The following is a 57671-nucleotide window of genomic DNA, read 5'->3' on the forward strand; positions in this document are numbered from 1 at the left end:
CGCTGGCAAGCCAGCTCCTACAGTGGGTTTGGGTGTATTCGGAAGTGATGGGTTGACTGTCAGGCCGCCTTCGCGAGCAAGCCCGCTCCCACAGTTGATCGGCGAGGGTCGCGGGAGATGGGTTGGCTGTCAGTCCGTCATCGCTGGCAAGCCAGCTCCTACAGTGGGTTTGGGTGTATTCGGAAGTGATGGGTTGGCTGTCAGGCCGCCTTCGCGAGCAAGCCCGCTCCCACAGTAGATCGGGTAGGGGCGCGGGAGATGGGTTGGCTGTCAGGCCGTCATCGCTGGCAAGCCAGCTTCTACAGTGGATTTGGGTGTATTCGGAAGTGATGGGTTGACTGTCAGGACGCCTTCGCGAGCAGGCTCGCTCCCACAGTTGTTCGGGTAGGGCCGGGAGAGATTGGTTGGCTGTGATGATGCCTTCGCCGTTTCAAGCCTGGCTCCGCATGGTGGGCAAGTTGTAAGGGGGGCGTCAGGTGCCGCTAACGACGAAACGGCACCTGAAGCATCAACAGCTATAGCCACGCGATTACGACGCAATCAATTGCCGCAACACGTAATGCAAGATCCCCCCCGACTTGAAGTATTCCACCTCATTCAGCGTATCAATCCGACACAGCACTTCGATTTTTTCCTGGCTGCCGTTTTCGCGGGTGATGACCAGGGTCAGGTTCATGCGCGGGGTCAGTTCGACGCCGGTCAGGCCGAGGATGTCCAGGGTTTCGCGGCCGGTGAGGTTGAGGCTCTTGCGGTTCTGGTCGAGCTTGAACTGCAGCGGCAGCACGCCCATGCCCACCAGGTTGGAGCGGTGGATGCGTTCGAAACTTTCGGCGATGACGGCCTTGATGCCCAGCAGGTTGGTGCCCTTGGCTGCCCAGTCGCGGCTGGAGCCGGTGCCGTATTCCTGGCCGGCGATCACCACCAGCGGGGTGCCGGTGGCTTGGTAGCGCATGGCGGCGTCGTAGATCGGCAGTTTTTCGCCGGTGGGGATGTAGTAGGTGTTGCCGCCTTCTTCGCCGTGGAGCATTTCGTTGCGGATGCGGATGTTGGCGAAGGTGCCGCGCATCATCACCTGGTGGTTGCCGCGGCGTGAACCGTAGGAGTTGAAGTCGCGCGGTTCCACGCCTTTTTCGCGCAAGTAGTGGCCTGCCGGGCTGTCGGCCTTGATGTTGCCGGCGGGGGAGATGTGGTCGGTGGTCACCGAGTCGCCGAGCAGGGCGAGGATGCGGGCGCCGCTGATGTCCTTGACCACCGGTGGCGGGCCGCCGATGTCGTCGAAGAAGGGCGGGTGCTGGATGTAGGTCGAGTCGTCCTGCCAAACGTAGGTGGCCGCTTGCGGTACCTCGATGGCTTGCCATTGCTCGTCGCCGGCGAACACTTCGGCGTATTCCTTGTGGAACATGGCGGTGTTGACCCGTTCGACCGCTTCCGCAATTTCCTGGCTGCTGGGCCAGATGTCGCGCAGGTACACCGGGTTGCCGTTCTGGTCTTCGCCCAGGGGCTCTCGGCTGAGGTCGATGCGCACGGTGCCGGCCAGGGCGTAGGCGACCACCAGCGGCGGCGAGGCCAGCCAGTTGGTTTTCACCAGCGGATGGACCCGGCCCTCGAAGTTGCGGTTGCCCGACAGCACCGAGGCCACGGTCAGGTCGGCCTTCTGGATGGCTTGTTCGATGGGCTCCGCCAGCGGCCCGGAGTTGCCGATGCAGGTGGTGCAGCCGTAGCCGACCAGGGCAAAGCCCAGGGTGTCGAGGTACTGCGTCAAGCCGGCGGCCTTGTAATAATCGGTGACCACTTTCGAGCCCGGGGCCAGGGAGCTTTTTACCCAGGGTTTGCGGCGCAGGCCTTTTTCCACGGCTTTTTTCGCCACCAGCCCGGCAGCCATCATCACGCTCGGGTTGGAGGTGTTGGTGCAGGAGGTGATAGCGGCGATCACCACCGCACCGTTTTTCAGGCGTAGGGTCTGGCCTTCGTACTCGTAGTCCACTTCACCGGCCATGTCCGCGTTGCCCACGGCCACGCCGCCACCGCCTTCGCTTTCCAGGCGGCCTTCTTCCTTGCTGGTGGGTTTGAGATGCAGGCCGACGAAGTCGCTGAAGGCTTGCGCGACGTTCGGCAGCGACACTCGGTCTTGCGGGCGCTTGGGGCCCGCCAGGCTGGCTTCGACGCTGGTCATGTCCAGGGCCAGGCTGTCGGTGAATTGCGGTTCCTGGCCTGGCAGGCGCCACAGGCCCTGGGCCTTGCAGTAGGCCTCGACCAGTTTCACGGTGGCGTCGGGGCGGCCAGACAGGCGCAGGTAGTTGAGGGTGACGTCGTCCACCGGGAAGAAGCCGCAGGTGGCGCCATACTCCGGCGCCATGTTGGCGATGGTCGCGCGGTCTGCCAGCGGCAGGTCAGCCAGGCCGTCGCCGTAGAACTCGACGAATTTGCCGACCACGCCTTTCTTGCGCAGCATCTGGGTGACGGTCAGCACCAGGTCGGTGGCGGTGATGCCTTCCTTGAGTTTGCCGGTGAGCTTGAAGCCGATCACTTCCGGAATCAGCATCGACACCGGTTGGCCGAGCATCGCCGCTTCGGCTTCGATGCCGCCGACGCCCCAGCCGAGTACGCCGAGGCCGTTGATCATGGTGGTGTGGGAGTCGGTGCCGACCAGGGTGTCGGGGAAGGCGTAGGTGCGGCCGTCTTCGTCCTTGGTCCAGACGGTGCGGCCCAGGTATTCGAGGTTGACCTGGTGGCAGATGCCGGTGCCCGGCGGCACCACGCTGAAGTTGTCGAAGGCGCTCTGGCCCCAGCGCAGGAAGGCATAACGCTCGCCGTTGCGCTGCATTTCGATGTCGACGTTCTGTTCGAAGGCGCTGCTGGTGGCGAACTTGTCGACCATCACCGAGTGGTCGATCACCAGGTCTACCGGCGACAGTGGGTTGATGCGCTGAGGGTCGCCGCCGGCCTTGGCCATCGCCGCGCGCATGGCGGCCAGGTCGACCACGGCGGGCACGCCGGTGAAGTCTTGCATCAGCACCCGGGCCGGGCGGTACTGGATTTCGCGGTCGGAGCGGCGCTCCTTGAGCCAGGCGGCGATGGCCTTGAGGTCGGCACCGGTGACGGTCTTGGCGTCTTCCCAGCGCAGCAGGTTTTCCAGCAGCACTTTGAGCGACATGGGCAGCGTGTCCAGGTCGCCGAGGCTTCGGGCGGCCTCCGGCAGGCTGTAATAGTGATAGAGCTTGTCGTCGACTTGCAGGGTTTTGAGGGTGTTCAGGCTATCGAGGGACGGCATTGCGATCACTCCTTTGAGTCCGCACGGCGGCGGACTGAGGGGACGGGCAGAGCATTAAACCTAGCCCTGTTTTACGTAGCTGGCTAATAACTGGACTCTATGGGCAAGTCCGAGGTTCCGAAGTCAGCTATCATGCGCCGGTTTTCGTGACAGACATTGCGTTAGCGCAAGTCTGGGCATCGCGCAGGGGTTGAATGTCTCGCCCTCTGCCCAGGAGTAAGAATGAACACCCTTTTCATGCATTGCCGGCCGGGCTTCGAAGGTGAAGTCTGTTCCGAGATTTCCGACCTCGCCGCACAACTGAACGTGGCCGGTTATGCCAAGGCCAAGGCCGCCAGCGCCTGCGCCGAGTTTGTCTGCACCGAAGAAGACGGCGCCGAGCGCCTGATGCGCGGGCAGCGTTTTGCCAACCTGATTTTCCCGCGCCAGTGGGCCCGGGGGATTTTCATCGACCTGCCGGAGAGTGATCGCATCAGTGTGATTCTCGCGCACCTGGCGGATTTTCCGACCTGCGGCAGCCTGTGGCTGGAAGTGGTCGATACCAATGATGGCAAGGAGCTGTCGAACTTCTGCAAGAAATTCGAAGGCCCGTTGCGCAAGTCGCTGATTGGCGCCGGCAAGCTGGTGGACGATGCGAGCAAGCCGCGCTTGTTGCTGACGTTCAAGAGCGGCCGTGAAGTGTTCGTCGGCCTGGCGGAGTCGAACAACTCGGCGATGTGGCCGATGGGCATTCCGCGTTTGAAATTCCCGCGCGAGGCGCCGAGCCGTTCGACCTTGAAGCTCGAAGAGGCCTGGCATCACTTCATTCCGCGCGACCAGTGGGACGAGCGTCTGCACAGCGACATGACCGGGGTCGACCTGGGTGCTGCGCCTGGTGGCTGGACCTGGCAGTTGGTCAACCGTGGCATGCTGGTGACCGCCATCGACAATGGCCCGATGGCTGAAAGCTTGATGGACACCGGCCTGGTGCAGCATTTGATGGCCGACGGTTTCACCTTCAAGCCCAAGCAGCCGGTGGACTGGATGGTTTGCGACATCGTCGAGAAGCCGGCGCGTAATGCGGCGATGCTCGAGGAGTGGATCGGCGAGGGGCATTGCCGCGAGGCGGTGGTCAACCTCAAGCTGCCGATGAAGCAGCGTTACGCCGAGGTGAAGCGCTTGCTCGAGCGTATTGCCGAGGGTTTCAAGGCCCGCGGGATTCGCGTGGAGATCGGCTGCAAGCAGCTGTACCACGACCGTGAGGAAGTGACCTGCCATTTGCGCCGGCTGGATGTAAAGAAACCGAAATCCCGCTAGCAACCCGGCTCCCTGTACCGATAGTTCCCACGCTCCGCGTGGGAATGCCGCCAGGGACGCTCCGCGTTCCGCCTTTGGATGTGACGCAGAGCGTGGGAACGATCAGTCAGCGGTGTACAATGCCGGCAAGTTTCAGGAGTTAATCATGAGTGAAATGCTTGATAAGCCGGTAGACGGCACCCTCGACGCCACCGGCCTCAACTGCCCGGAGCCGGTGATGATGCTGCACCAGCACATCCGTGACCTGGTGCCTGGCGGCCTGCTCAAGGTGATCGCCACCGATCCGTCGACCCGCCGCGATATCCCAAAGTTCTGCGTGTTCCTCGACCATGAACTGGTAGGGCAGCATGAAGACGCGGGCACCTACCTCTACTGGATCCGCAAAAAATCCAGCTGACCACAAAACCCTTGTAGGAGCGAGCATGCTCGCGAAAAACCTGAGCGCGCTGTGGGGTGTCAGGCTTCCCGCGTAATCGTTCACGACCATCGTCGGAACGCCGCCCGGAGCATGCTCGCTCCTACAAAGTACAGGGTCAATTCAGGCTGATGCGAATCCGCTTGCGTGCACTGCGCGTCAGGCGGATCGACAGCATCAGCGCCGCGCAGCTCAGGCCGACAATCAGGCCCTGCCACAGGCCGCTAGGGCCGCTTGGCGTGCCCAGCCAGTCGGTCAGGCCGAGGGCATAACCCACCGGCAGGCCGATGCCCCAGTAGGCGAACAGGGTCAGGATCATCGTCACCCGGGTGTCCTGATAGCCGCGCAACGCGCCAGCCGCCGTGACCTGGATCGCATCGGAAAATTGGAACAGCGCCGAATACACGATCAACATCGCCGCCACCTTGATCACCGTCGGGTCGGCTGTGTAGATGGTTGCGATGTGCTCACGCAGCAATAGCATCATGCTCGCCGACAGGCAGGCATACGCCAACGCCGTGCCCATGCCGACGCCTGCGGCGAAACGCGCTTCGCGGGGTTGCTCGCGCCCCAGGGCCTGGCCGACCCGCACGGTCACGGCCATGCCCAGGGAGTAGGGGATCATGAACACCAGCGAGCTGAAGTTGAGGGCGATCTGGTGCCCGGCGACCACGGTGGCGCCGAGGCTGCCGATCAACAGGGCGATGACGGCGAAGATGCTCGACTCGGCGAACACGGCAATGCCGATGGGTAGGCCGATGCCCAGCAGTCGCTTGATCACCGACCATTGTGGCCAATCGAAACGGCTGAACAGCTGGCTCGATTGATAGGCCGGCGCCCAGCGCTCCCACCCGGCCATGCCCAGGGCCATCACCCACATCACGATCGCCGTGGCCCAGCCGCAGCCGACGCCGCCCATGGCCGGCACGCCGAAGTGGCCATAGATGAACACGTAGTTCAGCGGAATGTTCAGTGCCAGGCCGCACAGGCCCAGGACCATCGCCGGGCGGGTGCGGCCCAGGCCATCACTGAAGCAACGCAGTACATGGTAGATCGCGACCGCAGGCAGGCCGCTGGCGATGCCGTGCAGGTATTGCATGCAGGGGCCGATCAGTTCGGGATCGACCTTCATCACGCGCAGGACCGGCTCGGCGCCCAGCAGCAGGCCGGTCGCGATCAGGCCCACCACCAACGCCAGCCACAGCGCCTGACGCACGATCGGGCCGATCTCGCTGTGGGTCCCGGCACCAAAGCGCTGGGCGACTTTCGGTGTGGTGGCCAGCAACGTGCCAGTCATCAACAGGAACACCGGCACCCAGATCGAGTTGCCCAGCGCCACTGCCGCCAGGTCGCGCGGCCCGACCCGGCCAGCCATCACCGCGTCGACAAAACCCATCGCCGTGGTTGCCAGTTGCGCGATCATGATCGGCAAGGCCAGGCCGAGCAGGTTTTTCAGCTCCAGGCGGACCCGGGCGGGGCGGGAGAGGGAAGGGCTGGCGGTGTGGGAAGTCACGGAATTCAAGGGCAAAGCGTCCAAAGATTGTTCATGCGCGGGTGCGCATTCTACGCGTTGACGCAACGGTCAGGAAAAGACTGTGTTGGGGATTTGTAATCCCAACCCCCCGCGATCCCCTGTAGGAGCGAGCATGCTCCGGGCGGCGTTCCGACGATGGACGTCAACGATGACGTGGGAAAGCTGACACCCCGCGGCGCTCTCGGGTTCATCGCGAGCATGCTCGCTCCTACAAGGGATCGGTGATCAGTGATCGGGGATCGGTGAGCGGTGATCGCGGCAGGCATCGGCGCTAGGCGCAAGAGGTGAACTACGCCTACACTGCCGGTCCGCCAAAGGAGCCTGACATGCTGATCGTTGCCGACGAAAATATCCCCCTGCTCGACGCCTTCTTCCAGACATTCGGTGAAATCCGCCGGGTGCCGGGGCGTTCCATCGACCGCGCCACCGTCGAACAGGCCGATGTACTGCTGGTGCGTTCGGTCACCCGCGTCGACCGTGCGTTGCTCGAAGGCAGCAAGGTGCGTTTTGTCGGCACCTGCACCATCGGCACCGATCACCTGGACCTGGAATACTTTCTACAGGCCGGCATCACCTGGTCCAGCGCGCCGGGCTGCAACGCCCGGGGCGTGGTCGACTACGTGCTCGGCAGCCTGCTGACCCTGGCTGAAATCGAAGGCGCCGACCTGACCCAGCGCACCTACGGCGTGGTGGGTGCTGGTGAGGTCGGTGGGCGACTGGTCAAGGTCCTGCAGGGGCTGGGCTGGAAGGTGCTGGTTTGCGATCCGCCACGCCAGGCCGCCGAGGGTGGCGACTACGCCAGCCTTGAACAGATCATCGAGCAGTGCGATGTCATCAGCCTGCACACCCCGCTGACCCGCAAGGGCGCCCAGCCCACCTGGCACCTGTTCGATCAACGCCGCCTGAACCAGCTCCAGCCCGGCACCTGGCTGATCAACGCCAGCCGTGGCCCGGTAGTGGACAACAACGCCTTGCGAGAGGTGCTGCTGCAGCGCGAAGACCTGCAGGCGGTGCTCGATGTCTGGGAGGGCGAGCCCGAAGTCGATGTGGCCCTGGCCGAACTCTGCGTGCTGGCCACGCCGCACATTGCCGGGTACAGCCTCGATGGCAAGCAGCGCGGCACGGCGCAGATCTATCAGGCGTACTGCGAATTCCTCGGGCAGGCGCCCCAGGTCAGCCTCAGCGACTTGCTGCCAGCCCCGTGGCTGTCGCAGGTGACCTTGAGCGGGGATACCGACCCGGCGTGGGCCCTGGCAATGTTGTGCCGTGGCGTGTACGACCCGCGCCGTGACGATGCGGATTTTCGCCGCAGCCTGGTCGGTAGCGTGAGCGAACAGCGTGCGGCGTTCGATGTGTTGCGCAAGAACTACCCGTCACGACGGGAGATCGACGGGTTGCAGGTGCGCATCGACGGGGATGCGCCAGCGTTGCAGCAGATCGTGGCGGCGCTGGGCGCGACGGCTGTCTAAAGACCGAGTTGGCCCCTTCGCGAGCAAGCCCGCTCCCACATTAAACCGCGCCTGCCTGAACAAGTCGGTCAATGTGGGAGCGGGCTTGCTCGCAAAGGGCCACACCGCAAATCTTGCAGAAAAACCCATAAAAAACCCGGCCCTCAAAGGGCCGGGTCAATGAAGACGGTGGCTACATCACTTCTCTTCGGCAGGCTTGACCAATCGCTTCTCCAGTTCTTTGCACGCTTTCTGGATCATCTTTTCAGTGATCGGTACTTCGCGGCCCTGTTCATCGATTATCGAGCACCCCAGAGACTGGTCTGGCTGCGTGCGGATCACTTGAATCTTGTCATCGCTGCGTTGTTGCAAGGACATGGCCTGTCTCCTCATCAGGTTGTGTGCCTAGATTAAAACCGTCAGGTGACCAGGCTGTGACAACTCCCTGCGATCGCTCCTGAACGGCATCGCCAGTCGACCAGAAATAACCCGACATGGCTACCCGAACTTTAGACCAATACTGTCTAGGCACTAGACTGCATGGTCATAATTAACCTGACTCATTCTGATTCAGCCATTGCACCTTGTTGGTCGGTGTACGCTGGTCCTGTTTATGGCTCCTTTCTGGATGATGCCAATGCTCACTGTTCGTCACCGTCGTGCGCTCCGCCTGGCCGGTCGTTTCATCGCACCTTACCGCTGGCAGGCACTGGGTGCCCTGTTCGCGCTGGTCGTCACCGCGGGCATAACCTTGTCCATGGGGCAGGGCATTCGCTTGCTGGTGGACCAGGGGTTCATGACCCAGTCGCCGCATTTGCTCAACCAGTCCATCGCGTTGTTCATGTTGCTGGTGATCGGCCTGGCGGTCGGCACCTTTGCCAGGTTTTACCTGGTGTCGTGGATCGGCGAGCGTTGCGTCGCCGACATCCGTCGCCGGGTGTTCAACCATCTGGTATACCTGCACCCGGGGTTCTACGAGGACAACCGCAGTTCCGAGATCCAGTCGCGCCTGACCGCCGATACCACGCTGCTGCAATCGGTGATCGGCTCCTCGCTGTCATTGTTCCTGCGCAACTTGCTGATGGTGATCGGCGGGATTGTCCTGCTGTTTGTCACCAATCCAAAACTCACCAGCATCGTGGTGGTCGCCTTGCCATTGGTGATCGCGCCGATCCTGATTTTTGGCCGGCGGGTGCGCAGCCTGTCGCGCCTGAGCCAGGACCGGATTGCCGACATCGGCAGTTACGTGTCCGAGACCCTGGGCCAGATCAAGACCGTGCAGGCCTACAACCACCAGGCCCAGGACGAACAGCGGTTCGCCGTCACTGTGGAAGAGGCGTTCGATACGGCGCGCAAGCGCATTTTCCAACGCGCCTGGCTGATTACCCTGGTGATCGTGCTGGTGTTGGGCGCCGTCGGGGTGATGCTCTGGGTTGGCGGCATGGACGTGATTGCCGGGCGGATTTCCGCGGGTGAGCTGGCGGCGTTTGTCTTCTACAGCCTGATCGTCGGCAGTGCGTTCGGCACCTTGAGTGAGGTAATCGGCGAGTTGCAGCGCGCAGCGGGCGCGGCAGAACGGATCGCCGAATTGCTGCGGGCGCAGAACATCATCCAGCCGCCGTCCACTGGCCTGGTGACCTTGCCCGAGCGGGTGAAGGGTGACCTGGTGTTACAGGATGTGCGCTTTAGCTATCCATCGCGCCCTGAAAGCTACGCCGTCGACGGCCTGAGCCTGACCATCCAGGCCGGGGAGACCCTGGCGTTGGTCGGGCCCTCCGGGGCCGGCAAATCGACGGTGTATGACCTGCTGCTGCGCTTTTACGACCCCGCCGAAGGGCGCATCCTGCTCGATGGCGTGCCCCTGACCCAACTCGATCCGCTGGACCTGCGGCGCTGCTTTGCACTGGTGTCGCAAACCCCGGCGCTGTTTTTCGGCAGCATCGAAGATAACCTGCGCTACGGCAACCCGACGGCGACCTCGGAGGAGGTCCGAGAGGCGGCAAAAATCGCCTACGCCCACGACTTCATCGAAGCCATGCCCAACGGTTACCAGACGCACCTGGGCGACGGTGGCCTCGGCTTGTCCGGCGGCCAGCGCCAGCGCCTCGCCATCGCCCGCGCGTTGCTGGTGGATGCGCCCATCCTGCTGCTGGACGAAGCCACTAGCGCCCTCGACGCGCAAAGCGAGTACTTGATCCAACAGGCATTGCCGAGCCTGATGAAAAACCGCACCACCCTGGTCATCGCCCACCGCCTGGCCACGGTCAAAAACGCCGATCGCATTGCGGTGATGGATCAGGGCAAGCTGGTGGCCGTGGGCACGCACCAGTCGCTGATCGCGAACAACGCACTGTATGCGCGGTTGGCGGCTTTGCAGTTCAGTGATGAGCGCGAGGTTTCGTGAGATGGATTCGTTGAGCGATCCAGTAACCGACCCGGTAACGGCGCTCTGAAATATGCAGAAATTGCGCATATCAGCGGTCTCATCTCAGTGGGCTAATCTTGTGCAATCCGCATATTCAGGGAGGGCAACGGAATGCCCATCGCCGCAAATAGGTGTCGCCTGCGCAAGTCCAGATTTGCTGAACAGGGTCGCCTCTATCTGCTGACAGCAGTCACTCATCAGCGCCAGCCGGTATTTGCTGATTGGCGTTTGGGTCGTCTTTTGGTGGATCAACTGCGCTGCGCTGATGAAAGCGCGTCGGTCACTTCCATGGCCTGGGTCGTAATGCCGGATCACCTGCATTGGCTGATTGAATTGAAACATGGGACCCTGGCGGAGTTGATGTGCCGCATCAAATCCAGAAGCAGCCGTTCGATCAATCTGGTGCGCGGTGAGCAGGGGCGATTGTGGCAGCGGGGGTATTACGATCGCGCGTTACGGCGTAATGAGGATATCAAGGGAGCTGCGCGGTATATCGTCATGAATCCGTTGCGGGCCGGGTTGGTTTCCAAGGTTGGCGAATATCCCTTGTGGGATGCCATTTGGATTTGAGAATCAGAATCAAAAGATCGCAGCCTGCGGCAGCTCCTACAGTGGGACGGTGTACACCCCGTAGGAGCTGCCGCAGGCTGCGATCTTTTGATCTTGCTTCAATCAAACTCACTGATCGTCGAAGTACCGCTCATGCCAATCCACCAGCGGTTGCGGCGAGTTGAGTTTCTGGCCGTAGATCACTGAATAGGAGAGTACGTTCTGCACGTACTGGCGGGTTTCGTCGAACGGGATGCTTTCCACCCAGACGTCGAAGCTCAGGTGATCGGCGCCACGCAGCCATTGGCGCACGCGGCCGGGGCCGGCGTTGTAGGCGGCGGAGGCGAGGACGCGGTTGCCGTTGAACTGGCTGTGAACCTGGCTCAGGTAAGCCGCGCCCAGCTGGATGTTCTTGTCCGGGTTGAACACTTGCTGCGGCGAGGCCAGCGGAATGCTGAACTTGCGTGCGGTTTCCTTGGCGGTGCCAGGCATCAATTGCATCAGGCCGCTGGCACCGACGCTGGAGCGGGCATCGTCCATGAAGGCGCTTTCCTGGCGGGTGATGGCAAATACCCAGCTGGAGTGCAGGCCACGGACCTTGGCTTCACGGACCAGGGTTTCGCGGTGGGCCATCGGGAAGCGAATGTCCAGGTCGTCCCAGTACTGGGCCTGGCTGATGGTGCGAATCGCCGGGAAATACCATTTCAGGTCATAGGCCAGTTTCGCCTGGGCAACCATTTCATCGCGACTGAAGTGGCGGCTGACGTGATACCACTCGCGGCGACCGTCGACGATCTGCCCGCGGGCGTGAAACTCCAGGGCGCGGCGTATGCCAGGGGTATTGCGCACTTTGTTGATCAGCGCCTGGCTGAGCACCAGCGGCTTATTGTTCAAAGAATACGGCGACTGCGAACGGTCGGCGGCGAGGAAACCATAGAAATCGCGCTCGCGGGCCAGGCTCTTATAGAGGTTCAGTGCCTCCGGGTTCTGCGGCTGCGCCAGTTCCAGGCTACGGGCTTGCCAATAGCGCCAGCGGTTGGTGGTGGCCAGGTCCTGGGGCAGGCGGCGAGTCAACTGGTAGGCATCGTCCCAGCGCGCCAGGCGCAGCAGCAGACGCATGCGCCACTCAGACACCGTGTTGTCGCGCAGTTCCGGGTCGTATTTGGTCATCATGTCCAGCGCGCGGCTGTCGAAACGTCGCGCCAGGGTCAGCCCGATTTCCCGGGCGATGGCCACTTTTTCGTCGCGCGAGAAGTGCATGCTGCTGGCGTAACCGTCTAGCAGGGCCATGGCCCTGTCCGGATCCTGACGGGCGAGGCGGCGCAGGCCGAGGCTGACAATGTCCGACATCGGTTCGTCGGCCGGGGCGAAACGCGACGGCGAATTGAGCAGCTCGGGATTCTGGGCCACATCGACCAGCAGGCGGCCACGGGGGGCGAGGGTGGTCAAGCCATTGACCAGGCTGTTGGCCAGTGGGTAGTTGCGTGCCTGGGCGGCGAGCTTGGCGCGTTCCCAGCGTTTCTGCTCGGTCAACTGGCCTTCGGCGGCCCACATGCCGAACAGGGCATCACAGGCTGCCGGTTGCGTTTTACCGCTTAGCCAGAGCTTGTTGGCGTTGGCGTAGCCTTCGGTCTTGAGGTTGTGGCTGATCTGGTACTGCGCGTTGAGGCAGTCCAGTTCGGTGAAATTCAACTTGGGGTCGTAATACTTGACGAAGGTCGCCCAGTCGCCGCGTTCCGCCAGCCAGCGCAACCAGCGCAGCTTCATCCAGTTGGCCTGGGGCAGGTCACCGTGTTCGGCGAGGAACTTCTCAATCTCGGCATTGCTCGCGGTTTTCAAGCGCGCGGTCAGTTCGTCGTAAGCCAGGTATGGCTCCAGCGGATAGTCGGCCAGGGCCTGGCTGTAGCGGAAATACGGCCCGGTGTCGCCCTTCGCCAGGGCGCGCTTGGCTTCATCGTAGTATTGGCGTTGGGTAGACAGGTCCACCGCCTGTGCGGATTGAACGGCAGCGGCAGAAAGTAAAAAACATGACAAAAAATTGAGAAGGCGACTGCGCATGAGACGTCCGGACAGAAAAAACATGACAAGTGCTGGCGATGCCCGCACTGATTATCTGTAGCTTAGCCTTTTGCCAGCAACGGGCGAAAGCTTTGCCGACCGGTCTGCATCAGTTCGCAACATTTGTTGTGCAGAGTGCTGCCAAGGTGAAATTGCCGGCCTGCTGGAGCCCCGTTTCAGGTAGAATGCGCGCCCGGTTTTTGGAGAAGCTCATGACCCTGCTCAAATTCAGCGATGTGTCCCTTGCTTTCGGCGCTATGCCGTTGTTGGACAAGGTGTCCTGGCAGATCGCCCGTGGAGAGCGGGTGTGCATCATCGGCCGCAACGGCACTGGCAAGTCCAGCATGATGAAGCTCGTCAAGGGCGACCAGAAGCCCGATGACGGCTCGGTTTGGCGCGCACCCGGGCTCAAGATTGGCGAATTGCCGCAAGAATTGCCGGTAGCCGACGAGCGGACAGTGTTCGACGTGGTTGCCGAAGGCCTGGACGGTGTGGGCGCGTTGCTCGCCGAATATCACCACCTGAGCCAGAACTGCGTCACCGAAGCGGACCTGGACAAGCTGATGCACGTCCAGCACGACCTCGAGGCCCGCGACGGCTGGCGTCTGCAGACCCTGGTCGACAGCACCCTGAGTCGCCTGCAGTTGCCGGCGGACAAGACCCTCGCCGAATTGTCCGGCGGCTGGCGTCGTCGCGTGCTGCTGGCCCAGGCCCTGGTGTCCGAGCCAGACCTGCTGCTGCTCGACGAACCGACCAACCACCTGGACATCGGTGCAATCGCCTGGCTGGAAGAGGCGCTTAAGGATTTCCAGGGCGCCGTGCTGTTCATCACGCACGACCGTTCCTTCCTGCAGAACCTGGCGACCCGCATCCTGGAACTGGATCGCGGCGGCCTGATCGACTGGAACGGCGACTACGCCAGTTTCCTGGTGCACAAGGAAGCCGAGCTGGCCGCCGAAGCCACCGCCAACGCACTGTTCGACAAGCGCCTGGCCCAGGAAGAAGTGTGGATTCGCCAGGGCATCAAGGCCCGTCGTACCCGTAACGAAGGCCGCGTACGCGCGCTGAAGGCCCTGCGCGTCGAGCGCAGCGAGCGTCGTGAACGCACCGGCAAGGCCAACATCCAGCTGGAAACCGCCGACAAGTCCGGCAAGCAGGTGATGGTGCTCGAGAACGTGAGCTTCGCTCACCCGGGCGGTCCGTTCCTGATCAAGGACTTCTCCATGGTGCTGCAGCGCGGCGACCGTATCGGCCTGCTCGGTGCCAACGGCACCGGCAAGACCACCCTGCTGAAGCTGATGCTCAGTGGCCTGCAGCCCACCAGCGGCAAGGTGGAAGAAGGCACCAAGATCGATGTCGCCTACTTCGACCAGTTGCGTCATCAGCTCGACCTGGAAAAGACCGTGATCGATAACGTCGCCGAAGGTCGCGACTTCATCGATATCGACGGCCAGAGCCGCCACGTGCTGAGCTACCTCGGCGACTTCCTGTTCAGCCCGCAGCGTGCCCGCACGCCGGTCAAGGCGCTGTCCGGTGGCGAGCGTGCCCGCCTATTGCTGGCCAAGCTGTTCAGCAAGCCGGCAAACCTGCTGGTGCTCGACGAACCGACCAACGACCTCGACGTTGAAACCCTCGAGCTGCTCGAAGAAGTGTTGTTGACCTTCAACGGCACCGTATTGATGGTCAGCCACGACCGGGCATTCCTCGACAACGTGGTCACCAGCACTCTGGTCTTCGAAGGTGAAGGCAAGGTTCGCGAGTATGTTGGCGGTTATCAGGACTGGCTGCGCCAGGGCGGTTCCCCGCGCCTGCTGGGCGTGACCGAGAGCAAGTCCGGCAAGGCCGACCTGAACTCGGCCGTGGTCAAGGCCGAGCCCGCGCCTGTAGCAGCCGCCGTCGAGGCGCCAGTGGCGAAGAAGAAGCTCAGCTACAAGTTGCAGCGAGAGCTGGAAGCGTTGCCAGGGCAGATCGAAGCCATGGAACAGCAGATCGTCGCGGTTGAGGGGCAGATGGCCGATGCGGGCTTCTACTTGCGCCCGGCTGCGGAAACCGCTGCGGTGATTGCTCAGCTGGCACAGTTGCAGGCTGAACTCGACATCATGGTCGAGCGCTGGGCCGAGCTGGATGCCTGATTGATCCGGCAATAAAAAAGCCCGGCTTCACACACGTGAACGCCGGGCTTTCTTATGCAATGCGATCTGCGGATTACTGCAGATCCCTTGTGGGAGCGAGCCTGCTCGCGAAAGCGGCTTGACATTCAACAAATTTGTCGACCATCACAACGCATTCGCGAGCAGGCTCGCTCCCACAGGGAGGGCGGTGTTGTCAGCTTTTGCTTTGCAGGCGCACGGCAAGCACATCGCAAGGCGCGCCGTGCAGCACGTCGTTCGCCGTGGAGCCCAGCAGCAGTGCCAGGCCATGGCGACCGTGACTGCCAACCACGACCAGGTCGCACTGCTGCTCCTTGGCGAAGTGGTGGATTTCCTGGCGTGGCTGGCCATAGGTCAGGTGGCAATTGGCGCCTTCGAGTTCGCTGTACTTGTGTTTCAGGCGCTCAAGTCGCTCCTTGGCCTGGTCGAACTGCTGTTGTTGCAGTTGTGACAGGTCCATTGGCACATCGCCACCAAAGGCCATGGCCATGGGCTCGACGATATGCACCAGGGACAATTTGGCCCCGTTGCTCACCGCCAGCTCGCGAGCACGGTGGATGACAGGGTCGCACTCTTCGGTCAGGTCTACAGCGACCAGAATGTGGTTGTAGGGCATGAGGTGCTCCTCCTGAGGGTTGCAATATTGGTAAGTATGGCTGGTTTCAAGCGCAGTGTTTCCAAAGTGACTCAATGCGCTCATCAAGAATCGGGAGTACAGATATGACGGTCTGGATAGTGGTGTCAATCCTGCTGGTGGTGTTGAGCCCCTTGGCATGGCTGCGACCCTCGCGCCATCAGAGTGGTCGCATGGCCCTGCGCATGGAGGCGCGACGCATTGGCCTGGCCATGCAGCTGGCGCCTCAGGAATGGCCGCACTGGCTCGCCCAGGAACCGCCAAACCCGTGTGCGCAGTACCACCGACCACGGCGGGGCAATCAGCCGGCGTGCTGGAGTTATTGGCAAAAATCACCGGGTTTGTGGGTCAACCAATGGCAGGAACCCTGCGAGGATCGGGCACTGCTAAATCATTTCGAAAAATTGCCAGACAACGTCTACAAGGTCGAGGCCGACAAGCAGATGATCACGTTGTATTGGGGTGAGAAGGGTGAGGCGGCCGTTTTGCAAAATATCGATGCTACCCTCAAGGCGCTGGCCTAAACCCCGCAGACACTCCCATCCCCTGTAGGAGCTGCCGCAGGCTGCGATCTTTCGATTTTTTAAAAGCAAGATCAAAAGATCGCAGCCTACGGCAGCTCCTACAAGGGCGCGCGTGGGTTTTTGCAGGCAATAAAAAGCCCGACAACGTCATCGGGCAGGTTGGCCAGGCAGGCCGGTAATTCGGTTTGGGCTGATCTTACGCTGGGCATTCGCCAAAAGCGTTCAGTTTTTTCCCCGGGTTTCGCCAGCGTAGCTTGTTAAACACAGGCTGCAGTGAATTAGGGCGAATTTTCTAAAGATTGATTCTATGAATGATTGCTCATGCAACCTCGTGTTGCAGGCCTTCGTCCTACAGAAATGACCGTCAAGTCGCCTCTCAACCCACACTTTGGGCGATTGACAATTGTCGGAATTTCCGTGAAGGTGGCGTACCCAAATCAAACGGGCGTATGAAATGAGCGTTTGTACGACAAACAGCTCCTACAGAATCCCGACTATCGCGTTGGCGGGTGTGCCGGGTGGATAGGCGTAGCATCGACGAGTGACGTCCCTGCCAGCCATCCGCCTGCGTCCGGCGTGTACTGTTCAGCTTCCATATCGTGGAGATCAGTTGATGATTTACGAAGGTAAAGCCATCACGGTTAAGGCTCTTGAAAGTGGCATCGTCGAACTGAAGTTCGACCTCAAGGGTGAGTCCGTCAACAAGTTCAACCGTCTAACCCTGAACGAACTGCGTCAGGCCGTGGACGCCATCAAGGCAGATGCTTCGATCAAGGGTGTGATCGTCAGCAGTGGCAAGGACGTGTTCATCGTCGGCGCCGACATCACCGAATTCGTCGACAACTTCAAGCTGCCGGATGCAGAGCTTGTGGCTGGCAACCTCGAAGCCAACAAGATTTTCAGCGATTTCGAAGACCTCAACGTCCCGACTGTCGCCGCGATCAATGGCATCGCGTTGGGCGGTGGTCTGGAAATGTGCCTGGCAGCGGACTTCCGCGTCATGTCGACCAAGGCCAAGATCGGTCTGCCGGAAGTCAAGCTGGGCATCTACCCGGGCTTCGGCGGTACCGTGCGCCTGCCGCGCCTGATCGGTACCGACAACGCCATCGAGTGGATCGCCGCCGGCAAGGAAAACCGTCCTGAAGACGCGCTGAAAGTCGGTGCCGTCGATGCCGTGGTTGCCCCTGAAAAACTGCAGGAAGCTGCGCTGGAAATGATCAAGCGCGCCATTTCCGGCGAGTTCGACTACAAGGCCAAGCGCCAGCCGAAGCTTGAAAAGCTCAAGCTGAACGCAATCGAACAAATGATGGCGTTCGAAACCGCCAAGGGTTTCGTGGCCGGTCAAGCGGGCCCGAACTACCCGGCCCCGGTCGAAGCGATCAAGACCATCCAGAAAGCCGCGAACTTCGGTCGTGACAAGGCCCTGGAAATCGAAGCTGCCGGCTTCGTCAAACTGGCCAAGACCGCCGCTGCACAGAGCCTGATCGGCCTGTTCCTGAACGATCAGGAACTGAAGAAAAAAGCCAAGGCCTACGACGAAATCGCCAAGGACGTGAAGCAGGCTGCCGTACTGGGCGCCGGCATCATGGGTGGCGGCATCGCCTATCAGTCGGCGTCCAAAGGCACGCCGATCCTGATGAAGGACATCAACGAGCACGGTATCGAGCAGGGGTTGGCCGAAGCCGCCAAACTGCTGGTTGGCCGCGTTGACAAGGGCCGCATGACCGCCGCGAAAATGGCTGAAGTGCTCAACGGCATTCGTCCGACCCTGTCCTACGGCGACTTCGGTCACGTGGACCTGGTGGTTGAAGCCGTCGTCGAGAACCCGAAGGTCAAGCAAGCTGTTCTGGCCGAAGTCGAAGACAAGGTCAAGGAGGACACCATCCTCGCGTCCAACACCTCGACCATTTCCATCACCTTGCTGGCCAAGGCCCTCAAGCGTCCGGAAAACTTCGTCGGCATGCACTTCTTCAACCCGGTGCACATGATGCCGCTGGTGGAAGTGATTCGTGGCGAGAAGTCCAGCGAGCTGGCAGTGGCCACTACCGTTGCCTACGCCAAGAAAATGGGCAAGAACCCGATCGTGGTCAACGATTGCCCGGGCTTTTTGGTCAACCGCGTGCTGTTCCCGTACTTCGGCGGTTTCGCCAAGCTGGTCAGCGCCGGTGTGGACTTCGTCCGTATCGACAAGGTCATGGAAAAATTCGGCTGGCCGATGGGCCCGGCGTACCTGATGGACGTGGTCGGCATCGACACCGGCCACCACGGTCGCGACGTGATGGCTGAAGGCTTCCCGGACCGCATGAAGGACGACACTCGCTCGGCCGTGGATGTGCTCTACGAAGCCAAGCGCCTGGGCCAGAAGAACGGCAAGGGCTTCTACGCCTACGAGACCGACAAGAAGGGCAAGCAAAAGAAAGTCGCCGACCCGTCGGTACTGGAAGTGCTCAAGCCCATCGTCTTTGAACAGCGCGAAGTCACCGATGAAGACATCATCAACTGGATGATGATCCCACTGTGCCTGGAAACCGTGCGTTGCCTGGAAGACGGCATTGTCGAAACCGCCGCCGAAGCCGACATGGGCCTGGTCTACGGTATTGGTTTCCCTCCATTCCGTGGCGGTGCGCTGCGCTACATCGATTCGATCGGTGTTGCAGAGTTCGTTGCCCTGGCTGACCAGTACGCTGATTTGGGCGCGCTGTACCACCCGACCGCAAAACTGCGTGAAATGGCCAAGACCGGCCAGCGGTTCTTCGGTTAAGCGTCCCAACTTTTGAGCGAGAGTGAAATTTTATGAGCTTGAATCCAAGAGACGTCGTGATTGTCGACTTCGGTCGTACTCCGATGGGCCGCTCCAAGGGCGGCATGCACCGCAACACCCGCGCCGAAGACATGTCGGCGCACCTGATCAGCAAGCTGCTGGAACGCAACGTCAAGGTCGACCCTGCTGAAGTCGAAGACGTGATCTGGGGCTGTGTGAACCAGACCCTGGAGCAGGGCTGGAACATCGCGCGCATGGCGTCGCTGATGACCCAGATCCCGCACACCTCGGCCGGCCAGACCGTCAGCCGCCTGTGTGGCTCCTCGATGAGTGCCCTGCACACGGCTGCGCAAGCGATCATGACCGGCAACGGTGACGTTTTCGTGGTTGGCGGCGTCGAGCATATGGGTCACGTGAGCATGATGCACGGTGTCGATCCGAACCCGCACATGTCGCTGTACGCGGCAAAAGCTTCGGGCATGATGGGCCTGACCGCGGAAATGCTGGGCAAGATGCACGGCATCACTCGCGAACAGCAGGACGCTTTTGGCTTGCGCTCCCACCAACTCGCCCACAAGGCGACCGTGGAAGGCAAGTTCAAGGACGAAATCATCCCGATGCAGGGCTACGACGAGAACGGTTTCCTGAAAACCTTCGACTACGACGAAACCATTCGTCCGGAAACTACCCTGGAAAGCCTGGCGGCTCTCAAGCCTGCTTTCAATCCAAAGGGGGGCACCGTGACTGCTGGTACTTCGTCGCAGATCACCGACGGTGCCTCGTGCATGATCGTGATGTCGGCGCAGCGTGCGCAGGACCTGGGCATCCAGCCTCTGGCGGTGATCCGCTCGATGGCAGTGGCCGGTGTGGACCCGGCGATCATGGGCTATGGTCCAGTACCGGCCACGCACAAAGCATTGAAGCGTGCGGGCCTGAGTATCTCCGACATCGACTACTTCGAGCTCAACGAAGCTTTCGCCGCACAGGCCTTGCCAGTGTTGAAAGATCTGAAAGTGCTCGACAAGATGAACGAGAAGGTTAACCTGCACGGCGGCGCGATCGCCCTGGGTCACCCGTTTGGCTGCTCCGGTGCGCGGATTTCCGGCACTTTGCTGAACGTGATGAAGCAGAATGGCGGCAACCTTGGGGTAGCCACCATGTGCATTGGTCTCGGCCAAGGCATCTCCACCGTCTTCGAACGCGTTTAAGCGTTGCGTTGACGGAAGCCGGGGCCAAGTGCCCCGGTTTTTGTTTTTGCGGATTTTTTTATTTTTTATTTCAAGCTGATTTGAGTGAGGGCCGAAGCATGCCGATACAACCTGGGCTCTACCAACATTACAAAGGTCCGCAGTACCGTGTATTCAGTGTCGCGCGGCATTCGGAAACCGAGGAAGAAGTGGTCTTCTACCAAGCCCTGTATGGCGATTACGGCTTTTGGGTACGCCCCTTGAGCATGTTCCTGGAGTCGGTCGAGGTTGACGGCGAACAGGTGCCGCGCTTTGCTTTGGTGCAAGCCGAGCCAAGCCTTTTTAACAAGCCATAAGCTGAGTGCGCGCAAAACCCTGCGCTTGACCTCACCTTGCAGCCACTATATATAGCGGTGCCGCGTCAGGCGCCAACCGCCTTTCACTTCTAGAATTCAGGAATTTTCTGATCCATGGGCAAATCGCTGGTCATTGTGGAATCCCCGGCTAAGGCCAAGACCATCAACAAGTATTTGGGCAACGAATACGTGGTGAAGTCGAGTATCGGCCATATCCGAGACCTGCCCACCAGCGGTTCGGCTAGCGCCAGCAAAGAGCCAGCCGCCAAGCGCGGCAAGGCTGCCGCGGGCGAAGCGCCGGCCTTGTCGCCGAAGGAAAAGGCGCGCAAGCAGCTGGTCGCGCGCATGGGTGTCGATCCCGATCACGGCTGGAAAGCCAAGTACGAGATCCTTCCGGGCAAGGAAAAAGTCATCGAGGAGCTGCGCCGGCTCGCCAAGGATGCTGACACCATCTATCTCGCAACCGACTTGGATCGCGAGGGGGAAGCCATTGCCTGGCACCTGCGCGAAGCCATTGGTGGTGACGACAGCCGCTACAAGCGCGTGGTGTTCAACGAAATCACCAAGAAGGCGATCCAGGAAGCCTTCTCCCAGCCAGGCGAGCTGGACATCGATCGGGTCAACGCCCAGCAGGCGCGTCGTTTCCTCGACCGCGTGGTGGGTTACATGGTGTCGCCGCTGCTGTGGGCCAAGATCGCCCGCGGCCTGTCCGCCGGTCGTGTGCAGTCGGTTGCCGTGAAGCTGGTGGTGGAGCGCGAGCGTGAAATCCGCGCGTTCATCCCGGAAGAGTACTGGGAAGTCCACGCCGACCTCGGCACCGCCAAGGGCGCGACCGTGCGTTTCGACGTGGCTCGGGAGAAGGGCGAAGCCTTCAAGCCGCTCAACGAAGCCCAGGCCATGGCGGCGCTGGAGAAGCTCAAGTCTTCCAGCTACAGCATCGTCAAGCGCGAAGACAAGCCGACCAGCAGCAAGCCGTCGGCCCCGTTCATCACGTCCACCTTGCAGCAGGCCGCGAGCAACCGCCTGGGCTTTGGCGTGAAGAAAACCATGATGATGGCCCAGCGTCTGTACGAAGCCGGCTACATCACCTACATGCGTACTGACTCCACCAACCTCTCGGCCGATGCCGTGGCGATGGCGCGTACCTATATTGAAAGCGAGTTCGGCAAGAAGTACCTGCCGGAAAACCCGAACGTCTACAGCAGCAAGGAAGGCGCACAAGAGGCTCACGAAGCGATTCGTCCGTCTGACGCCAACACTGAGCCAAGCAAGCTGTCGGGCATGGAGCGTGATGCAGAGCGCCTCTACGAGCTGATCTGGCGCCAGTTCCTCGCCTGCCAGATGCTGCCGGCGCAATACCTGTCGACCACGGTCACCGTCGGTGCCGGCGACTTCGAGCTGCGTGCCAAGGGCCGTATCCTCAAGTTCGACGGCTACACCCGCGTCATGCCGCAAATCGCCAAGCCGGGCGACGACGACGTGCTGCCGGACATGGCCCAGGGCGACGCTATGAAGCTGATCAAGCTTGATCCGACCCAGCACTTCACCAAGCCACCGGCGCGTTACTCGGAAGCCAGCCTGGTCAAGGAAATGGAAAAACGCGGCATTGGTCGTCCTTCGACCTACGCGGCGATCATTTCGACCATCCAGGACCGCGGCTACGTGGCGCTGCACAACCGTCGCTTCTATTCGGAAAAGATGGGCGACATCGTCACCGAGCGCCTGGCCGAGAGCTTCTCCAACCTGATGGACTACGGCTTCACCGCCGGCATGGAAGAGCACCTCGACGACGTGGCCCAGGGCGAACGCGACTGGAAAAACGTGCTCGATGAGTTCTACGGCGACTTCAAGAAAAAACTCGAGGTAGCCGAGAGTCCGGACGGTGGCATGCGCGCCAACCAGCCAGTGATGACGGATATTCCGTGCACCACTTGCGGGCGTCCGATGCAGATTCGTACCGCGTCGACCGGCGTGTTCCTCGGTTGCTCGGGCTACAGCCTGCCACCGAAAGAACGCTGCAAGGCGACCGTCAACCTGGTGCCGGGCGATGAAATCGCCGCGGACGACGAGGGTGAATCGGAATCGCTGGTGCTGCGTGGCAAGCACCGCTGCCCGATCTGCAGCACGGCAATGGATGCCTACCTGCTGGACGAGAAGCGCAAGTTGCACATCTGCGGTAACAATCCGGATTGCGATGGCTACGAAATCGAAGAGGGCACCTATCGCATCAAGGGCTATGAAGGTCCGAGCCTGGAATGCGACAAGTGCGGCAGCGAGATGCAGCTCAAGACCGGCCGTTTCGGCAAGTTCTTCGGTTGCACCAACCCGACCTGCAAGAACACCCGCAAACTGCTGAAAAGCGGTGATGCGGCGCCGCCGAAGATGGACCCGGTGAAGATGCCTGAGCTGAAATGCGAAAAGGTCAACGACACCTACATCCTGCGCGACGGTGCGTCGGGCCTGTTCCTGGCCGCCAGCCAGTTCCCGAAAAACCGCGAGACCCGCGCACCGCTGGTGCTCGAGATCGTGCCGCACAAGGATGAGATCGATCCGAAGTACCACTTCCTGTGCGAAGCGCCAAAGAAAGATCCGGATGGCCTGCCTGCTGTGATCCGTTACAGCCGCAAGACCAAGGAGCAATACGTACAGTCCGAAGTCGACGGTAAGCCAACTGGCTGGAAGGCGTTCTACGACGGTGGCAAGTGGAAGGTCGAGGACAAGCGGCCGGCTGCGAAGGCGTAAATACCGCCAAACATAAAATGCCGCATGACGACCCTCGGGTTTTCATGCGGCTTTTTTGTTTGTGCTGTCTGTAGGATTCCGGCTTGCCGGCGCAGGCGGCCTGACAGCCGACCAAACTCTTGCGGCTGTACCCGATCTCCTGTAGGAGCGAGCAGGCTCGCGATGAACGTCAACGATAACGCGGGGAGCCTGACACCCCGTGGTGCCCTCAGGTTTTTCGCGAGCATGCTCGCTCCTACAGGGCGCCTCGCTCTGCTTTTGATCGCGAGTGCCCCGTTGAACCATGATGGCCCATCGCGGCGACCCACGGAGCAATGCCGGAGAGAGGGCATGCCGTGCCCAAGCGGGGCATCGAGTGGTGCGGTGATTTATCGAGCCGGTATCTATTTCACGATCAGACAATACTTGCGGGAGAAGTAGTTGATCCACGACACTGTCTGACCTGCGTGAAGCAATTATTTCGTTGTGGAGGCTGCCGTCATGGCCCACGAACTCTATACCCGTACCAACCAGAAGATTTATTTCGCCGGCCTGTCGCTGGAAGCGCTCGCCAAGGCTGAACAGGGGCGGGCGATGAATGCCTTGGCGCTGATCCAGGCGGAGCGAGAATCGGCGTTGTTTCACCTCTACGGAGCCTTGTTGGGCTTGTGTCACGAAATCGCCGGTTTCTATCGTTTGCCCCAGGCCAATGCTTCCCGGGCCGAGTCGTTGCTGACCCGCGAAGTGTTGGACAGTATCGCCATTCCGGAAATGGCCGAGATGGTCGAACTCGCCAACAACCCGGAAACCTGGCTGGCCAAGTTGCTGGCTGCCCATGCTGCGTTGTTCCAGCCGCCTCGAGCGCCGCACAAGCCTAAGGGTGATGTGACGCAGCCGTTGATCGTGGCGGTAAACCTCGATGAAGAAGAGGCGCCCCAGGAGCTGGGTCGCGAGGAGCTGGAGAGCTGGCGGCAAAACCTGAAAAGCCTGGCCATCCGTTTTCGCGAAGGCTTGAACGAGTGCTGATCAACTAAACAGCGCAGCAGGCGACCCTTGGGGTTGTTTGCTCGGCTGCCGAGTCGTTTTTTGCGAGGGTATCTGGTCAAGATCCCGAGCGAAGCTTGGCTGATGCCTATATAATGCTCGCCTTCCGTGGAGAACAGACCTTTATGCCAACGTCCTTTCTAGAAATTGTCGAGTTACCAGACGGCCGAATCGAACTGCGCAGGGCAGAGGACGAGGGTTCTCTGGTTACTTTGGATTTCTCCGAGGATGCCAAGGCGTTCCTGCAAGGCCAGCACGTGGAAGTCGCCAAGGCGATGTTGAGCGTCGGTGTGCAGATGGCGGGACGTATGGTTGAAGGTGAATTCGAGAAAGAAGAGGGGCCGCGGGTCCTTCATTGATCTCCGCCTGTCGGTTTTTCCGGCACTGCCTTTAATAGGCTTCTCTATCCTTGCAGAAGCCCCACGCGTTCAGCGTGTGCCGTTAACCCAGTCGAATATTCAGGCTTTGAGCGTCCCCGGTCCGGGCGGCGCTGATCAGTTGTTGCCGTGAGATTTTGCTCAACGGGTTGAGCCAGCTGACCACTGTGTGGCTGCGACCAAGGCGAAGGGCTTCGCAAGTCAGTTGCTGGGCGCTTTGGGCGCCACGGGGTTGTAGCAGCAGGATGCGTTCGCGATTGAGCCCGGCATCCCGCAGCCAGGCCTGGGTCAGGCTGGCAGGCGGGGCGATCAGGGTCAGCCAGCGAGCATCCTGGTCCTGGCTGAGCTCGCGCAGGATCGGCGCCAGAAGGTTCAGGCAGTTCCCGGCTGCACCACGCAAAGACAGTTCACTGAACACCTCGGGTTCCGCGCTCCAGGGCGACTCCGCTTCCTTCAGGATCGGCGCCAATGGCTGTGCCATGAATGCCTCGAACTGAAGCGGCAGTTGTGCTTGCTGTGATGTGTAGGGGAACTGCATAAAGCCTCCTTTAGCGGCGAATGACGCCGACGCTCAAGCCTTCGATCACCAGTTCCTGATCTTTCAGGTTCACTTCGATAGGGGCAAACTCGGGGTTTTCAGCCAGCAACCAGACTTTGCTACCGTCGCGCTTGAAGCGCTTGACGGTGACTTCGTCGCCGATTCGCGCAACCACGATCTGGCCATTGCGGGCTTCGCGGGTGGTGTGGACGGCCAGCAGGTCGCCGTCGAAGATACCCACATCCTTCATGCTCATGCCGTGCACGCGCAGCAGGTAATCGGCGCGTGGGTGGAAGAACGCAGGGTTGATGTTGCAGGACTCTTCAACGTGTTGCTGGGCGAGGATCGGCGCGCCAGCCGCGACGCGGCCAATGATTGGCAGGCTGGAGTCGTCGGCCTTGGCCTCGAAGCCGGGAATGCGGATACCGCGCGAAGCTCCCGGCGTCATCTCGATCGCGCCCTTGCGGGCCAGCGCCTTGAGGTGTTCTTCCGCCGCGTTAGGCGACTTGAAACCCAGTTCCTGAGCGATTTCCGCGCGGGTCGGCGGGTAGCCGTTGTCTTCCAGGCAGCGTTTGATAAAGGCCAGAATCTCGGCTTGGCGTGGCGTCAGCTTTAGCATATTGATCGCTCTGTCTTTTTATACAGTGACTGGGATTATATACAGTGGAACGGTCTTGGCAATGCCCCTTTTTTTGTGCGCCGCCAGACGGTCGCTCAACCGGCTGATGGAAGCTTTGCGGTTGTGTGGTTAAATGCATGACCGACCATTCCCGAAACGAACTGCCAGACTTGACAATGCACGGGCTGAAACGTATGTTTCAAACAAGTGTTTGTCAGGCGGAGTAGCCATGGCCCAGTCGGAAACCGTTGAACGCATTCTCGATGCTGCCGAGCAGTTGTTCGCGGAAAAAGGTTTCGCCGAAACCTCGTTGCGTTTGATCACCAGCAAAGCCGGCGTGAACCTGGCGGCGGTGAACTATCACTTCGGTTCCAAGAAGGCGCTGATCCAGGCCGTCTTCTCGCGCTTCCTGGGGCCATTCTGCATCAGCCTCGATAAAGAGCTGGAGCGGCGCCAGGCCAAGCCGGAAAACAAGCCTTCGCTCGAGGAATTGCTGGAAATCCTCGTCGAGCAAGCGCTGGTGGTGCAGCCACGCAGCGGCAATGACCTGTCGATTTTCATGCGATTGCTCGGGCTGGCCTTCAGCCAGAGCCAGGGGCATTTGCGCCGCTATCTGGAAGATATGTACGGCAAGGTGTTTCGCCGCTACATGTTGCTGGTCAACGAGGCTGCCCCGCGCATCCCGCCGATCGAACTGTTCTGGCGCGTGCACTTCATGCTGGGTGCGGCCGCGTTCAGTATGTCCGGTATCAAGGCCTTGCGCGCCATCGCCGAAACCGACTTCGGGGTCAACACCTCCATCGAGCAGGTCATGCGCCTGATGGTGCCGTTCCTGGCAGCCGGCATGCGTGCCGAATCCGGTGTCACCGACTCGGCCATGGCCACCGCGCAACTGCGTCCTCGTAGCAAATCGACACCGGTTGCCGCCAAGGTTTAACCGTTCATGGGTGGGCGCGGCAGCTGACATCCGATAAGCTAGCCGCCCATGCCGACTCTCGTTTTGCGCCCTTTCCCACAGATGATCGCCGACCTCCCGGGTGCAGCCCAGGGCGGCGTATCGTTGCGAGCCGGGTTTATCGTTATCAAGGAATTGTTATGACTGCTGGCCTGCAAGGCTCGTTGATGGTGGACGTCGCCGGTACCTGGCTGACGGCTGAAGATCGTCAATTGTTGCGCCAGCCCGAAGTGGGCGGCCTGATCATTTTCGCCCGCAACATCGAACATCCGCGCCAGGTCCGCGAGTTGAGCGCGGCGATCCGCGCCATTCGTCCCGACCTGCTGCTGGCGGTGGACCAGGAGGGCGGGCGGGTCCAGCGCCTGCGCCAGGGTTTTGTGCGCCTGCCGGCGATGCGCGCCATTGCCGACAATCCGAACGCCGAATACCTGGCCGAACAGTGCGGCTGGATCATGGCCACCGAGGTGCTGGCCGTTGGCCTGGACCTGAGCTTCGCCCCGGTGCTGGATCTCGATCACCAGCGCAGCGCCGTGGTCGGGACCCGTTCGTTCGAAGCGGATCCGCAGCGTGCCGCGCTGCTGGCCGGTGCTTTCATTCGCGGCATGAACAGCGCGGGCATGGCGGCCACGGGCAAGCATTTCCCTGGCCACGGCTGGGCCGAGGCGGATTCCCACGTCGCGATCCCCAATGACGAGCGCAGCCTCGAGCAGATTCGTGCCCATGACCTGGTGCCTTTTGCCAAGTTGAGCAAACAGCTGGCCGCCGTCATGCCTGCCCACGTTATTTATCCCCAGGTCGATACCCAGCCGGCGGGCTTCTCGCGGCGCTGGCTGCAGGACATCCTGCGGGGCGAACTGCAGTTCGACGGGGTGATTTTCAGCGACGACCTGTCCATGGCCGGTGCCCACGTGGTGGGCGATGCCGCCAGCCGTATCGAAGCGGCGTTGACCGCCGGCTGCGACATGGGCCTGGTGTGCAACGACCGCGCAGCCGCCGAACTGGCCTTGAGTGCCGCCCAGCGTTTGCAGGTCAAGCCGTCGGCGCGCATTGCACGGATGCGCGGCCAGGCGCATGCGAGCACCGAATACCGCCAGGATCCGCGCTGGCTGGCGGCCGTCGGTGCGCTCAGGGATGCACAACTTATCGATTGAGAAGGAGGCGCCATGACGGTTTACGCGATTATCGGCGGCAGCGGCCTGACCCGGTTGGAAGGCCTGCAGATTCGCCAGTCATTGGCGCTGGACACTCCCTACGGCGCGCCGTCTGCAGAAGTGCAGATTGGCGAATATGCCGGCAGCGACGTGCTGTTTCTCGCCCGTCATGGTCACCCGCACCGTTTTGCGCCGCATCGGGTGAATTATCGCGCCAATCTCTGGGCGCTGAAGCAGGCCGGTGCCGAGGCCATTCTGGCAGTCAACGCAGTGGGCGGCATCAACGGGGCGATGGGCACCGGGCATTTCTGCGTGCCGCATCAATTGATCGACTACACCAGTGGCCGCGAGCACAGCTACTTTGCCGATGACCTGGAGCCGGTGACCCACATCGATTTCACCTACCCCTACAGCGAATCGCTACGCCAGCGCTTGATTGCAGCGCTGGTGGCCGAAGGCGCGGGTTTCAGCGATCGGGGTGTCTATGCCTGCATGCAGGGCCCGCGGCTGGAAACCGCCGCCGAGATTCTGCGCCTGGAGCGCGATGGTTGCGACATCGTTGGCATGACCGCAATGCCCGAAGCGGCCCTGGCTCGCGAGCTGCAGCTGGATTACGCCTGCCTGGCGCTGGTGGTGAATCCGGCGGCGGGCAAGTCGGCATCGGTGATCAGCATGGCAGAGATCGAGCGAGCGTTAGGAGAGGGGATGGTCAGGGTGAGGTCGACCTTGGCGCGGGTGCTCGCGGACTGACTGGCCGATACACCGAGTCGCTTCCTTCGCGAGCAGGCTCGCTCCACAGGTTCGGTGACATTCCTGTGGGAGCGAGCCTGCTCGCGAAAGCAATCTACCCGGCGCCGCAGTTTTCAGCGCTTCTCCAACTTATCCGGCAGCGGCGCAAACAGCGCCTCGATGTCATCGCTCTGCAACTTCCAGTCCCCGGCCTGTCGTCCATCCAGGACGCCCGCCGCCAGGTCGGATTTTTCCTTCTGCAGATGCTGGATCTTCTCTTCCACCGTGCCGCGCGCGATCAACTTGTAGACGAACACCGGCTTTTCCTGGCCGATGCGATAGGCGCGGTCGGTGGCCTGGTTTTCCGTTGCCGGGTTCCACCAGGGGTCGTAATGGATCACGGTATCGGCTTCCGTCAGGTTCAGGCCAACACCACCGGCCTTCAGGCTGATGAGAAAGATCTGGCGCTTGCCGCTCTGGAATTCCTTCACCGGTGTACGACGGTCGCGGGTCTGTCCGGTCAGTAGCGCGTAGGGCACGCCGCGCTTGTTCAGTTCTTCTTCGATCAATGCCAGCATTGAGGTGAACTGCGAGAACAATAGAATCTTGCGGCCTTCCTCGAACAGCTCTTCGAGCATTTCCATCAGGCTGTCGAGCTTGCCCGAGGTGCTGCCCCGCGCCGGAAGGGTGGCTTCATTGACCAGGCGCAGATCGCAACACACCTGGCGCAGCTTGAGCAGCGCCTCGAGGATGATGATCTGGCTGCGTGCCACGCCCTTGCGGGTGATTTCGTCGCGGACTTTCTTGTCCATGGCCAGGCGCATGGTTTCGTACAGGTCGCGCTGGGTTTCGTTGAGTTCGACCCAGTGGATGATCTCGGTTTTCGGCGGCAACTCGGTTGCCACCTGTTCCTTGGTGCGACGCAGCAGGAAGGGTTTGATCCGGCTGTTGAGGTGTTGAAGCCTGACTTCGCTGGCGCGCTTTTCGATGGGCACCCGGTAATCACTGTTGAAGCTTTTGACGTCGCCGAGCCAGCCCGGCAGCAGGAAGTGAAACAGCGACCACAGTTCGCCCAGGTGGTTTTCCAGTGGCGTGCCGCTCAGGCACAGGCGCTGGCGGGCGTTGAGCTCGCGGGCGGCCTGGGCGGCCTTGCTGTTGGGGTTCTTGATGTATTGCGCTTCGTCCAGTACCAGCACGTGCAAGGGCTGCGCCGCCAGGCGTTCCACGTCCTTGGGCAGCAAGGCATAGGTGGTCAGGATCAGGTCGTAATCGGCGAGGTTGTCGAAATGTTTTTTGCGACTGGCGCCGTACAGTGCCAGTACCTTGAGTTGCGGAGTGAAGTGCGCCGCTTCGTCGAGCCAGTTGGGAATCAGACTGGTGGGCATCACCACCATGCAGGGGCGATCGAGGCGACCGGCGTTTTTCTCGCTGAGGATGTGCGCCAGGGTCTGCAGGGTTTTGCCCAGGCCCATGTCATCCGCGAGGATGCCGCCGACTTCCAGTTGGCGTAACGACTGCATCCAGCTCAGGCCCTCGAGTTGATAGGGGCGCAGTGTCGCGTTCAGCCCGTCCGGCGCCGAGGCGGTGTAGTCCTTGATGTCGCGCAGGCGTTGGGCAAAGCTGCGGATCTGCTCGCCACCTTCCCAGAGCAGTGGCAGGTCTTCCAGTGAGTTGAGGCGCGTGGCGTCGGCCTTGCTCAGGCGCAGCGTGGTTTCGCCAGGTTCTTGAAGGTAGAACTCGCCAAGCGTCGCCAGTACCGGTTTCAGGCGGCCGAAGGGCAGGGCGACTTGCAGCGGGCCGTGCTCGGCGTTCGGCCGGCTGGGTATGTTGACCAGGATCAGCTCGTCGTCGCGCCGGCGAGCGAGGCGTTCCGGATTGAGCAGTTCGGTGTGGGAACGCATCAGGTTCAACAGGATCGGCAACAGGCTCAACCGCTCGCCATTGACGATGATCCCCAGCTCCAGGTCGAACCAGTCGCGCTCCGGAACCTGTTCGACCGTGGCGTACCAGTCGTCCACGGCAGTCAGGTCGAAGCCGAAGTCTTCGTTGATTTGCAGCTCCCAACCCTGGGTGCGCAACTTTGGCAGTTCATTGAGGGTAAAGGTCAGCCAGGCGCTGTCGTTGACCATCTCGAACAGTTCGCCGGCGCTTTCCGGCAGGGCCTTGCTTTGCCGGGTGGCGATCTTGAAACCGAGGATTCGCAGCTGCTCCCGGTAGGACTGTTCGACGTCCGGGTGGCGTTTTATCCGCAGTGTCTGGGTCTCCTGGCGAACCAGGATGTCGGCATTCTTCTGGCCTGAAACGTATTCGTCCAGGTAACCGAAAGACAGCGCCGCGCGATGCTGGATGTAGCGCTGCATCCGCCCGTTGCGCGGTTCGAAGGCGCTGAACTCGATGCTCGCCAGCCACAGGCGCGGTACCGGTTGCACGTTGTCCACCAGCACTTGCGGTGGTGCCTTGGGGCTGCGGTTTTCCAGCACCGCCTGGAGTTTTTCCAGGAGTTCGGCGTCTTTGGCGGCGGCGGGGTAGTCGAGGGTTTCCTGGATTTGCAGGAGCACCGCCGCGCAATGTTTGCAGTTGCTGTGCACCGGGCAGGAGCAGGTAGCATCGACCATCAGCAAGGTGCCTTTGGCCGACTCGCGCAGGCGAATGGTCTGACGGTAAACGTTACCGCCAGAGCCTTCGCACGCGGCGGTGATCGTCGCGTCGCCGACTTCGACTATCCTGACGCGATTCTCCAGGGCATACCGGCGACCGCGCTCCAGGCTCTGTTCCTTGAATCGGCTGACCCAGGAAGGTGCCAGGGGTTTGCTCAGGGTCGCGGACATGGGGGGCTCGATCAGTCCGGGACGACTTCAGGGGCTTCCCGGGGAGCGGGCGCCGTCAATGAGGTGATCTTGATCAGCAGGCCCAGGTGGCCGTTGTCGAGGAAATTGAGCTGGCCGTTCTTGGTGTGGCTTTCCTGTTTCAGGCGTTCGCTGGCGGTGACCAGGCCGTCGTCGTTGAACTGGTTGACCCAGAAATCGGCATCCACATCGGTAAAGCGTCCCAGCGTCAGGTTCAGGGTGCCTTCGATCGGGTACTGGCCGTACTGTTCCTTGCCGTCGCTGACAGCCACCTTGACCGGTGTCTCGCCGAGCGTCTGTTGCCACGCCTTGTGCAGCAGCACACTGTATTCATTGCTGGCGGTGAGTTTTTCCACTTCGTTGTTGAGGCTCGGCGTGCGCAGGCTGTCAGGGCTGACGGTTTGCGCGCCGGCGGCCCAGTCTTCCGGCGCGGCACGGCTGATAATCGCCGGCACGGCATTCTGCCGCACCAGAATCATTTCAATCTGATACAGATCATCGGCAAACACCGAAGGGGCGACCAGGGTTATCAACAAGGTCAGTGAGCGAAACAGGCGCATGCGGCGTCCTTCAAGCAGTTTTCGGGATGAGACGCTCAAACAGCGCCTCTACAGTATTAAAGCGTTCTTCCGGGCGCTCCATCGGCACCTGGAATTTAAACATCGTCGCGCCTTCGAATTTGTAGCGTTTGGGCTGGCTCTGGATCAACTTGATCAGGGTCAGCGGGTCGACCGGGGTCTGTGCCGCGAATTCGATTCGACCACCTTGCGGGCCGCCGTCGACTTTCTTGATGCCCAGCAATTCGGCCTGCAATTTCAGTGCGGTGATGCGCATCAGGTTCTTGGTCGGCTCGGGCAACAGGCCGAAACGGTCGATCATCTCGACCTGCAGATCCTTGAGGCCGTCCTCGTCGGTGGCCGAAGCGATGCGCTTGTAGAGAATCAGGCGGGCATGGACGTCCGGCAGGTAGTCTTCGGGAATCAATGCCGGTACGCGCAGGTTGACTTCCGGACCGCCGCCCAGTGGTTGTTCGAGGTTGGGCTGTTCGCCCTTGCGGATCGACTTCACCGCGCGCTCGAGCATTTCCATGTACAGCGTGAAACCGACCGCCTGGATCTGCCCGCTCTGGCCGTCGCCAAGCAACTCGCCGGCGCCGCGGATTTCCAGGTCGTTGGTGGCGAGCACAAAGCCCGCGCCGAGGTCCTGGGTGTTGGCGATCGCTTCCAGGCGCTTTTCCGCGTCCGCGGTGATCTGCTGGCGCGGCGGCGTCAGCAGGTAGGCGTAGGCCTGGTGGTGACTGCGACCGACCCGGCCGCGCAACTGGTGCAACTGCGCCAGGCCGAACTTGTCAGCGCGCTCGATGATGATGGTGTTGGCGCTCGGCACGTCGATGCCGGTCTCGATGATGGTCGAGGCGATCAGCACGTTGAAGCGCTTGTGGTAGAAGTCGCTCATCACCTGCTCGAGTTCGCGCTCGCGCATTTGCCCGTGGCCGATGCCGATCCGCGCTTCCGGCACCAGCTCGGCGAGGTCGGCGGCGCATTTCTCGATGGTCTTGACGTCGTTGTGCAGGTAATAGACCTGGCCGCCACGCAGCAGCTCACGTAGCAGGGCCTCTTTGACCGTGCTCTTGTTCTGCTCCATGACGAAGGTGCGCACCGACAGGCGACGGGCTGGCGGCGTGGCAATGATCGACAGGTCGCGCATGCCCGACACGGCCATGTTCAGCGTGCGCGGAATCGGCGTGGCGGTCAGGGTGAGGATGTCGACTTCGCTGCGCAGCGCCTTGAGTTGTTCTTTCTGGCGGACACCGAAGCGGTGTTCTTCGTCGATGATCACCAGGCCCAGGTTTTTGATTTTCACATCGTCGGACAGCAGCTTGTGCGTGCCGATGACGATGTCGATCTTGCCTTCGGCCAGGTCGGCGATCGCCGCGTTCACCTCTTTGGCCGACTTGAAGCGGCTCATCACTTCCACGCTCACCGGCCAGTCGGCGAAGCGGTCGCGGAAGCTGTTGTAGTGCTGCTGGGCGAGCAGGGTGGTCGGTACCAGGATCGCCACCTGGCGACCGCCGTGCACTGCAATGAACGCTGCGCGCATGGCCACTTCGGTCTTGCCGAAGCCGACGTCGCCGCACACCAGGCGATCCATCGGCTTGGGCGCGAGCATGTCTTCGCGCACCGCTTCGATGGTGGTTTGCTGGTCTGGCGTCTCTTCGAACGGGAAGCCGGCGCTGAAGGTGGCGTAATCGGCTTTCGGGTCGGCGAAGGCATACCCTTCACGAGCGGCGCGGCGTGCGTAGATATCAAGCAATTCAGCCGCGACGTCGCGCACCTGTTCGGCGGCCTTGCGCTTGGCTTTTTGCCAGGTCTCGGAGCCCAGGCGATGCAAGGGGGCGAGGGCGTCGTCGCTGCCGGTGTAGCGGGCGATCAGGTGCAGGTTGGCCACCGGCACATAAAGCTTGGCGTTTTCCGCGTATTCAAGGGTGAGGAATTCGGCGGCCTGGTTGTCGATTTCCAGGATCGTCAGCCCCAGGTAGCGGCCGACACCGTGATCGATGTGCACCACCGGCGCGCCTTCGCGCAGCTCGGTGAGGTTCTTGATGACCGCGTCGTTGTTGGCGTCGGCGCGCTTCTCACGGCGTCGGCGCTGCATCACGCGCTGGCCGAACAACGGGCTTTCGGCGACCAGCGCCAGGGCCGGATCATCCAGCAGCAGGCCTTCGTCCAGTGGCGCGATGGTGATCGCCAGGCGCTCCTTGCTGGCGACAAAGTCCGGCCAGCTGTCGACGGTCTTCGGCCGCAGCTTCAGGCGTTCCAGCAGTTCGAGCAGCACTTCGCGACGGCCCGCGGATTCGGCAGTGAACAGCACGCGCCCAGGGAACTCGTCGAGGAAACCCGAGAGCGCCGCCAGCGGCTGGGTGGCCTTGGCTTCGATGGCCAGGTTCGGCAATTCCCTTGCGGGGAAGCGCTCGCGGCCAGCGCCGGACTCCACATCCTGTTGGCTGGCGACCACCCGCGGCCAGTTTTTCAAGCGGGCGAAGCAGTCTTCTACTGGCAGGAACAACTCGGCAGGCGGTAATAAAGGACGCGAAGGATCGACGCGCCGCTCTTCATAACGGTTGCGCACGTCGTTCCAGAAATTTTCCGCGGCCTGCTCGATGCCTGGCAACGAGAACACTTGCGTGTCCTGGGGCAGGTAATCGAACAACGTCGAGGTTTCTTCGAAGAACAGCGGCAGGTAGTACTCGATGCCGGCGGGGGTAATTCCGCTGTTCAGGTCCTGGAAGATCGGGCAGCGCCGGAAGTCGACATCGAAGCGCTCGCGAAACCGTGCCTTGAAGCGGGTGACGGCTTCTTTCTCCAGCGGGAATTCCTTGGCCGGCAGCAGCTTGACCGAATCGACCTTGTCGATGGAGCGCTGGTTTTCCGGGTCGAAGGTGCGCAGGGTTTCGATTTCGTCGTCGAACAGGTCGATCCGGTAAGGCAGCTTGCTGCCCATCGGGAACAGATCGATCAAGGAGCCGCGCACGGTGAATTCGCCATGTTCGTACACGGTATCGACGTAGCGATAGCCAGTGGCCTCGAGGCGGGTGCGCATTTGCTCGACGTCGAGCTTCTGGCCGACGTCCAGGACCAGGCTGCTGCCGAGCAGGAATTTGGTCGGCGCAAGGCGGTGCAGCGCAGTGGTGATCGGCACCACCAGCACGCCATGACTCAGTTCCGGCAATCGATAAAGCGCCGAAATGCGCTGGGAAATGATGTCCTGGTGCGGCGAGAACAGGTCGTAGGGCAGGGTTTCCCAGTCGGGGAAATGCAGCACGGGCAAATCCGGGGCGAAGAAACCCAGCTCCTGTTCCAGTCGTTCGGCACTTTGGCTGTCGGCTGTGAGCAGCAGGGTAAAGCGCTTGGCAGCGCTGGCGGCCTCGGCGATGGCCAGGCTCAGGGCGGCACCGGGCAGGTTGCCCCAGTGCTGTTTACCTGCCGCGGCAGGGAGAAGCGGTAGACGCAGAACGGGCACGGAAGGTTGAGCTCCAAGCGTTGCGACAAAGTCGGTAATTGTAGCGGTCCCGGGTGCCGGCTGTCAGTCGCAGATGTGTCTATTACGCGGGTAAGGAGAAATGTAGTGGTAAAGACAAAATCGCGGTGTTTTTTACTGGGAAATAGCGATTATGTAGTGGCAAAACCAACCGGTGTTACGGATGGTTACGGACAAGGTTGCGCTGTCCCCAAAAAATTGACGAAGCTGGAGGCCCCGGTTTCATTGGGTTTCAGCGGTGCGCGATTTTTTTGAAAGGGATTTTGTTACTGGCGGTGCGACAAGCGCGCATTGCTACACGAGGCGCGCGGCGGCATAATGTAGCCCCTTTTTTCTGCCCCTACATGTGGAAGGTTCCCGTGACTCAGAAGCCCGACCAGTGTCTTGGTGAATGGATCGACCGTGAAGCACTCGCAGAAGCGATGATTCCGCTTATCGGTCAGCTTTACCGCAATAACAATGTGGTGAGCTCGATCTATGGCCGCAGCCTGATCAATCGTTCAGTCATTGCGATTCTCAAAGCTCACCGCTTTGCTCGTCACCGTCAAACCGACGATACCGAGCTGTCCGTCCACGAAACATTCCCGCTGCTCAAGGCGATGAGCGAGCTCAAGCTCGGCGCCGCTTCGGTAGACCTGGGCAAGCTGGCAGCCAAGTTCAAGGCTGAAGGCAATGGCCGTACTGCCGAGCAGTTCGTGCGTGAAGAACTGGCCGACGTGGTTGGCCAGCAGAACGCTTCCGCCCGCAAAGGCACCGACGTTGTCCTGTACGGCTTCGGTCGTATCGGCCGTCTGCTGGCGCGCATCCTGATCGAAAAAACCGGTGGCGGCGACGGCCTGCGCCTGCGCGCCATCGTCGTGCGCAAAGGCGCCGAGAACGATCTGGTCAAGCGTGCCAGCCTGCTGCGTCGCGACTCGGTTCATGGCCCGTTCGATGGCACCATCACCATTGATGAAGCCAACAACACCATCACCGCCAACGGCAACCTGATCCAGGTTATCTACGCCAAGAGCCCGACCGAAGTCGACTACACCCAGTACGGCATCGAGAACGCACTGATCGTCGACAACACCGGTGTATGGCGTGACGCCGACGGCCTGGGCCAGCACCTGGCCTGCCCGGGCGCTGCCCGCGTGATCCTCACCGCACCTGGCAAGGGCGCGCTGAAGAACATCGTGCACGGCATCAACCATGGCGACATCAGCCCTGACGACAAGATCATCTCGGCCGCTTCCTGCACCACCAACGCCATCGTGCCGGTGCTGAAGGCTGTGAATGACAAGTTCGGTATCGTCAACGGCCACGTCGAAACCGTTCACTCGTTCACCAACGACCAGAACCTGATCGACAACTTCCACAAGGGCAGCCGTCGTGGCCGCGCCGCGCCGCTGAACATGGTAATCACCGAGACCGGTGCCGCCACCGCAGCCGCCAAGGCACTGCCAGTGCTCAAGGGCAAGCTGACCGGCAACGCGATTCGCGTTCCTACGCCAAACGTGTCGATGGCCATCCTGAACCTGAACCTGGAAAAGGCCACCACCCGCGAAGAGATCAACGAGTACCTGCGCCAGATGGCCATGCACTCGGACCTGCACAAGCAGATCGACTACGTCAATTCGCAGGAAGTGGTTTCCACCGACTTCGTTGGCTCGCGCCACGCAGGCGTCGTGGACGCTGAAGCGACCATCACCCAGGATAACCGCGTTGTACTGTACGTTTGGTACGACAACGAATTCGGTTACAGCTGCCAAGTGGTTCGCGTGATGGAAGACATGGCCGGTGTAAACCCGCCAGCTTTCCCGCGCTAAGCTCTTTTAGCTGCACGTGAAAACGCCCCGACTCAGGTCGGGGCGTTTTTGTTCGTGCGTCCTTCAGACTTTTCTTTGCAAATAAAAACATTTTTGTAGGAAAAAGACTGTTCGGTTTGACGAAACGTCTGAATCGTCTTTTTGACCTCGCCGTGGCAGTCGCAACGCTGTCAGCGTCCGCTGCATCATTTCTAAACACCTTCCAAGGATAAGGAGTTTGAAATGAATGCACGCTTGCAGCCCTCATATCCCCCAGAGAATCTGCGTAGTCTGGACAACCCTTGTTTCATTGGGTGGCGATCACAACTCATCTTCGTAAACTTTCCGGGCTCGGCCGCAAGTAACGGAGTGGGAATTCAATGAAAGAAGGACATTTCATCGGCTTGAATGACCGAACCAGCTGTGGTGGCAAGGTTCTGGATGGTGACACTCGAGTCATGATGTTTGGCGTTGCCCACGCCTGCGAAGGTGATCGAGTCACGTGTGGAGAGGATGGGGAGACGTATCGGATCGTCGGTGGCGTTTCGCACGTTATCAGTCATGGAAAGCGAGTGGCGGGCACACTGGATAGCTACAGCACCTGCCCTTGCAAGGCTGAGCTGATTCCCTCGGTGCTCACCGCTACGTATCAAAACAAGGCTGACTCTGCGCAGCTGGCCACCAGGGTCGCAAGCTCACCGGCGACCCCGGCTGCTAACAGCTTTATAACCAGGCCCCAGGTGGTTGATCTGAAGCTGGCAGATAAAGTCGCTAACCCCCTCGGTGATCTTGGTGGAAGCAAGGTCTGTAACCATCCAGACCAAATGGAAGCGCTGGCCAGCTACATCGCTGGCGAGATGAATAGGAACATCAAGCATCCGGACGTGTTGAAAATGAAAGAGCTGTTGAGCTACGACAGCGGCGCAGAAGCCAGGAAGTTTCGGTCGTTACCCTGGTACGCAAGGTTGGCCGGACCACCGAATTTCAACGGAATCGAATGGACACAAAAGCTGCAGGCGATGGCAATCTGGACTAAGCAAGTGGGTCAAAATATGGAATGGGACCATAAGCCGAAGCTGGAGGCGATTTACAACGGCGTTGTCCGACACAAGCAAGGGGATTACGAGTACTACTACGATATCTGGTCGAATATTCACTATGGGTATGTTGGTACTGCAGGCGGGCTTTCAGAAAGCTTGCTATTAGACGGTGCAGGGGCTGAACAGGTCGCCTCGGATTCTTTCCGTAAGGTTGATGAGTGGCTAACAAAACCAAAAGAGGAAAGAAGGCTTCTAGGCCCTCGTCCTACAGACAGTCCTTGGACGAAGTTGCGATCATGGGATGATGTAGCTGATAGGGTATCGATCAGTATCGGTATCAAGCTCGCCAACCAGTACCCTAATGGAAGTATAAATGCGCAGGTCATCATGAGTGAAGTATTGGGAATTGCTCCAGAGAGATGGGGGAAAGGAATCCGTGTCCACATTTGCAAATAAATCCAGATCACGCTACGTTCTGTGGCTATGGATTCCTTTGCTACCGCTATTACTTCCCCTGCTGGTGGTTTTGCTAATAGCACTCTGGCGAATCATTGTGTTGCCAGCTGCAACGGTCCATTACTCCAAGAACGGCGTGGATGAACTCCGGTTCATCTGGAATGTGCAGCACCGGATTTACAAGGGAGATCTCCCCCCCGGCAGCAGTACACGGGATTATGGGTTTTTTTTTCCGGATGAGAAGTTTTTCATGGAGATTTCTTGGTGGAACGATAAGGGTCTCCGACACTGCGTCAATATATCCCCGAAATGGTCCAATACGCACATCTACCTTGATGCCAATGGCGATATTGATCAAAGCGAAGGCAGGGGCACGGACTCAGATAGATTGAAGCAGTGCATTACAGATCCCGCAAGCCCATGAGCGACGTAAATAGTTAAAAAGCAAATGCAGATTTTCGTTATTCACCCGGAAAATTTAGGGAGTGGGGTTAGTGAAAAAAATCGCTAGACCCTATTTCCGGTATATACGATGGCTATGGATTCCGTTGGTGCCTCTGCTGCTACCGGTTTTGATATTCTTTCCGATATTTATCTGGAATGCTTTTGTATTACCAACAGCGACTGTCCATTATTCACAGGACGCTTTGCATGAGCTGCAGTACATATGGAATGTTCAAGACCGGATATACAAGGGGAGGGTGTTTGCCGGTAGTGTGGTTGTCGATCACGGATTTCTATTTCCGGATCCCGAATTCTTCATGGAGTTTTCTTGGGGGGTCGAGAATCAGCGTTGGCACTGCATCAGCATCAAACCGAAGTGGCCAAGCATGCATATTTTTCTCGACGCCAACGGAAATATTGATATGCGCAAAGGAAGTAGTACAGATGTGGATAGGTTGAAGGAGTGTCAATGGGAATTGGCGAAGCCGTAACATGCGACAAAATGAGTTAGTCGGTTTTGGCTTGATGGGGGCTTATACTTTTTTAATCTTACCGCTCGAAATTTAAGAATTGTCTGATATTCGATACAAAGTTCCTTTCAGTATAAAAAATAAAAATCATTAGTAAAAATAAGAGGTTGTTGGTGATTTCGTTTGGACCGCACTACATGGATCCAATCGTCAAGCCGCTACATATTTGACGCCATTTAATTGCTCCATTCAATTACTTGACACCCCAAGGCACTGAATCTAGTGTCGCCAATGACACCGCCCGCTCTGCCTCGGGCAACCCAATAGTCATGCTCCACCGCAACTCTCCAAAAAGACGGGAATCCCATTCCCGCTCACCTCACAATAAAAATCATATCAATCAGCGTCGGCTTAATTGCCGTGCAAAGACCCATTACGTTTTGCTCACCCTGCCAAAAGTGTTTTCGCAGTCAGGCCTGCTATTGCCTGGCTGATATGCGGTTGGTCTATCGGGAGAGTCGAACATGGCGCAAGAACGCTCGAAGTTGTTATCGCTGTTACCGCGCCTGGTGGGATTGGGGGTGCTGGGGTTTGTTGTCTGGCTGTTGATGTCCACTTTGCTCATGCCACTGGTGTCGGCCTCGGCCACCCGGGCGATTCTGAATGCGCCGGTGATTCTGTTGACCACGCCGATCGATGGCGTGGTGAGTTCCCTGGCGGTCAAGCCCGGGGTGACGTTTAGCCAGGGCCAGAAGATTGCCGTGGTGGAAAACCCGCGGGCGAACCAGGAAACCTTGCTGACCCTGCAAACCCGGCGCCTGACCCTGGAGCAACAGCTGTCGTCTTCGGCCAGCCAGGCCGAGCACGATCAGCGGTATTACGAGGAGCTGGAGAAAACCAGCCAGCGTTACCAGGCCGCGTTTCACACCCGCCAGCTTTACACGCAAAAAGCCTTGAAAGCCGAGAACAGTGCCGCCAGCGCGCGGTTGATCGATGCCCAGGAAACGGTCGAGCGCAATCTCGAGTTGTTCGTTCAGGGGGCGGTCAGTGGTGCGGTGGTGGCTTCGTCGAAAGCGCAGCTGGCTTCGTTGCAAGGCGCGGCCGAGTCAGTGCGTTCGCAGTTGCGGATCACCGATGGTGACGTGAGTGCCGCCAACAAACAGGTGTACCTCGACCCCGATCAACTGCGCATGTTCGATCTCAGCGCGCAAATGACCACGCTGAAACTCAGCCTGGAGAATCAGGCGCGCAACCGGGTGACCTATCAGCAGGAACTCGACAATCTCAACCAACTGATCGAAACCGAGCAGAACCGCGTCCGGATGATGGCCGGCTACGACGTCGTGGCGTATTCGCCCGGTACTGTCCAGGAACTGCTGGCGCCCCAGGGCACGCTGGTGCAGGCCGGTTCGACCTTGCTGCGGGCCACCGATTGCGCGCAGAGCTATGTGATCGCGGTGTTTCCCGAGCGCATGGCCAGCAAGATCGACCGCGACAGCGTGCTCACCGTGAAAATCCGCGGCCTCGACCAGCCCCTCAAGGCCAGTGTGGTGCAGTTGTTGTCCAGCGCTTCGGACATCCGCGCCAATACCTACAGCGTGCCGTTTCCCTATGCCGAGCAAAATTCCGTGTACGTGGTCGGCACTTTTGCCACCGACCTCACGGACAGCCAGCGCGCCATGACCTGCAACCCGGGATTGTGGGCCAGTGCCGAGGTGTCGCGGCCATGAGCATTGTATTGCGAGCGATGGTGGGGTTGATGTTGATGACCGGAGTGGCAAGCGGATGGGCCGCGCAAGTCCGACCGCAACTGGCGGCAATGACCTGTGCGGCGCTGGATCAGGCCGTGACATCGCAGCCGGCGGGGCCGGTGCTGGTAGCCAGTTACCCGCCGCTGGATGGCCAGCCTGCGCCGATCCTGGCGTTGCGCGGCGTGGCGTTCACCTACGACAACGCACTGGCGAGCATCGCCTTGTTTGCCTGCGGCAAGGCCGGGTCGGCGCGGCGGATCGCCGATGCATTGGCGTTCGCCACAGGCCATGACCCGGAGTACCAGGACGGACGCCTGCGCAACGCCTACGCCGCCGGCCCGGTGGCGGCACCGTCGATGAAGTTGCCGGGCTACTGGAGTGTCGAGCGCAATGCCTGGAACCAGGACGCCTATCAAGTTAGCAGCGCCACCGGCAATCAAGCCTGGGCGGCACTGGCGCTGCTGGAAGCATTTCGCCAGAGCGGTGAGGCGTCCTACCTGGAAGCCGCGCGAAAAACCCTGCACTGGTCGCAGCAAAACACCTACGACGGGCAAGCGCCCGCCGGATTCAGTGGTGGCTATTACGGGTACTTTGACAAGCAGGTCCAGCAGAACTGGAAATCCACCGAGCATAACGTCGACCTCGCCGCTGCGTGGTCGGCCCTCGACGCGGTGGCGCCGAACCAGGACTCGGCAAAACAAGCGCAAATTGCCCGGCAGTTTGTCTCCAGCCAATGGGACGCCGGGGAAGGGCGTTTCCTGATCGGCACGGGCGCGGACGGCCAGACCTCGGACCGCGTGCGCTCGGGGCTGGACGCGCAGATCTGGCCGTTGATCGCCCTGCACGAGCCACCCAAGGACTGGCGGCGCGTTTTCGCCTTCATCGACCGCGCTCACCGTGCCGGCGAAGGTTACGGTTTCAACCGCGACCCCGATGGCCTGTGGACCGAGGGCACCGCCCAGGCCGCTGCCGTGGCGCGCTTGAGCGGGCTCAGTGACAAGGCGCAGCCGTTGTGGAGCGTGCTGCTGGCCCAGCAGGCGGGCAACGGCTGGCTGTTCGCAACACCGGCAGAACGCATCAGTACCGGGCTGGCCATAGGCCCGGACTCGGTCAGCAACGATTTTTTCTACTACCACCTGCCTCACCTGGGCGCCACAGCGTGGGCGGCCATTGCCGCCACCGGCGTCAATCCCTTTACCGGTTTGCGAGAGGCTGACTGACATGCAGGCACTGGACTCGCTGCAACTGCTGCAAATCAATTTCTGGACGCTGGCAGCGGTGATTCTGTTCACCTGCCTGACTCACCGCGATCAATGGGCCGCGCGGGTCGGTTTCGGTGCCATCACCGCCTTCCTGCTGATCAACTATGCGGCCTGGCGGATTCGCGACACCTTGCCCGATGGGCATTCCGGATTCGCCACGGTCTGGGCGTACACCTTCCTGCTGTTCGAGATGCTGGCGATTGGTTACACGCTGTTTTCCATCGTCGTGATGCTTTGTCGGACGGATCACCGCGCAGATGCCGATGCCGGTGAACGCCGGCTCAGAGAACAAGGCCGCGCGGTCCCTGCGGTGGACATCTTCATCGCCACCTACAACGAAGGCCTGGAAATCCTCGAAAAAACCATCATTGCGGCCCAGGCCATCGACTACCCGAACTTCACCATCTGGGTGCTCGACGACACCCGCCGCGACTGGCTGCGCGACTACTGCGCCGAAATGGGCGTGCAGTATGCGCGGCGCCCGGACAATTCCCACGCCAAGGCCGGCAATCTCAACAACGGCCTGCGCCAGTCGGCGGCCCTGAGCAACGCGCCGTACATTTTGGTGCTCGATGCCGACTTTGCGCCGCAGCAGCCGATCCTCCTGCGCACCCTCGGGCTGTTCGACGACCCCAGGGTCGGCCTGGTGCAGACGCCACAGTTCTACTACAACCCCGATCCCATCCAGCACAACCTCGGCACGTCGGCCTGTTGGGTGGATGAGCAACGGGTGTTCTTCGATGTATTCCAGCCGGCGAAGGATGGCTGGGATGCGGCGTTTTGTGTCGGCACGTCCTTCGTGGTGCGGCGCGATCTGATTACCGAAATCGGCGGTTTTCCTACAGGCTCGGTGTGTGAAGACATCTACACCACTTACCGTTTGTTGCAAAAAGGCTATGTCACCCGCTGGTTGAATGAGCGTCTGTCCATTGGTTTGTCTGCCGAAGGCTTGACCGAGTACATCAATCAACGTGGGCGCTGGTGCCTGGGCACGATCCAGGTGGCATTGCTCAAGGAGGGGCCGTTGCGCGGCAGCGGCTACACGCTCAATGACCGGCTGCACTATATCCATGGGCTGATGCACTGGTTTTCCAAACCCTTCATCTTGATGATGCTGGTGTCGCCGGTGCTGTACTGGTACTTCGGCATCGCCGGGTTCTACGCCAATCCGCTGGATTTCCTTGCGTTCGGCATGCCGGCGCTGATTGCGTTCTGGGGTTATGGGACCTGGGTGACGGACCGACGGACCTTGCCGATTTTCACCGAGGTCACGCAGATCGTTGCCTCGCTGGCGGTCACTGCCACCATCGCCAGCGCCATGATCCGACCGTTCGGGCGCCCGTTCAAAGTCACCGCCAAGGGCCTCGACCGGACGAAAACCATGGTGCATGGGAAGCTGTTCGGTTTCTTCCTGGCCTTGACCCTGCTTTCGCAGTTTGGCGCCTATATCGCCATCAGCACGGCTGCCTCGTTCGACGGCAACATGCTATTCAATCTCTGCTGGACGGTGGTTGCGCTGGTGTACAACCTCGCGACCCTGGTGGCCTGTGTCGACCGCCCACGCTTGCATGGCGAAGAGCGCTTTCCATTCGATAAACCCACCGGGTTTCGTTTCGGCGGCAAGGTCCTGGCGGGGCGCCTGGTGGATATTTCCCTTAGCGGCGCGTCGCTCAATTGCGCCTTCGCTGCCTCGATCAAGCCGGGTCTGTGCGGTCAGATCTGGATCGACAAGTTGGGTTGGCTCGATGTCGAAGTCATGCGCAATCACGGCGAGGACCAATTGGGCCTGCGTTTCGCCGACCTTGATGAAGGGGTGCGCCGGCGCCTGATCGCGCGGCTGTTCAGCGATGCGACCATCAATGTCGTCAGCAAGGCCGAGCCGGCACAGGCCTTTGGCACTTTGCTGCAGCGCTCGCTACTGGGCGAAAAAAGTCTGGCGCCACGTTCCGTCAAGCCGCTCAAGACGCCGACCCCTTTCTCGCCGCCTCGGTGGCGGCCGATCAGTGTTCGTTCGCGTAAACAGGCTGTGCCGCACATCAGTGTCGAACGGGCGGGCCTGTGGTCGTTGCTTCTTTCCCCCTTGCGAGCTTTGCTCGGCCAACGTTTTTAGGTACGCGCCATGAACCATTGCTTACCCACCTCATGTTTCATGACCTTGTTTTTGCTTGGCGGTTGTTCGCTGGAACCGACCTACGAGAAACCCGAGGCACCGATCGACCAGCAGTGGCCGGCGAACACCGCCGGTGAATGCTGCAACGGCAAGCAGGCGTTCGATAAGGATTGGCGCGGTTTTGTGGTCGACGAGCGCCTGCGCCAGTTGATTGACATGGCCCTGGCCAACAACCGCAGCCTGCGACAGTTCGCGGCCAGCGTCGAGGAGGCGCGGGCCGGGTATGACAGTGCACGCTCAGGGCTTTTTCCTACGATCGGCATCGACACTTACGCCGGTCGCAGCAAGTTACCGCCATTGGTGCGCACACCGGGAGGCGGCGATACGGCGGGCAGCATCGCCAACACCTATCAGGCAACGGCCGGCTTTACCTCCTACGAGTTGGACTTGTTCGGGCGTATCCGCAGCCAGCGTAATGCCGCGGGGGCACGGTTCGAAGCGTCCGAGGCGGATTACCAAACGGCGCGGCTGGCGCTGATCGGCGAAGTTGCCAGCACCTGGTTGAGCCTCAAGGCCAATCAGCATTTGCTCGACCTTGCGCAGAACACCTGGCAATCCCATGACCGCTACGGGCAGCTGTTGCGCAAGAGTTATAATCTCGGTTCCAGTGCGCGGATCGATGTCCACCAGGCGGATGCACAAACCAACACGGCGGCGGTGCAGGTCAATACGTATCGCATGCAAGTGGCGCAGGACATGAACGCGCTGCGGGTGCTGGTGGGGCAACCGGTACCTGTGGGGTTGCTGCCGACCGGCGCGCTGGGTGAGCAGTTGGCGACGCTGGACGTGCCGGCGGGTTTGCCTTCGGCGCTGGTGGAGCGGCGGCCCGACATCATGTCGGCCGAGGCGCAGTTGCGTGCAGCCAAAGCAGATATCGGCGCGGCCCGTACGGCGTACTTCCCGACTTTTTCCCTGACGTCGGCGCTGGGCAGCCTGACCGGGGAGTTTTCCCAATTGCTCAGTGGCCCGGCCGAGTTCTGGTCGGTGGCGCTGGCCGGCTCGTTGCCCTTGATCGACGGGGGCGCGCGGCGGGCGCAAGTGGACGCCAGTCATGCCCGCTTCGCCGGCCAGGCGGCGGCCTATGAAGCCACGGTGCAGAACGCATTTCGAGAAGCAGCCGATGCCTTGAACGCCCGGCAGGAAATGCTCACCCAAGTCGAGTTCCAGAAAAAGCTGGTCGGGGATTATCAGGAAGCCTACCGGCAGTCGCGCCTGCGTTTCGAGTCGGGGCTGGACAGCTATTTTTCTACCATGGATGCCCAGCGCTCATTGTTTGATGCGCAGCAGAAGTGGGCGCAGCTGGAGTTGGCACGGGAGATCAACCAGGTGACGTTGTACAAGGCGCTGGGGGGAGGGTGGAGCCAATCGTTGAAGATGGCGGATCGTTGAATCACGCGATACCCTCACACCACAAATCCCTTGTGGGAGCGGGCTTGCTCGCGAAGGCAGTGTGTCAGACGGCATTGTTGTCATCTGGTGCACCGCCTTCGCGAGCAAGCCCGCTCCCACATTTGTATCGCATAATGGCTGAGCCTGGCGTTGTGTCCGGGAATGATTGGGGGGAGATTTGTTGACCTGGCGACGGTATGGTCTTTTGGTGCTGATCGGCACCTTGTCCGCCTGCGGCAACGGCGACTCCATGGAAAGCTTCGGCGGGCCGACCATGGGCAGCACGTATTCGATCAAGTACAAGCGTCATGCCGGTCTTCCCGCCCCGGCAGATGTCCAGGCCGAGGTCGAGAGGATCCTGGTGGAGGTCGACCGGCAGCTGTCGACCTATCGCAGCGATTCGGACATCGAGCAATTCAATGCGTTACCGGCCAACCACTGTCGGGTAATGCCTGCGTCGGTCCTGCAATTGGTCCGCGTGGGTGAGCAGCTGTCCATGCAAAGTGCAGGCGCCTTCGATTTGACCGTCGAGCCGCTGCTCGATCTCTGGGGCTTCGGCCCACAGGCCCGTGAGGAAAAAATCCCCACTGCCCAGGCGCTGGCCGAGGTGCGCCAACGTGTCGGTCACGATCATCTGCGCATTGACGGCGAGCAGTTGTGCAAGGACGCCGCGGTCGAAGTCGACTTCAACAGCATCGCCGCCGGTTATGCGGTGGACACGATTGCCGCGAAGCTCGACGCTTTGGGCATCCACGACTACCTCGCCGAAGCCACCGGCGAGCTCAAGGCCGCCGGCAGGAAAGCCGATGGCACAGCGTGGCGCATCGCCCTGGAAGAACCCCGCGACGATCAACAGGTGGCCGAGCGCATCATCGCGGTCGACGGTTATGGCGTGTCGACGTCGGGTGACTACCGCAACTATTTCGTGCAGGGTGGCCAGCGCTTTTCCCACACCCTCGATTCCCGCACAGGTTTACCGGTCTCACACAACCTGGCGTCGGTCACGGTGATTCATCCTTCAGCGCTGATGGCCGATGGCTTATCGACGCTGTTGCTGATTCTCGGCCCGGAGCAGGGTTGGGACTACGCGGAAAAACACGACATCGGCGCATTTTTTGTGATGCGTGCCGATACAGGTTTCGTCACACGCAGCAGTCACGCTTTTGAGCGCCTGAGTGGCAAGGAAACCGAGTGATTGCGGCGATTCGGGCATTGAAACCTGGCGTTGTAGTGCATGCAAAACTAGCCTACGACGCGACCAAGGGTTAATGTGCGCGGCGTTGACGCTTCTATAGACTGTGTCCGGGTTCTGCATGGACCCCAAATTGTTCCTTCATGCCACAGATTGGCGTGATTTAGCCGCAGGTGCCGCTGGTGCCGCGGCCTGTTCTGAGGAGTACGCATGGCTGTCTACAACTACGACGTGGTGGTGTTGGGTTCCGGCCCGGCAGGGGAAGGCGCGGCAATGAACGCCGCCAAGGCAGGGCGCAAGGTGGCGATGGTCGATAGCCGTCGCCAGGTCGGCGGCAACTGCACTCACTTGGGCACCATCCCGTCCAAGGCACTGCGTCACTCGGTCCGGCAGATCATGCAGTTCAACACCAACCCGATGTTCCGGGCCATTGGTGAGCCGCGCTGGTTCTCGTTCCCGGATGTGTTGAAAAGCGCCGAGAAAGTGATTTCCAAGCAAGTCGCCTCGCGCACCGGCTACTACGCCCGTAACCGCGTCGACGTGTTCTTCGGCACCGGCAGTTTCGCCGACGAGCAAACCATCGAAGTGGTCTGCGCCAACGGCGTGGTGGAAAAGCTGGTGGCCAAGCACATCATCATCGCCACCGGGTCGCGCCCTTATCGCCCGGCCGACATCGATTTCCATCACCCGCGTATCTACGATAGCGACACCATCCTCAGCCTCGGCCACACCCCGCGCAAACTCATCGTCTACGGCGCCGGCGTGATTGGTTGCGAATACGCATCGATCTTCAGTGGCCTGGGTGTACTGGTCGAGCTGGTGGATAACCGTGGTCAGTTGCTGAGCTTCCTCGACTCGGAAATTTCCCAGGCCCTGAGCTACCACTTCAGCAACAACAACATCACCGTTCGCCACAACGAAGAGTACGACCGCGTCGAAGGCGTGGACAACGGCGTTATCCTGCACCTCAAGTCTGGCAAGAAAATCAAGGCCGACGCCTTGCTCTGGTGCAACGGCCGCACGGGCAACACCGATCAGCTGGGCCTGGAAAACATCGGTGTGAAGGTCAACAGTCGCGGCCAGATCGAAGTCGACGAGAACTACCGCACCGGCATCCAGAACATCTATGGCGCGGGCGATGTCATCGGCTGGCCGAGCCTGGCCAGTGCCGCCCACGACCAGGGCCGTTCGGCCGCTGGCAGCATTGTCGACAACGGCAGCTGGCGCTTCGTCAATGACGTGCCGACCGGGATCTATACCATTCCGGAGATCAGTTCGATCGGCAAGAACGAGCAGGAGCTGACCCAGGCCAAGGTGCCGTACGAAGTGGGCAAGGCGTTCTTCAAGAGCATGGCCCGGGCGCAGATCGCCGGCGAGCCGCAAGGCATGCTCAAGATCCTGTTCCACCGTGAAACCCTGGAAGTGCTGGGCGTTCACTGCTTCGGTTACCAGGCGTCGGAGATCGTGCACATCGGCCAGGCGATCATGAACCAGCCGGGCGAGCTCAATACCTTGAAGTACTTCGTCAACACCACGTTCAACTACCCGACCATGGCCGAAGCCTATCGGGTTGCCGCGTACGACGGCCTCAACCGGCTTTTTTGAGCGGCTCCGGCCGGTGGCCTGAGCCGGCCGGGGAGACCGATTTCAGCAATTCTCGAGCGTGGCAGTGGCCAAACCGGGAAAGTCTGTAATCAGGCTGTCAACGCCGAAATCAGCGAGCCTGCGCATCAGCGCGGGTTCGTTGACTGTCCACACCGACACATGCAGCCCCTGGCGCTGCGCCTTCTCCAGGCGTTCCGGCGTACACAGGGTCCAGTTCAACGCCAGGATCTCGCAGCCATAGCCTTGCGCAACCTTCAACGGGTCGAGCCAGGCGTATTCGGCCACCAGGCCGCGGGACACGTCCGGCACCAGGTCCAGCGCCGCCTTCAGTACTTCCCGCGAACTCGACGTGATGGTGATCTTGTCCAGCAGGCCATGTCGTTGCGCCATTTCGCGAATTGCCAGCACCGTTGTGGCGGCGCGGGTGCGTGACGCGCTCTTGACCTCCAGCTGCCAGTGCTCGAAATCGCATTTCTCGAACAACTCTTCCAGGGTTGGAATCGGGCACGGCGTGATCCAGCCCGGTCCACCCTTGCGCGCGTCGTAGGTCACCAGCTCTGCCGCGGTGTGCTCCACGACCTTGCCGCGCCGGTCGGTGGTGCGCTTGAGCGTCGGATCGTGGATGACCATCAGCTCGCCGTCCATGGACAGGTGCAGGTCCAGTTCACAACGGCGCACGCCGTGCTTGAGACATTGCTGGAAGCTGGTCAGGGTGTTTTCCGGTGCTTCGCCCTTGGCGCCGCGATGGCCGTAGATGAGGGTCACGATCGTTCCTTAATTTAAATGCCTGATTCGTTCAGTTCGCGGGCCAGGCGTCGTTCCTGGGCCTGCCTTTGCAAAATGTAGCGCGCCAACAATTGTCGCTGGGCGTCGGTCAAGTGTTCGAATTCGGTGCCGACATCAAAGCCCTCGCCCTTGCGGTCGCAGTGGGTGACGCGTGCGCGCAGCAACAGGCCCAGGGCCTGGGGCATCAGCACCAGCTTGATCGACAGGCGCGCGTCGGCGGCGATGGGGGTCGGGTGCTGGAAGTCGATGCCGCCTTCGGAAATGATCACCGGTTGGGGTTCGCCGATCTGCCCGAGCACAGTGATGGCGATCACCTGGCTGAGCAGGTCGATGCGCTTGTTCTGGGATTTGAGGAACGCCGCGAGGTTGCGGTCGCGCTCGCTGATCTGGCGCAGCAGGTGTTGCGACTCGAATTCGCTCAGGTGCAGTTCGCTGAGCAGATTGAATAGCGGGGAAGCATCCTGCAACACTTCCTGCCCTGCGGCTTCAAGGGCGGACAGGGGCCGAATTTCCAGTGCGATCATGTCCTCGATACGGTAGTATTCGCGGCGATCTTCTTCATCTAATGTCGACATGGCGAACCCATGGTAGCGGCGGTGGTCTGAGTGTAAAGCTGGTTATCGACCCCCGCCACAAGGACGTTCCTTTTCCCTCCGAACAAGCCCCGACATGTTCAGACCTCTCTTCGTATTTATCGGCACGCGTTATACCCGTGCAAAGCGTCGCAATCATTTTGTGTCATTCATTTCCCTGACCTCGATGATCGGACTCGCCCTTGGCGTGGTCGTGATGATCGTGGTGCTGTCGGTCATGAACGGCTTCGATCATGAGATGCGCACCCGCGTGCTGGGCATGGTGCCCCACGCGACCATCGAATCCGGCGAGCCGGTCAGCGATTGGCAAGGCCTGGCCGCCAAGGTCAAGCAGAACCCGCAGGTAGCGGCCGTGGCGCCGTTCACGCAAATGCAGGGGTTGCTGACCAACAACGGCAAGGTCAACAAAATCCTGCTCAATGCCATCGACCCGGTGCAGGAACGGCAGGTGTCGATCATCGACAACTTCATGCTGCAGGGCAAACTCGACGACCTGGCGCCGGGCGAATTCGGCATCGTCATCGGTGACAAGGCCGCGGCCAAGCTCGGTGCGGCCGTGGGCGACAAACTGACGTTCGTGGCGCCGGAGGTCACTGTGACGCCCGCCGGGATGTTCCCGCGCATGAAGCGCTTCACCGTGGTCGGCATCTTCCATGTCGGCGCCGGTGAGCTCGATGGTTACCTGGGCATCACCAACCTGCAGGACCTGGCGCGCCTGCATCGCTGGAAACCGGACCAGGTCCAGGGCCTGCGGCTGAAGTTCGACGATCTGTTCCAGGCGCCGCGCGAGGCGTGGAGCATCGCCCGCGAGCTGGGCGAAGACCGCTACTACGCCCGCGACTGGACCCGCACCCATGGCAACCTGTACCAGGCCATCCGCATGGAAAAAGCCATGATCGGCCTGTTGTTGTTGCTGATCGTTGCGGTCGCCGCGTTCAACATCATTTCCACGCTGGTGATGGTGGTGAACGACAAGAAGGGCGATATTGCGATCCTGCGCACGCTCGGCGCCACGCCGGGCACGATCATGCGCACCTTCATGGTCCAGGGCACGGTCATCGGCGTGGTCGGCACGGCCATCGGCGCGGTGGTCGGGATTTTCGCCGCGCTCAACGTCAGCGCCGCGATCTCGGCGCTTGAAGGCCTGATCGGCCACAAGTTTCTCAATGCCGATGTGTATTTTATCGATTACCTGCCGTCGCAGGTGCAGAGCCAGGACGTGGTCATGGTCTGCTGTGCGGCGCTGGTCCTGAGTTTCCTCGCTACCCTGTATCCCGCCTGGCGTGCCGCGCGTACCCAGCCGGCCCAGGCGCTACGTTATGAGTGAGTCGCGCATGAGTGATAAAGCAATCTTGAGCTGCCGCAGCCTGGGCAAATCCTACGAGGAAGGCCCGGAGTCAGTGGAAGTGTTGGCAGGCCTGCAACTGGAATTGCACCCGGGCGAGCGTGTGGCGATCGTCGGCAAGTCGGGCTCGGGCAAGAGTACCTTGCTCAACTTGCTGGGCGGCCTCGATACGCCGACCAAGGGCAGCGTCTGGCTCGACGGAGAAGAACTGTCGGCGCTGAGCGAAAAGAAGCGCGGCCTGCTGCGTAACCGTGCCCTGGGCTTCGTGTACCAGTTTCACCACCTGCTGCCGGAATTCACTGCCCTTGAAAACGTCTGCATGCCGCTGCTGATCGGCAAGACCGCGATCCCCGAGGCGCGCAAGCGTGCCACGGCGTTGCTGGAGCGGGTCGGCCTGGGCCATCGCCTGGAGCACAAGCCGGCCGAGCTGTCCGGTGGCGAGCGCCAGCGTGTGGCCATCGCCCGCGCCCTGGTGAACAACCCCGGCCTGGTGATGCTCGACGAGCCGACCGGCAACCTCGACGCTCACACCGCCCAGGGTATCCAGGACTTGATGCTGGAACTCAGCACTTCGATGCGCACGGCGTTCCTGGTGGTAACACACGACATGAACCTGGCCCGCCAGATGGACCGTGTCCTGCATTTGCAGGAAGGTTGCCTGACGCCTATCTGACGGGTTGAAACCCGACGGCACTGAAAAGTCCGTCGGGTCTTTTATTTTTATACGGTGTCCCAGCGAATGTTCAGACCGTTATCGATCTTTATCGGCACGCGCTATACCCGCGCCAAGCGCCGCAATCGCTTCGTTTCCTTCATCTCGATGACCTCGATGATCGGCCTCGCCCTGGGCGTGCTGGCGATGATCGTGGTGCTCTCGGTGATGAACGGCTTCCAGCGCGAAATGAGCTCGCGCATCCTCGGCATGGTGCCGCATGCGACCATCGTCGGCGTTAACCCGATCGATGATTGGCAGCCGGTGGCCGCCGCCGCGATGAAAAATCCGCAAGTGACCGCCGCCGTGCCGTTCACCGAGATGGAAGGCATGCTGTCCTACAAGGGCACCATGCAGCCGATCCAGGTCAGTGGCGTCGACCCGGCGCTGGAAGGCCAGGTGTCGATCGTCGCCAAGCACATCGTCCAGGGGCGGCTGGATGCCCTGAAACCGGGTGAGTTCGGTGTGGTGATCGGCGAAATCACCGCGCGCCGTTTTCGCTTGAACGTGGGCGACAAGATCACCCTGATCGTGCCGGAAGTCAGCAACGCGCCGGGCGGTATCACCCCGCGCATGCAACGGCTGAACGTGGTCGGGGTGTTCAAGGTCGGTGCCGAACTGGACGGTTCGATGGCGCTGATCCACCTCGCCGATGCCGCGCAAATGCAACACTGGGAGCCGAATCAGGTGCAGAGCGTGCGCCTGGCGGTGAAGGACATGTACGCGGCGCCGCAAGTCTCGGGCGACATCGCCAACGCCCTCGGCGCGGCCTACAAGGCTGACGACTGGACCCACACCCAGGGCAGCCTGTTCAGCGCCATGAAGATGGAAAAAACCATGATTGGCCTGTTGCTGCTGATGATTGTCGCGGTAGCCGCGTTCAACATCATCGCGACCTTGATCATGGTGGTGAACGACAAGGGTGCGGACATCGCGATTTTGCGCACCATCGGCGCCACGCCACGGCAGATCATGGCGATCTTCATCGTGCAGGGTACGGTGATCGGGGTTGTCGGCACCTTGATCGGTGGGGTGTTGGGCGTGATTGCGGCGTTGAACGTCAGCGCCATGGTCGGCTGGGTAGAGCGGGTCAGTGGCCAGCACATCTTCAGTTCCGACGTGTATTTCGTCAGCAACCTGCCCTCTGAGTTGCAGGGCGCGGACGTGGCCCTGATCTGCACGGCGGGGTTTGTCATGAGCTTCCTGGCCACGGTTTACCCGGCGTGGCGGGCGGCGAAGGTCGAGCCGGCTACCGCGTTGCGCTATTCGTAACCGAAAGACCGCTTTCGCGAGCAAGCCCGCTCCCACAGGGGATTTGTGAACGCCGCAGATCCAATGTGGGAGCGGGCTTGCTCGCGAAGGGGGCGGACCTGCTGGCCTATTGTTCCCTTGGTAACTCGATCACAAATCTGGTCCACCCATTTTCCGATTCACAACGAATCTGCCCACCATGGGCGCGGACAATCGACTGGGTAATCGCCAACCCCAGTCCCGCATGCTCGCTGCTGCCTTCATGGCGCGCCGGGTCTGCGCGGTAGAAGCGATCGAACAGGCGTGGCAGCAGATCTGCCGGAATCCCTTCACCGCTGTTTTCGACCGACAGGCTCAAGCTTTTGGCCTGGTCGTTGATCCGCACCCGAACCTCACCCCCGGGCGGGGTAAAGCGCAATGCATTGTCCAGCAAGTTGGACAGCGCCCGGCGCAACATGCTGCGGTCGCCTTGCAGGCGGGCACCGCCGTCACGGCTCAGCGTCACTTGCGCGTCTTCGGCCAGGGGCGCAAAAAACTCCAGCAACAGGTCTACTTCCTCTGCCAGCTCCAGCGGTTCGCGCTTGGGCATCAACAGGCCGTGGTCGGCCTTGGCCAGGTAAAGCATGTCGTTGACCAGTTGCGCCATCCATTGCAGCTCCTCGAGGTTGCTGTGCAGCGCTTCGCGGTAATCCTCGAGGGGCCGAGGGCGGGTGAGGGTGACCTGGGTGTGGGTCAGCAGGTTTGACAGCGGGGTGCGAAGTTCGTGGGCAATGTCGGCGGAGAACGCCGACAGGCGCTGGAAGGAGTCGTCGAGACGCCCGAGCATGGCGTTGAAATGGTGGGCCATTTCCGCCAGTTCCGGCGGCATGTCTTCTTCCGGCAGGCGTGCGTTGAGCGATTGCGCCGAGACACCGCTGGCGACTGCGCCCATGCGGCGTAACGGTCGCAGCCCGCTGCGTGCGGCCCAGGCGCCGAGCAGGGCGGTGGCCAGGGCGGACAGGCCGACGGTCAGCCAGATCAGGTGTTGCATGCGCTGCAGGAAATGCTGGTGGTGGGTGATGTCCAGCAGCAGGCTCAATTGCGGCGAATCCGCGGTGTCGGGGTACAGCGGTGCGTTCAGCACGCGGTAGTCGGTGCCCTCGTGGCTCACCGTGGACAGTCCGGGCTGGCGCGGCAAGGTCTGCGGCAGGTGGGTGGAGCTGTCATACCAGCGGCGGCCATCGCTGCCACTGATGCGCAGTGAAAGATCGGCCTGCCGGCTCAATTCGTCGTCCAGCCGGGCGTCACGCTGGCTTGAATGAATGTCCGGCAATGCCCGTCGCACGCCAATCAGCTTGTCCTCGAGCAACTGCTGGTCGAGCTCGATGAAGTGCGCCTCGCTGGCGCGGCTGAACAGCACGCCGGCGAACAGCGAGACCACGGCGGTGCACGCGGCGAACAACAGGGCCAGGCGAGCGCTCAAGGACAGCCGGCGCATCAGCACTGGCGCTCTTCGAGCACATAGCCCATGCCGCGCACGGTATGGATCAGTTTGTTCGCGAATGCGTCGTCGATCTTCAGGCGCAAGCGGCGGATCGCGACTTCGATGACGTTGGTGTCGCTGTCGAAATTCATGTCCCAGACCTGGGACGCGATCAGCGATTTGGGCAGGACTTCGCCCTGGCGGCGCAGGAGCATTTCCAGCAGGGCGAACTCCTTGGCGGTCAGGTCGATGCGCTGGCCGCCGCGCTCGACCCGGCGGCGGATCAGGTCCAGGCGCAAGTCGGCCAGTTGCAGGCTGGTTTCCTGGTGCGTGCTGCTGCCACGGCGCAACAGGCTGCGGACCCGGGCGAGCAATTCGGAGAAGGCGAATGGCTTGACCAGGTAATCGTCGGCACCCAGTTCCAGGCCGTGAACCCGGTCCTCGACGGCGTCCCGGGCGGTCAGGAACAGCACCGGCGTGTCGAGGCCGGCACTGCGCACCGCTTGCAGGATCTGCCAGCCATCGCGGCCGGGCAGCATCACATCGAGAATCAGCAGGGCATAGTCGCCACTCAAGGCCAGTTGCTGGCCAGTGCTGCCGTCGGCCACCAGTTCCGTATTGAACCCGGCCTCGGTCAGGCCCTGGCGCAGGTAGTGGCCGGTTTTCGGTTGGTCTTCGACGATCAGCAGTTTCATGGGCGACTCGGCTAAATGGAACGACAGCGTTATACCGTGGGCGACGAGGCTGCGGGCCTTGCTGACAAAGTTGTAATCTGGCTGTCAGGCAAAGGGCAGGGGTGACAGTTTAGAGTTTTCCACAGCTGAACCTTAATCTTGTTGGAGTACTTCGATGTTTTTGCGTAAATCCGTGTTGCTCGCCAGCTGTCTGTTGGCGCTGGGGTCGCCGGTTTGGGCGGCTTCAAAGGCTACCTATGACTTTGGTCAACCGGCCCCGGCAGCCAAGGCGACCCGTAGCGTCGAGGTGGTCATGGCCGACATGACATTCACCCCCAAGTCTATCGAGATCAAGGCCGGGGAGACCGTGCGTTTCGTGCTGGTGAATAAAGGCCAGTTGCTGCACGAATTCAACCTCGGCGATGCAGCGATGCATGCCCGGCACCAACAGGAAATGTTGCAGATGCAACAGAGCGGCATGCTTACGCCTACCGGCATGCAGGCAATGGACCACGGCGCGATGGCCGGAATGGGGCATGCCATGCAGCACGACGACCCCAATAGCGCGCTAGTGGCGCCGGGCAAGACCGCCGAGCTGACCTGGACCTTCAGCAAGGCCACCCGCCTGGAATTTGCCTGCAACATCCCCGGTCATTACCAGGCCGGCATGGTGGGCAAGTTGACTGTCAGTCAGTAAGCACTCAAAGGCTGCGGCAAAGGCTGGTAGAATCCGCTGATTCTTCAGTCAGGTTTCCGCCATGCATCCCGCAGCCGAACACTCGCCGCTGGGCAAATCCAGCGAATACATCGCCACTTACACGCCGTCCCTGCTGTTCCCGATCCCGCGTACCGCGAAGTGGGCCGAGCTCGGCCTGACGGCTCAGACACTGCCGTACAAGGGCGTGGATTTCTGGAATTGCTTCGAACTGTCGTGGTTGTTGCCATCGGGCAAGCCGGTGGTAGCCATCGGCGAATTCAGCATCCCGGCGGATTCGCCGAACATCATCGAGTCCAAGTCGTTCAAGCTCTACCTCAACTCCTTGAACCAGACGCCGTTCGCCGACACCGCGAGCCTTGAAGCGACCCTGGCCAAGGACTTGTCGGCCGCGGCCGGCAAGCCTGTGGGCGTGCGCATCCGCAGCCTGAAAGAGGTCGAGGCCGAAGGTGTGGTGGCGTTGCCCGGCGTGTGCATTGACGACCTGGACATCAGCGTCAGCAACTACGAGCACCCGCGCCCGGAACTGCTGCGTTGCGATGAGTCGCGCATTGTCGAGGAGAGCGTGCACAGCCATTTGCTCAAGTCCAATTGCCCGGTGACCAGCCAGCCGGACTGGGGCAGCGTGGCGGTGGAGTACCGTGGCGCGGCGCTGGATCATGCGAGCCTGCTGGAATACATCGTCAGCTTCCGCCAGCACTCGGACTTCCATGAGCAGTGCGTGGAGCGGATTTTCCTTGATCTGCAGCGGTTGCTGAAACCGGAGAAATTGACGGTGTATGCGCGTTATGTGCGCCGGGGTGGGCTGGATATCAATCCGTACCGCAGTACTGAAGAGGTGCAGTTTCCGAACCATCGCCTGGTCCGTCAGTAACGATTCATTGTGTAGGCGCGAGCATGCTCGCGAAAAACCAGAGGGCAACGCGGGGCATCAGGTTTCC

General features: G+C 60.9%; 44 protein-coding genes and 1 pseudogene. 30 read left to right on the forward strand and 15 right to left on the reverse strand.

All coding sequences use genetic code 11. From position 1 onward, the window contains the following. Positions 1–529 precede the first annotated feature (529 nt). Positions 530–3271: an aconitate hydratase AcnA gene (acnA, locus tag QLG10_RS11450; protein ID WP_282487351.1), complete on the reverse strand. Its 2742-nt coding sequence runs from the start codon at positions 3269–3271 to the stop codon at positions 530–532. Between the two features lie 222 nt (positions 3272–3493). On the opposite strand from acnA, the gene rlmM reads away from it, so the two are divergent. Continuing rightward, entirely contained in the window at positions 3494–4567 is a 1074-nt protein-coding gene (rlmM, locus tag QLG10_RS11455; protein WP_282487352.1) for a 23S rRNA (cytidine(2498)-2'-O)-methyltransferase RlmM, read from the forward strand. Positions 4568–4712: 145 nt separating this feature from the next. After that, complete coding sequence (tusA, locus tag QLG10_RS11460; protein WP_033042637.1) at positions 4713–4964, forward strand: sulfurtransferase TusA; 252 nt, start codon at positions 4713–4715, stop codon at positions 4962–4964. A 12-nt stretch (positions 4965–4976) separates the two neighbouring features. On the opposite strand, the pseudogene QLG10_RS29615 reads toward tusA, so the two are convergent. Together QLG10_RS29615 and QLG10_RS11465 are read right to left on the reverse strand one after the other, a co-directional pair. Beyond that, positions 4977–5054 (reverse strand): annotated as a pseudogene (locus QLG10_RS29615) (outer membrane lipoprotein carrier protein LolA); the annotation flags it as partial. 46 nt (positions 5055–5100) lie between these two features. Further along, positions 5101–6504, reverse strand: coding sequence for an MATE family efflux transporter (locus tag QLG10_RS11465; protein WP_282487353.1), 1404 nt, complete (start codon positions 6502–6504; stop codon positions 5101–5103). Positions 6505–6842: 338 nt separating this feature from the next. Here QLG10_RS11465 and pdxB point away from each other — a divergent pair, with 338 nt between their 5' ends. Then, a complete protein-coding gene (gene pdxB / locus QLG10_RS11470; RefSeq protein ID WP_282487354.1) occupies positions 6843–7985 on the forward strand; it encodes a 4-phosphoerythronate dehydrogenase PdxB in 1143 nt (380 codons plus the stop codon). A 177-nt stretch (positions 7986–8162) separates the two neighbouring features. Here the strand turns inward: pdxB and QLG10_RS11475 are convergent, their stop codons facing one another. Then, positions 8163–8342, reverse strand: coding sequence for a PA1571 family protein (locus QLG10_RS11475; RefSeq protein WP_083348543.1), 180 nt, complete (start codon positions 8340–8342; stop codon positions 8163–8165). A gap of 250 nt (positions 8343–8592) precedes the next feature. Here QLG10_RS11475 and QLG10_RS11480 point away from each other — a divergent pair, with 250 nt between their 5' ends. Continuing rightward, complete coding sequence (locus tag QLG10_RS11480) at positions 8593–10368, forward strand: ABC transporter transmembrane domain-containing protein (protein WP_177411545.1); 1776 nt, start codon at positions 8593–8595, stop codon at positions 10366–10368. 132 nt (positions 10369–10500) lie between these two features. Further along, positions 10501–10959 (forward strand): transposase, encoded by a 459-nt coding sequence (locus tag QLG10_RS11485; RefSeq protein ID WP_282487355.1) that lies wholly within the window; start codon positions 10501–10503, stop codon positions 10957–10959. 108 nt (positions 10960–11067) lie between these two features. On the opposite strand, the gene QLG10_RS11490 is transcribed toward QLG10_RS11485, so the two are convergent. After that, complete coding sequence (locus QLG10_RS11490; RefSeq protein WP_110746514.1) at positions 11068–12996, reverse strand: transglycosylase SLT domain-containing protein; 1929 nt, start codon at positions 12994–12996, stop codon at positions 11068–11070. Positions 12997–13208: 212 nt separating this feature from the next. On the opposite strand from QLG10_RS11490, the gene QLG10_RS11495 reads away from it, so the two are divergent. After that, positions 13209–15128: an ATP-binding cassette domain-containing protein gene (locus QLG10_RS11495; RefSeq protein ID WP_110746516.1), complete on the forward strand. Its 1920-nt coding sequence runs from the start codon at positions 13209–13211 to the stop codon at positions 15126–15128. 193 nt (positions 15129–15321) lie between these two features. On the opposite strand, the gene QLG10_RS11500 is transcribed toward QLG10_RS11495, so the two are convergent. Continuing rightward, positions 15322–15762: a universal stress protein gene (locus QLG10_RS11500; RefSeq protein ID WP_110746518.1), complete on the reverse strand. Its 441-nt coding sequence runs from the start codon at positions 15760–15762 to the stop codon at positions 15322–15324. A 104-nt stretch (positions 15763–15866) separates the two neighbouring features. Between QLG10_RS11500 and QLG10_RS11505 the strand changes: the two genes are divergently transcribed. The 7 genes from QLG10_RS11505 to QLG10_RS11535 all read left to right on the forward strand — a co-directional run bounded on the left by QLG10_RS11505 (position 15867) and on the right by QLG10_RS11535 (position 24732). Then, positions 15867–16304, forward strand: coding sequence for a hypothetical protein (locus QLG10_RS11505; RefSeq protein WP_033039843.1), 438 nt, complete (start codon positions 15867–15869; stop codon positions 16302–16304). A 613-nt stretch (positions 16305–16917) separates the two neighbouring features. After that, a complete protein-coding gene (fadB, locus tag QLG10_RS11510; RefSeq protein WP_033045453.1) occupies positions 16918–19065 on the forward strand; it encodes a fatty acid oxidation complex subunit alpha FadB in 2148 nt (715 codons plus the stop codon). A 32-nt stretch (positions 19066–19097) separates the two neighbouring features. After that, complete coding sequence (gene fadA / locus QLG10_RS11515; RefSeq protein ID WP_033045454.1) at positions 19098–20273, forward strand: acetyl-CoA C-acyltransferase FadA; 1176 nt, start codon at positions 19098–19100, stop codon at positions 20271–20273. A 98-nt stretch (positions 20274–20371) separates the two neighbouring features. Then, positions 20372–20608, forward strand: coding sequence for a DUF1653 domain-containing protein (locus QLG10_RS11520; RefSeq protein ID WP_020800559.1), 237 nt, complete (start codon positions 20372–20374; stop codon positions 20606–20608). 114 nt (positions 20609–20722) lie between these two features. Further along, the gene (gene topA, locus QLG10_RS11525) at positions 20723–23350 is read left to right on the forward strand and encodes a type I DNA topoisomerase (RefSeq protein ID WP_020800560.1); all 2628 of its coding nucleotides are present in this window, start codon (positions 20723–20725) and stop codon (positions 23348–23350) included. 480 nt (positions 23351–23830) lie between these two features. Next, positions 23831–24355, forward strand: coding sequence for a DUF6586 family protein (locus QLG10_RS11530; RefSeq protein WP_110746521.1), 525 nt, complete (start codon positions 23831–23833; stop codon positions 24353–24355). Between the two features lie 143 nt (positions 24356–24498). Continuing rightward, the gene (locus tag QLG10_RS11535; RefSeq protein ID WP_008064452.1) at positions 24499–24732 is read left to right on the forward strand and encodes a hypothetical protein; all 234 of its coding nucleotides are present in this window, start codon (positions 24499–24501) and stop codon (positions 24730–24732) included. A gap of 82 nt (positions 24733–24814) precedes the next feature. Here the strand turns inward: QLG10_RS11535 and sulA are convergent, their stop codons facing one another. Continuing rightward, positions 24815–25288 (reverse strand): SOS-induced cell division inhibitor SulA, encoded by a 474-nt coding sequence (gene sulA / locus QLG10_RS11540; protein WP_179057020.1) that lies wholly within the window; start codon positions 25286–25288, stop codon positions 24815–24817. Positions 25289–25298: 10 nt separating this feature from the next. Further along, a complete protein-coding gene (gene lexA / locus QLG10_RS11545; protein WP_008064450.1) occupies positions 25299–25907 on the reverse strand; it encodes a transcriptional repressor LexA in 609 nt (202 codons plus the stop codon). 229 nt (positions 25908–26136) lie between these two features. Between lexA and QLG10_RS11550 the strand changes: the two genes are divergently transcribed. The 3 genes from QLG10_RS11550 (at position 26137) to QLG10_RS11560 (ending at position 28763) form a co-directional block, all read left to right on the forward strand. Next, entirely contained in the window at positions 26137–26844 is a 708-nt protein-coding gene (locus QLG10_RS11550; RefSeq protein ID WP_110746524.1) for a TetR/AcrR family transcriptional regulator, read from the forward strand. 158 nt (positions 26845–27002) lie between these two features. After that, on the forward strand, positions 27003–28013 hold the full coding sequence (nagZ, locus tag QLG10_RS11555) for a beta-N-acetylhexosaminidase (protein ID WP_020798500.1): 1011 nt from the start codon (positions 27003–27005) through the stop codon (positions 28011–28013). 12 nt (positions 28014–28025) lie between these two features. Next, positions 28026–28763 carry an S-methyl-5'-thioinosine phosphorylase gene (locus tag QLG10_RS11560; protein ID WP_282487356.1) on the forward strand — a complete coding sequence of 246 codons (738 nt, stop codon included), beginning with the start codon at positions 28026–28028 and terminating at the stop codon, positions 28761–28763. Between the two features lie 113 nt (positions 28764–28876). Here QLG10_RS11560 and QLG10_RS11565 read toward each other — a convergent pair whose 3' ends face one another. From QLG10_RS11565 to mfd, 3 genes are read right to left on the reverse strand one after another with little or no spacing between them, the layout of a single operon-like run. Continuing rightward, a complete protein-coding gene (locus tag QLG10_RS11565) occupies positions 28877–31570 on the reverse strand; it encodes a DEAD/DEAH box helicase (RefSeq protein WP_248679012.1) in 2694 nt (897 codons plus the stop codon). Positions 31571–31581: 11 nt separating this feature from the next. After that, entirely contained in the window at positions 31582–32148 is a 567-nt protein-coding gene (locus tag QLG10_RS11570; protein WP_110746531.1) for a CsiV family protein, read from the reverse strand. A gap of 10 nt (positions 32149–32158) precedes the next feature. Then, positions 32159–35608, reverse strand: coding sequence for a transcription-repair coupling factor (mfd, locus tag QLG10_RS11575; protein ID WP_110746533.1), 3450 nt, complete (start codon positions 35606–35608; stop codon positions 32159–32161). A 362-nt stretch (positions 35609–35970) separates the two neighbouring features. On the opposite strand from mfd, the gene QLG10_RS11580 reads away from it, so the two are divergent. The 9 genes from QLG10_RS11580 (at position 35971) to sthA (ending at position 49192) form a co-directional block, all read left to right on the forward strand. Next, on the forward strand, positions 35971–37434 hold the full coding sequence (locus tag QLG10_RS11580; protein ID WP_033043386.1) for a glyceraldehyde-3-phosphate dehydrogenase: 1464 nt from the start codon (positions 35971–35973) through the stop codon (positions 37432–37434). A 359-nt stretch (positions 37435–37793) separates the two neighbouring features. After that, positions 37794–38909, forward strand: a complete 1116-nt coding sequence (locus QLG10_RS11585; protein WP_282487357.1) for a polymorphic toxin type 44 domain-containing protein — start codon at positions 37794–37796, stop codon at positions 38907–38909. Positions 38910–39460: 551 nt separating this feature from the next. Further along, positions 39461–39844 (forward strand): hypothetical protein, encoded by a 384-nt coding sequence (locus QLG10_RS11590; protein WP_282487358.1) that lies wholly within the window; start codon positions 39461–39463, stop codon positions 39842–39844. A 503-nt stretch (positions 39845–40347) separates the two neighbouring features. Further along, complete coding sequence (locus tag QLG10_RS11595) at positions 40348–41553, forward strand: HlyD family secretion protein (RefSeq protein ID WP_248679009.1); 1206 nt, start codon at positions 40348–40350, stop codon at positions 41551–41553. Then, entirely contained in the window at positions 41550–42794 is a 1245-nt protein-coding gene (locus QLG10_RS11600; protein ID WP_248679008.1) for a hypothetical protein, read from the forward strand. Before QLG10_RS11595 ends, QLG10_RS11600 begins: the two co-directional genes overlap by 4 nt. A gap of 1 nt (position 42795) precedes the next feature. After that, positions 42796–44946 carry a glycosyltransferase family 2 protein gene (locus tag QLG10_RS11605; RefSeq protein ID WP_282487359.1) on the forward strand — a complete coding sequence of 717 codons (2151 nt, stop codon included), beginning with the start codon at positions 42796–42798 and terminating at the stop codon, positions 44944–44946. Positions 44947–44955: 9 nt separating this feature from the next. Further along, a complete protein-coding gene (locus tag QLG10_RS11610) occupies positions 44956–46395 on the forward strand; it encodes an efflux transporter outer membrane subunit (protein ID WP_282487360.1) in 1440 nt (479 codons plus the stop codon). A gap of 178 nt (positions 46396–46573) precedes the next feature. Then, positions 46574–47590: an FAD:protein FMN transferase gene (locus QLG10_RS11615; protein ID WP_282487361.1), complete on the forward strand. Its 1017-nt coding sequence runs from the start codon at positions 46574–46576 to the stop codon at positions 47588–47590. Between the two features lie 207 nt (positions 47591–47797). Continuing rightward, the gene (gene sthA / locus QLG10_RS11620) at positions 47798–49192 is read left to right on the forward strand and encodes a Si-specific NAD(P)(+) transhydrogenase (RefSeq protein WP_020798487.1); all 1395 of its coding nucleotides are present in this window, start codon (positions 47798–47800) and stop codon (positions 49190–49192) included. A 42-nt stretch (positions 49193–49234) separates the two neighbouring features. On the opposite strand, the gene QLG10_RS11625 is transcribed toward sthA, so the two are convergent. Both QLG10_RS11625 and QLG10_RS11630 read right to left on the reverse strand, forming a co-directional pair. Then, entirely contained in the window at positions 49235–49957 is a 723-nt protein-coding gene (locus tag QLG10_RS11625) for a glycerophosphodiester phosphodiesterase family protein (protein WP_020798486.1), read from the reverse strand. Between the two features lie 14 nt (positions 49958–49971). Further along, positions 49972–50553 carry a PilZ domain-containing protein gene (locus tag QLG10_RS11630; protein WP_110746547.1) on the reverse strand — a complete coding sequence of 194 codons (582 nt, stop codon included), beginning with the start codon at positions 50551–50553 and terminating at the stop codon, positions 49972–49974. Between the two features lie 94 nt (positions 50554–50647). Here QLG10_RS11630 and QLG10_RS11635 point away from each other — a divergent pair, with 94 nt between their 5' ends. The 3 genes from QLG10_RS11635 (at position 50648) to QLG10_RS11645 (ending at position 53900) form a co-directional block, all read left to right on the forward strand. Beyond that, positions 50648–51898: a lipoprotein-releasing ABC transporter permease subunit gene (locus QLG10_RS11635; RefSeq protein ID WP_110746549.1), complete on the forward strand. Its 1251-nt coding sequence runs from the start codon at positions 50648–50650 to the stop codon at positions 51896–51898. Positions 51899–51905: 7 nt separating this feature from the next. Then, positions 51906–52589, forward strand: coding sequence for a lipoprotein-releasing ABC transporter ATP-binding protein LolD (gene lolD / locus QLG10_RS11640; RefSeq protein ID WP_168757547.1), 684 nt, complete (start codon positions 51906–51908; stop codon positions 52587–52589). Between the two features lie 66 nt (positions 52590–52655). Then, a complete protein-coding gene (locus QLG10_RS11645; protein WP_033039795.1) occupies positions 52656–53900 on the forward strand; it encodes a lipoprotein-releasing ABC transporter permease subunit in 1245 nt (414 codons plus the stop codon). A gap of 106 nt (positions 53901–54006) precedes the next feature. Here QLG10_RS11645 and QLG10_RS11650 read toward each other — a convergent pair whose 3' ends face one another. Together QLG10_RS11650 and QLG10_RS11655 are read right to left on the reverse strand one after the other, a co-directional pair. Further along, a complete protein-coding gene (locus tag QLG10_RS11650) occupies positions 54007–55356 on the reverse strand; it encodes a heavy metal sensor histidine kinase (protein ID WP_282487362.1) in 1350 nt (449 codons plus the stop codon). Further along, on the reverse strand, positions 55356–56036 hold the full coding sequence (locus tag QLG10_RS11655; RefSeq protein ID WP_248679001.1) for a heavy metal response regulator transcription factor: 681 nt from the start codon (positions 56034–56036) through the stop codon (positions 55356–55358). Before QLG10_RS11655 ends, QLG10_RS11650 begins: the two co-directional genes overlap by 1 nt. Positions 56037–56190: 154 nt before the next feature. Between QLG10_RS11655 and QLG10_RS11660 the strand changes: the two genes are divergently transcribed. Both QLG10_RS11660 and queF read left to right on the forward strand, forming a co-directional pair. After that, a complete protein-coding gene (locus QLG10_RS11660) occupies positions 56191–56712 on the forward strand; it encodes a cupredoxin family protein (RefSeq protein WP_110746552.1) in 522 nt (173 codons plus the stop codon). Positions 56713–56773: 61 nt separating this feature from the next. Next, positions 56774–57604: an NADPH-dependent 7-cyano-7-deazaguanine reductase QueF gene (gene queF / locus QLG10_RS11665; RefSeq protein WP_282487363.1), complete on the forward strand. Its 831-nt coding sequence runs from the start codon at positions 56774–56776 to the stop codon at positions 57602–57604. Positions 57605–57671: the final 67 nt, after the last annotated feature.

Source organism: Pseudomonas sp. V98_8, from assembly GCF_029967975.1.
GTDB classification, from domain to species: Bacteria; Pseudomonadota; Gammaproteobacteria; order Pseudomonadales; family Pseudomonadaceae; genus Aquipseudomonas; species Aquipseudomonas umsongensis.

Excerpts from the sequence above, each read along its gene's own strand:
- acnA (WP_282487351.1), bottom strand. The coding sequence starts at position 3,271 with ATGCCGTCCCTCGATAGCCTGAACACCCTCAAAACCCTGCAAGTCGAC.
- rlmM (WP_282487352.1), top strand. The coding sequence starts at position 3,494 with ATGAACACCCTTTTCATGCATTGCCGGCCGGGCTTCGAAGGTGAAGTC.
- tusA (WP_033042637.1), top strand. The coding sequence starts at position 4,713 with ATGAGTGAAATGCTTGATAAGCCGGTAGACGGCACCCTCGACGCCACC.
- pdxB (WP_282487354.1), top strand. The coding sequence starts at position 6,843 with ATGCTGATCGTTGCCGACGAAAATATCCCCCTGCTCGACGCCTTCTTC.
- QLG10_RS11475 (WP_083348543.1), bottom strand. The coding sequence starts at position 8,342 with ATGTCCTTGCAACAACGCAGCGATGACAAGATTCAAGTGATCCGCACG.
- QLG10_RS11480 (WP_177411545.1), top strand. The coding sequence starts at position 8,593 with ATGATGCCAATGCTCACTGTTCGTCACCGTCGTGCGCTCCGCCTGGCC.
- QLG10_RS11485 (WP_282487355.1), top strand. The coding sequence starts at position 10,501 with ATGCCCATCGCCGCAAATAGGTGTCGCCTGCGCAAGTCCAGATTTGCT.
- QLG10_RS11490 (WP_110746514.1), bottom strand. The coding sequence starts at position 12,996 with ATGCGCAGTCGCCTTCTCAATTTTTTGTCATGTTTTTTACTTTCTGCC.
- QLG10_RS11495 (WP_110746516.1), top strand. The coding sequence starts at position 13,209 with ATGACCCTGCTCAAATTCAGCGATGTGTCCCTTGCTTTCGGCGCTATG.
- QLG10_RS11500 (WP_110746518.1), bottom strand. The coding sequence starts at position 15,762 with ATGCCCTACAACCACATTCTGGTCGCTGTAGACCTGACCGAAGAGTGC.
- QLG10_RS11505 (WP_033039843.1), top strand. The coding sequence starts at position 15,867 with ATGACGGTCTGGATAGTGGTGTCAATCCTGCTGGTGGTGTTGAGCCCC.
- fadB (WP_033045453.1), top strand. The coding sequence starts at position 16,918 with ATGATTTACGAAGGTAAAGCCATCACGGTTAAGGCTCTTGAAAGTGGC.
- fadA (WP_033045454.1), top strand. The coding sequence starts at position 19,098 with ATGAGCTTGAATCCAAGAGACGTCGTGATTGTCGACTTCGGTCGTACT.
- QLG10_RS11520 (WP_020800559.1), top strand. The coding sequence starts at position 20,372 with ATGCCGATACAACCTGGGCTCTACCAACATTACAAAGGTCCGCAGTAC.
- topA (WP_020800560.1), top strand. The coding sequence starts at position 20,723 with ATGGGCAAATCGCTGGTCATTGTGGAATCCCCGGCTAAGGCCAAGACC.
- QLG10_RS11530 (WP_110746521.1), top strand. The coding sequence starts at position 23,831 with ATGGCCCACGAACTCTATACCCGTACCAACCAGAAGATTTATTTCGCC.
- QLG10_RS11535 (WP_008064452.1), top strand. The coding sequence starts at position 24,499 with ATGCCAACGTCCTTTCTAGAAATTGTCGAGTTACCAGACGGCCGAATC.
- sulA (WP_179057020.1), bottom strand. The coding sequence starts at position 25,288 with ATGCAGTTCCCCTACACATCACAGCAAGCACAACTGCCGCTTCAGTTC.
- lexA (WP_008064450.1), bottom strand. The coding sequence starts at position 25,907 with ATGCTAAAGCTGACGCCACGCCAAGCCGAGATTCTGGCCTTTATCAAA.
- QLG10_RS11550 (WP_110746524.1), top strand. The coding sequence starts at position 26,137 with ATGGCCCAGTCGGAAACCGTTGAACGCATTCTCGATGCTGCCGAGCAG.
- nagZ (WP_020798500.1), top strand. The coding sequence starts at position 27,003 with ATGACTGCTGGCCTGCAAGGCTCGTTGATGGTGGACGTCGCCGGTACC.
- QLG10_RS11560 (WP_282487356.1), top strand. The coding sequence starts at position 28,026 with ATGACGGTTTACGCGATTATCGGCGGCAGCGGCCTGACCCGGTTGGAA.
- QLG10_RS11565 (WP_248679012.1), bottom strand. The coding sequence starts at position 31,570 with ATGTCCGCGACCCTGAGCAAACCCCTGGCACCTTCCTGGGTCAGCCGA.
- QLG10_RS11570 (WP_110746531.1), bottom strand. The coding sequence starts at position 32,148 with ATGCGCCTGTTTCGCTCACTGACCTTGTTGATAACCCTGGTCGCCCCT.
- QLG10_RS11580 (WP_033043386.1), top strand. The coding sequence starts at position 35,971 with ATGTGGAAGGTTCCCGTGACTCAGAAGCCCGACCAGTGTCTTGGTGAA.
- QLG10_RS11585 (WP_282487357.1), top strand. The coding sequence starts at position 37,794 with ATGAAAGAAGGACATTTCATCGGCTTGAATGACCGAACCAGCTGTGGT.
- QLG10_RS11595 (WP_248679009.1), top strand. The coding sequence starts at position 40,348 with ATGGCGCAAGAACGCTCGAAGTTGTTATCGCTGTTACCGCGCCTGGTG.
- QLG10_RS11600 (WP_248679008.1), top strand. The coding sequence starts at position 41,550 with ATGAGCATTGTATTGCGAGCGATGGTGGGGTTGATGTTGATGACCGGA.
- QLG10_RS11605 (WP_282487359.1), top strand. The coding sequence starts at position 42,796 with ATGCAGGCACTGGACTCGCTGCAACTGCTGCAAATCAATTTCTGGACG.
- QLG10_RS11610 (WP_282487360.1), top strand. The coding sequence starts at position 44,956 with ATGAACCATTGCTTACCCACCTCATGTTTCATGACCTTGTTTTTGCTT.
- sthA (WP_020798487.1), top strand. The coding sequence starts at position 47,798 with ATGGCTGTCTACAACTACGACGTGGTGGTGTTGGGTTCCGGCCCGGCA.
- QLG10_RS11630 (WP_110746547.1), bottom strand. The coding sequence starts at position 50,553 with ATGTCGACATTAGATGAAGAAGATCGCCGCGAATACTACCGTATCGAG.
- QLG10_RS11635 (WP_110746549.1), top strand. The coding sequence starts at position 50,648 with ATGTTCAGACCTCTCTTCGTATTTATCGGCACGCGTTATACCCGTGCA.
- lolD (WP_168757547.1), top strand. The coding sequence starts at position 51,906 with ATGAGTGATAAAGCAATCTTGAGCTGCCGCAGCCTGGGCAAATCCTAC.
- QLG10_RS11645 (WP_033039795.1), top strand. The coding sequence starts at position 52,656 with ATGTTCAGACCGTTATCGATCTTTATCGGCACGCGCTATACCCGCGCC.
- QLG10_RS11650 (WP_282487362.1), bottom strand. The coding sequence starts at position 55,356 with ATGCGCCGGCTGTCCTTGAGCGCTCGCCTGGCCCTGTTGTTCGCCGCG.
- QLG10_RS11655 (WP_248679001.1), bottom strand. The coding sequence starts at position 56,036 with ATGAAACTGCTGATCGTCGAAGACCAACCGAAAACCGGCCACTACCTG.
- QLG10_RS11660 (WP_110746552.1), top strand. The coding sequence starts at position 56,191 with ATGTTTTTGCGTAAATCCGTGTTGCTCGCCAGCTGTCTGTTGGCGCTG.
- queF (WP_282487363.1), top strand. The coding sequence starts at position 56,774 with ATGCATCCCGCAGCCGAACACTCGCCGCTGGGCAAATCCAGCGAATAC.